21 protein-coding genes (2 of these 21 cut by a window edge) are annotated in these 57,671 nt (G+C 72.6%); 19 read left to right on the top strand and 2 right to left on the bottom strand.

From position 1 onward, the window contains the following. Both ACFT9I_RS18475 and ACFT9I_RS18470 read left to right on the top strand, forming a co-directional pair. A protein-coding gene (locus ACFT9I_RS18475; RefSeq protein ID WP_382565438.1) for a hypothetical protein crosses the window boundary here: on the top strand, nucleotides 1–69 show its final stretch. It extends 102 nt beyond the left edge of the window; the window shows 69 of its 171 coding nt (coding positions 103–171); its start codon lies off the left edge, out of view; it ends in the stop codon at nucleotides 67–69. Between the two features lie 3 nt (nucleotides 70–72). After that, nucleotides 73–1,380, top strand: a complete 1,308-nt coding sequence (locus ACFT9I_RS18470) for an FAD-dependent monooxygenase (RefSeq protein ID WP_382565436.1) — start codon at nucleotides 73–75, stop codon at nucleotides 1,378–1,380. A gap of 242 nt (nucleotides 1,381–1,622) precedes the next feature. Here the strand turns inward: ACFT9I_RS18470 and ACFT9I_RS18465 are convergent, their stop codons facing one another. Continuing rightward, nucleotides 1,623–1,916 carry a phosphopantetheine-binding protein gene (locus ACFT9I_RS18465; protein ID WP_382565434.1) on the bottom strand — a complete coding sequence of 98 codons (294 nt, stop codon included), beginning with the start codon at nucleotides 1,914–1,916 and terminating at the stop codon, nucleotides 1,623–1,625. A gap of 9 nt (nucleotides 1,917–1,925) precedes the next feature. Then, nucleotides 1,926–2,687, bottom strand: coding sequence for a thioesterase II family protein (locus ACFT9I_RS18460; protein ID WP_382565432.1), 762 nt, complete (start codon nucleotides 2,685–2,687; stop codon nucleotides 1,926–1,928). 310 nt (nucleotides 2,688–2,997) lie between these two features. Here ACFT9I_RS18460 and ACFT9I_RS18455 point away from each other — a divergent pair, with 310 nt between their 5' ends. From ACFT9I_RS18455 to ACFT9I_RS18375, 17 genes are all read left to right on the top strand, one after another. Beyond that, complete coding sequence (locus ACFT9I_RS18455) at nucleotides 2,998–4,518, top strand: MFS transporter (protein WP_382565430.1); 1,521 nt, start codon at nucleotides 2,998–3,000, stop codon at nucleotides 4,516–4,518. Between the two features lie 156 nt (nucleotides 4,519–4,674). Continuing rightward, entirely contained in the window at nucleotides 4,675–16,593 is an 11,919-nt protein-coding gene (locus tag ACFT9I_RS18450) for an amino acid adenylation domain-containing protein (protein ID WP_382565428.1), read from the top strand. A gap of 44 nt (nucleotides 16,594–16,637) precedes the next feature. Then, nucleotides 16,638–17,507: an alpha/beta fold hydrolase gene (locus tag ACFT9I_RS18445; protein WP_382565427.1), complete on the top strand. Its 870-nt coding sequence runs from the start codon at nucleotides 16,638–16,640 to the stop codon at nucleotides 17,505–17,507. 3 nt (nucleotides 17,508–17,510) lie between these two features. Further along, a complete protein-coding gene (locus ACFT9I_RS18440; protein WP_382565425.1) occupies nucleotides 17,511–18,794 on the top strand; it encodes a cytochrome P450 in 1,284 nt (427 codons plus the stop codon). Nucleotides 18,795–18,899: 105 nt separating this feature from the next. Beyond that, a complete protein-coding gene (locus ACFT9I_RS18435; protein WP_382565424.1) occupies nucleotides 18,900–19,403 on the top strand; it encodes a DUF3291 domain-containing protein in 504 nt (167 codons plus the stop codon). 108 nt (nucleotides 19,404–19,511) lie between these two features. Then, on the top strand, nucleotides 19,512–20,039 hold the full coding sequence (locus ACFT9I_RS18430; protein WP_382565422.1) for a DinB family protein: 528 nt from the start codon (nucleotides 19,512–19,514) through the stop codon (nucleotides 20,037–20,039). Nucleotides 20,040–20,156: 117 nt separating this feature from the next. Beyond that, nucleotides 20,157–21,488 (top strand): crotonyl-CoA carboxylase/reductase, encoded by a 1,332-nt coding sequence (gene ccrA / locus ACFT9I_RS18425; RefSeq protein WP_382565420.1) that lies wholly within the window; start codon nucleotides 20,157–20,159, stop codon nucleotides 21,486–21,488. A gap of 3 nt (nucleotides 21,489–21,491) precedes the next feature. After that, a complete protein-coding gene (locus ACFT9I_RS18420; RefSeq protein WP_382565418.1) occupies nucleotides 21,492–22,523 on the top strand; it encodes a 3-oxoacyl-ACP synthase III family protein in 1,032 nt (343 codons plus the stop codon). Next, entirely contained in the window at nucleotides 22,520–23,389 is an 870-nt protein-coding gene (locus tag ACFT9I_RS18415; RefSeq protein ID WP_382565416.1) for a 3-hydroxybutyryl-CoA dehydrogenase, read from the top strand. The genes ACFT9I_RS18420 and ACFT9I_RS18415 overlap by 4 nt, the downstream gene beginning before the upstream one ends. Before the next feature lie 21 nt (nucleotides 23,390–23,410). Continuing rightward, on the top strand, nucleotides 23,411–24,589 hold the full coding sequence (locus ACFT9I_RS18410) for a macrolide family glycosyltransferase (RefSeq protein ID WP_382565414.1): 1,179 nt from the start codon (nucleotides 23,411–23,413) through the stop codon (nucleotides 24,587–24,589). A gap of 340 nt (nucleotides 24,590–24,929) precedes the next feature. Continuing rightward, complete coding sequence (locus ACFT9I_RS18405; RefSeq protein WP_382565413.1) at nucleotides 24,930–26,138, top strand: cytochrome P450; 1,209 nt, start codon at nucleotides 24,930–24,932, stop codon at nucleotides 26,136–26,138. A 71-nt stretch (nucleotides 26,139–26,209) separates the two neighbouring features. After that, nucleotides 26,210–27,871, top strand: coding sequence for a glycoside hydrolase family 1 protein (locus ACFT9I_RS18400; RefSeq protein WP_382565411.1), 1,662 nt, complete (start codon nucleotides 26,210–26,212; stop codon nucleotides 27,869–27,871). A gap of 86 nt (nucleotides 27,872–27,957) precedes the next feature. Continuing rightward, the gene (locus ACFT9I_RS18395; RefSeq protein WP_382565409.1) at nucleotides 27,958–39,792 is read left to right on the top strand and encodes an SDR family NAD(P)-dependent oxidoreductase; all 11,835 of its coding nucleotides are present in this window, start codon (nucleotides 27,958–27,960) and stop codon (nucleotides 39,790–39,792) included. A gap of 206 nt (nucleotides 39,793–39,998) precedes the next feature. Continuing rightward, on the top strand, nucleotides 39,999–40,586 hold the full coding sequence (locus tag ACFT9I_RS18390) for a flavin reductase family protein (protein WP_382565407.1): 588 nt from the start codon (nucleotides 39,999–40,001) through the stop codon (nucleotides 40,584–40,586). Nucleotides 40,587–40,718: 132 nt separating this feature from the next. Continuing rightward, nucleotides 40,719–42,326 (top strand): citramalate synthase, encoded by a 1,608-nt coding sequence (cimA, locus tag ACFT9I_RS18385; RefSeq protein WP_382565405.1) that lies wholly within the window; start codon nucleotides 40,719–40,721, stop codon nucleotides 42,324–42,326. 216 nt (nucleotides 42,327–42,542) lie between these two features. Next, on the top strand, nucleotides 42,543–53,429 hold the full coding sequence (locus ACFT9I_RS18380; RefSeq protein WP_382565403.1) for a type I polyketide synthase: 10,887 nt from the start codon (nucleotides 42,543–42,545) through the stop codon (nucleotides 53,427–53,429). Beyond that, nucleotides 53,426–57,671, top strand: the 5' end (the start) of a protein-coding gene (locus tag ACFT9I_RS18375) for an SDR family NAD(P)-dependent oxidoreductase (protein WP_382565401.1). The gene runs 7,727 nt beyond the window's last position; 4,246 of the gene's 11,973 nt are visible here — the first part of the coding sequence; the start codon lies at nucleotides 53,426–53,428; its stop codon lies off the right edge, out of view. The genes ACFT9I_RS18380 and ACFT9I_RS18375 overlap by 4 nt, the downstream gene beginning before the upstream one ends.

The following is a 57,671-nucleotide window of genomic DNA, read 5'->3' as shown; positions in this document are numbered from 1 at the left end:
CGCCCCGGCGACGGCGCCCGGTGCGCCCCGCTCTTCGGACCGGGCACGTCGAACCGGTCGGCGGTGTGAGGCATGGCCCGACTCGGACACCTCACCACCCTGAACACCGACGTCCTGGTGGTCGGCGCGAGCCCGGCCGGACTCGCGCTCTCCCTGATGCTGCTGCGCTCGGGCGTGCGCGTCGCCCTGGTCGAGCATTCCACCGCCGTCCACGACGAGTCGGACGGCGAGATCCTCCAGCCCGCCGGGCAGCGGATCCTGGACCAGCTGGGCGTGCTTGACGGGTCGCGCCTGCGCGGCGGCCGTACGCTGCACGGCTTCCAGGTACTGGAACGGGGCCGGAAGCTCCACGACAGCGACTACCGGCGTCTCGACGCTCCGTACAACCGGCTGCTGGCGCTGCCGCAGCGCCATCTGCGGGAGGAACTGCTCGCCTCGGTGGCGCGGTTGCCGGGCTTCGAGCACCTGCCCGGTTACGCGGTCACGTCGCTGAGCGTCAGGGACGGCCGCTGCACGGGCGCCGAGGCGACGCGCCTCGGCACCCTGCGGACCCGTATCCGGGCCTCCGTGGTCGTGGCGGCCGACGGGCGGCTGTCCAGGACCCGCGCGCGGGCCGGTATCGACGCGGGCCGCGACGAGGCGTCCGTCCGGGACACCGTCTGGTTCACACCGCCGGCGCCCGGCCGGCCGACCCGGCAGGTCCGGGTCTACCGGGCGGGTGACGGAGCACTGCTGATCCACGACACGTTCCCGGACCGGCTGCGGATCGGCTGGACGCTCCCACGGGGCGGCTGGAACGACAGGGCGAGCCGCGGCGTCGCCGCCGTACGCCGCGAACTCGCCGGGATCGTGCCGGAGTTGGCGGACGTGCTGGAGGAGCACCTGGTGAGCGTGGAGGACGTGGTCCCCCGGGCGGGCTTCACCGCGCTGGCCTCCGCATGGGTACGCGACGGGCTCGCCCTGATCGGTGACGCCGCGCACACCCACGGCCCGCTCAGCGTCCAGGGCGCGACCCTGGCCCTGGAGGACGCCGTCGTCCTGCATCCGGTGCTGCTCGACGCGCTGGCGGCGGGCGACGTGGGCCGGGCCCGGCTCGCCGCGTACGAGCAGATGAGGCGGCCCGTCGCCGAGGCCCTGGCCCGGTCCCGGAGCGGCCGGGCGCGAGCGGGCCTCGGGGGCGGCGGCCAGGCGGCCTCGCTCCTGCGGGCGGTCACCGCCGGTGTGGTGAACCGCACCCCGTACGGCGGGCGTGCCACTCGCCGTATCGCGTACGGCAGTTCGCCGGTACACGTACGCACCGAGACGCTGACCGGGCCGTTCGCCGGGCGCCCGGCAGGCGGTTCGCCGCGTGCGGGGGGCGTGGACCGACTGGCGTCCTGACAACCACGGCGGTGGGCACGGCGGAAGGCCGTGATGCCGGGCAGAACCGGCGTCACGGCCTTCGTGTCGGGGGAAGTCCGGAGGCACGTCGAGCCCCCGGCAGGCCGCCCGTATCCGCTGACGTACTCGCTGACGTGGCCCCGACGCGGCCCCGACGCGGCGGTGCGGGCCCGCGGTCCGCTGTCGGCCGGCCCGCCTCGCCGCCGGGCGGACGCCCGGACGACCCGGCCCGCCGGGAGCGGTCAGGCTCGCAGTGGCGCCCCGGTGGCGTCGGCGGTGGACGCGCCGTCGACGAGCGCGGCCATCTCGGCGAGCGTGGAGTTCGCGTAGACGTTCTCCAGGGTCAGTTCGACCCCGAACTCCCGCTTGACGCGCAGCAGGAGACGCGACGCGAGCAGCGAACTGCCGCCGATGTCGAAGAACCCCGCGTCCGAGGGGATGTCCTCCTGGCGCAGCAGCCTGGCCCACAGCTTCCCGAGCCGCTGCTCGGTGTCGGTGACGGCGCCGGTGTCGGTGACGGTCGGATCAACAGTCATTTCTCTCCTTCAATTCTTCTCGGCCGCGGCTGCCTCGGAGATGAGCCTGATGATTTCCGGCTGATGCTCCGTCAGGAAGAAATGGTCACCGCGGAAGACCCGGACGTCACAGGGGCCCGTCGTGTGCTGTTTCCACGCCGTCGCCTCGTCGAACGTCGTCTTCGGATCGCTGTCGCCCGTGAGGACCTGGACGGGGCAGCGCAGCACGGAACGCTCGGAGAGCCGGTAGTTCTGCACCGCCCGGTAGTCGCCCCGGAGCGCCGGCAGGATCATGGGGAGGACGCCCTCGTCGTCCAGGAACCGCGTGTCGGTGCCGCTGAGCCGCCGGATCTCGGTGAGCAGGGCCTCGTCGCTGCTCAGGTCCACGGTGTCGCTCCGCGAGGTGGAGGGCGCCCGGCGGCCGGAGAAGAACGCCGTCCGGGGGACGACGCCGAGGTCGTACTCCATGCGCAGGGCGACCTCGAAGGCGAGCGTGGCTCCCATGCTGTGCCCGAACAGGAGCACCGGCCTGTCGAGCCAGGGCTCGATCTCGGCGAGGACCAGGTCGGCCAGCTCCGTCATGTCGTCGACGCACTTCTCGTCCAACCGGTCCTGTCGGCCGGGGTATTGCAGACAGACCACGTCCAGCTCGTCCGTGAGCGCCGCCGACAACGGGTGGAAGTAACTCGCGGAACCCCCCGCGTGCGGAAAGCAGAAAAGCCTCGCGGGCGCCTCCGGCCGGGCATGGAACTGCCTCGTCCAGAGATTGGGGGAAACGGCCACTCGCGTCATGGTGATTCCTTGTCGATACCGGCGTCCTGGTGAAGAACGGCGAGCTGCGGTGCCCTTGCTGCACAGAACGATCGGGATCCCGGCGAGGCATGTCAAGGGAGTCGACCCCCGCTGGACGGGGGCTCCAGGCGTATGCGAGATCCGGGGTTCCCGGCGGTTCGATCGGCTCTCCAGTGCGACTTGAGGCGGGCCCCGTTGAATCGTTCCGTGTGACGGGTCCCAGGGAACGGCCCGCCGGTCGCCGAAGGGCGGCCCGTCGCCGGGGAGGCCCGGCGAAGCCGCCGCCGACGTTCATGAAGGAGTCGCCACCATGGCCATCGTCCAGGGCGAGGACACGCAACGGGAGGGGCGGGAGCGGCCGGCCGGGCCCGCGTCACTGCCGCGTGGAAGCTGGGCGGTGCTGGGAGTCCTCGGCGCCGCCTCGTTCTTCGACGGCCTCGACGCCAACATCGTCGCCGTCGCCCTCCCGAACATCCAGCGCGATCTCGGTGGCGGCTTCACCACCGCGCAGTGGGCCGTGGCGGGATACTCCCTGGCAACGGCGGTGCTGTTGATCACCGGCGGCCGGCTGGGCGACATCTACGGCACCCGGCGCGTCTTCCTCATCGGTGTCGCCGGATTCACGCTCAGCTCGGTGGTGGTCGCCGCGGCGGCCGGGCCGGAGATGCTGGTGGCGGGCCGGGTGGCCCAGGGCGCCACGGCCGCGCTGATGATTCCCCAGTCCATGGCCGTGGTGAAGCAGCAATTCCCGCCGGAATACTGGGGAATCGCCTCCGCGATCACCGGCATCGCGATCAGCGCGGGCAGTATCGGAGGCCCGGTGGTCGGCGGTTTCCTCACCGACCTCGACCTGTTCGGAACGGGCTGGCGCGCGGTCTTCTGGATCAACGTGCCGATCGGTGCCGTCCTGTTGGCCTGTGCGATCCGGGTGCTCCCGGAGAGCCGGGCCGAAAGCCGGGCCGAGAAGCGGCCCTCGCTCGACCTGTCCGGCGCCGCGCTGGTGACCCTCGCCTCGCTGGGGCTGATGTTCCCGCTGGTGCAGGGGTCCGAGCACGGGTGGTCGCCGTGGTTCCTGGCGCTGATCGCGCTCTCGCTCGGCCTGTGGCTGCTCTTCGCGGTCCATCAGAAGCGCCGCGCGGCCCACGGGGTCGACGTGCTCGTCCCGCCGTCCCTGTTCCGCGAACGGACCTTCACCGCCGGGCTGATCGCGGCCCTGCTGACGTTCGCCGGGGCGACCTCGTTCACGTTCCTGCTCACCTACTACCTCCAGTTCGGGCTTGTCTGGTCCTCCACGCGCACCGCGCTGGCCGTGGCCGCCGTCCCGCTGGGCATCGCCGTGGTCTTCCAGATCGCCTGGAAGTACGGACCGGGGCGCCCCCGGCTGTTCATCACGGCCGGCGCGCTGACCATGGCCGCCGCCGCGCTGACCATGGCGGCCATGGCGGCGGTCGGTCAGACGACGTTCGCCCTGCTGATCGTGGTCGCCTTCCTGCTGGGAGCGGGCACCGGGCTGACGTCGCCCGTGCTCACCTCGGTGCTGCTGGTCTCCCTGCCCCCGCGCGAGGCGGGCGCCGGCGCCGGAGTGATCTACTCGGCCACCCAGTTCGGCTCCGCCGTGGGCATCGCGCTCATCGGCGCGGTCTTCTTCGGCGGCCTCGGGGAGATCGACGGCGGCGCGCCCGCCCGGACCGAGGCGGCCACGGAGATGTACGCCGGCGCCCTCGGTACGGCGCTGCTCTGCACGGCCGGAATCTTCGTCCTCGTCGCGTTGGTGGCCCGCGCCCTGCCGCGCCTCGGGGCCGAGCCGACCAAGGATCCGGTGCCGCTCTAGCGACCGCGGCCATGCTGGCCGTACCCCCGAATCCCCGCACCACGGACCGCGGATCGCACAGCGCCGCGACAGTGACGCGGGGGCGGTCGGGCCCCGGTTCCCCCAGGGACACAGGAGTCCCCACCCATTGCCGGAGACGCGAGACGGATGGCGGAGATGAGCACCCAAGCAACCCAGGAACGGCTCCAGCGGGCGATGGCCGCCGTGATGCGGCTCCAGCAGCGCAACGAGGAGCTGGAGAACCGGCGGGCGGAACCCATCGCCATCGTCTCCATGACCTGCCGGCTGCCCGGCGGCATCAACTCCCCCGAGGAGTACTGGCAGTTGCTGGCGCGGGGCGGGGACGCCATCGGGCCCTTCCCCACGCGCTGGGACGCTCTCGACCTGTACGACCCCGGCCAGGAGACCCCCGGCAAGAGCTACGCGCGGGAAGGCGGCTTCCTGAACGGGATCGACCGCTTCGACGCCGAGTTCTTCGGCATCCCCCCGCGCGAGGCCCTGTCGATGGATCCGCAGCAGCGGCTCGTCCTGGAGACCGCCTGGGAGGCACTGGAACGCGCGGGCATCCTGCCCGGAAGCCTCAACGGGAGCCGTACGGGCGTCTACATCGGCGCCATGCGCTCCGACTACGACACCGTGCTCGCCGACCTCCAGACCCTCGACGGCTACCAGGGAACCGGCATCTCCGGCAGCGTCATCTCCGGCCGGCTCTCCTACCTCCTGGGACTGCGCGGACCCGCCGTGACGGTCGACACCGCCTGCTCCTCCTCGCTGACGGCCCTGCACATGGCCGCCAACGCGCTGCGCGACGGCGAGTGCGAACTCGCCCTCGCCGGGGGCGTCACCGTGATGAACTCACCCGCCCTGTTCGTCGAGTCCAGCAGGCTCGGCGCCGTGGCCCCCGACGGACGGTGCAAGAGCTTCTCGGCCGGCGCCGACGGCGGCGGCTGGTCCGAGGGGTGCGGCATGGTGCTCCTCAAGCGGCTCTCCGTCGCCCGGCGCGACGGCGACCGGGTGCTGGCCGTGATCCGCGGCTCGGCCGTCAACCAGGACGGCCGCAGCCAGGGCCTCACCGCGCCCAACGGCCCCGCCCAGCGCCAGGTCATCGAGACCGCTCTCGCCGCCGCCCGCCTGACCCCCCAGGACATCGACGCGGTCGAGGCACACGGCACCGGCACCCCGCTCGGCGACCTCATCGAGGCCGGCGCCCTCAGCGAGGTGTTCGGCCCCGGGCGGGAAGCGGGACGGCCGCTGCGCCTGGGCTCGTCCAAGTCCAACATCGGCCACACCCAGGCCGCCGCGGGTGTCGCCGGCGTCATCAAGATGGTGCTGGCCCTCCAGCACGGAACGCTGCCCCGGACCCTGCACGCCGATGAGCCCAGCCCGCACGTCGACTGGGACGAGCACCACCTCTCGCTGCTCGGTTCGCCGGTGCCGTGGCCGCGCACCGACCGCCCGCGCCGCGCGGGCGTCTCCTCGTTCGGCATCAGCGGCACCAACGCGCACCTGGTCCTGGAGGAGGCGCCGGCACCGGCCGGGGCGCCCGAGGAAGCGGGCGAGGACGGGGACGGCGGCGTCACGGCCGACCGGCTCCCGCTGCTGCTCTCCGGGCGCGACCCCGAGGCGCTGCGGGCGCAGGCGGCGCGCTGGGCCGACTGGCTCGACCACCACCCGGACCAGCCGCTTCCGGCCCTCGCCCGGACCGCCGCCGTACACCGCACCCACCACCCGGCGCGGGCCTCGGTGCTCGCCGCCACCGCCCGGGAAGCGGCCGAGGGCCTGCGCGCGCTCGCCGGGGACCAGGAGGACGAGCGGGTCGTGACGGGCACGGCGGGCGCCCGCGGCAAGGTCGTCTTCGTCTTCCCCGGGCACGGCAGCCAGTGGCGGCTGATGGGCGCCCGGCTGATGGCCGAATCGGCGGTCTTCCGCCAGGCCGTCGACGAGTGCGACGCCGCGCTGCGCTCGTGGACCGGCTGGTCGGTCCGCGCGTTGCTGGCGGGCGAGGAGAGCGAGGAGACACCCTTCGCCCGGCTCGATGTGCTTCAGCCCGCGCTGTTCACCATGGCGATCGGTCTGGCGGCCGTCTGGCGCGACCTGGGCCTCGAACCCGAGGCCGTCGTCGGCAGCAGCCAGGGCGAGGTGCCGGCCGCCGTCGTCGCGGGCGCGCTGTCGCTGGAGGACGCGGCCGGGATCGTGGCCCTGCGCAGCCGGGCGCTGCTGCGCGATTGCAGCGGGCTCGGCGCCATGGCACTGCTCGAACTGCCGGTGACCGAGGTCGAGGAGCTGATCGCCCCCTACGGCGACGCGCTCTCCGTCGCCGTCGTCAACACCGCGCACTCCACCGTGGTCTCGGGCGACCCCGACGCCGTGGACGGTCTGCTCGCGGACATGGCGGGGCGTGACGTCTTCGTCCGCCGGCTCAAGGCGGACGCGGCGGGGCACTGCGCCCACGTCGACCCGATCCTGCCCGGGCTCCGCGACGCGTTCACCCGGATCGAGCCCAGCCGCTCGCGGCTCCCCTTCTACTCCACGGTCACCGGAGACGTACTCCCCGGCACGGAGCTGGGCGGCGACTACTGGTGCCGCAACCTCCGCGAGACCGTGCGGATGGACCGCGCGCTGGACCGGCTCCTGGCGGACGGGTTCGGTGTCTTCGTCGAGATCAGCTCGCATCCCGTCCTCGGCATCCCGCTGGCCGGGATCACCGCCGGGTCCGGCGGCACCACCATCGGCACCCTCCGCCGCGACCGGGGCGGCCTGGCCGAGGTGCTCCACTCCCTGGCCGCCCTGCACAGCCAGGGCCACCCGGTGGACTGGGCGCGCGTCCTGGGCGACCAGCGGCGGACGACCCTGCCCGAACCGCCCGCGTACGCCTTCCAGGGCCGCAGGTACTGGTTCGACGGGCCGCTGAACACCACCGTGGGGCGCCCCGCGACCGGAGACGGGGAGCACCCGGCTGACGGCACGGACCAGGAGACGGCGGGCGGGAACACCCTGCGCGCCCGGCTGGCGGCGCTGCCCGGCGACGAGCGGCCCGCCGCGCTGACCGACGTGGTCCGGCGGGAGGCGGCCTCCGTCCTGGCCGCCCCCGAACCGGTGCCGGGCGACGCCGGATTCCGCGACCTGGGCTTCGACTCCATCATGGCCCTGCGGCTGCGCAACCGCCTGTGCTCCCTGACCGGCGCCGACATCCCCGCCAACATCGCCTTCACCCACCCCCGGTCCCAGGACGTCGCCGCCTACCTGCTGGACGAGGCGCTCGGCGCCCTCGACACACCGGGCACTCCCGACGCGCCCCGGGGCCCGGAGCTGGAGCGCGCCGAGCGACGCGACGTGCACCCGGCGACCGAGGGCCAGCGCAGGCTGTGGTTCCTGGACCGGATGAACCCGGGCTCCGCGCAGTACAACGCGCCGCTGTCGCTGCGGCTGCCCCGCGCCGTCGACTCGGACACCCTCGCCCGCGCCCTGCGCTGGGTGATGGAGCGTCACGAGGCGCTGCGCACCGGACTGGAGACGCGGGCGGGCGAGCTGGTCCAGGTCGTCCACGAGGTCGGCGACGTCCCCCTGGTACGGGAGGACTTCACCGGTCGGGACGAGGACGCGGTCGCCGAGCGCGTCGGACGGGAGGAACGCGGCGTCTTCGACCTGTCCGGCCGGTCGCTGCTGCGCTGCCTGCTGCTCGACGTGGACGGCGGCGGACAGGTCCTCGTGGTGACGACCCATCACGCCATCAGCGACGGCTGGTCCCTCGCCGTCCTCCTGGAGGAACTGCGCTTCGCCTACGAGCAGTTCGCGGAGGGCGGGACACCCCGGCGCGAGCCGGTCGGCCATCACCTCGGCGACCTCGCCGCCTGGGAGGCGCGCCGGCTGACCGAGGGCGGTTTCGACGACGCGCTGCGCCACTTCTCCGACGGCCTGGCGGGCATGGGCCGCCTGGAACTGCCGCGCCGTGAACCGGACGAGGAGGCCGGCGGTACGGTCCCCTTCGTCCTGCCGCCCGAGCTGCACACACGGGTGGCGGAGCTGGCCGCGCGCGCCGACGTCACCCCGTACACCGTCTACGCGAGCGTCTTCGCGCTGCTGCTGTCGCGCTCCTGCGGGCAGCGGGACTTCGGTGTGGGCACCATCTGGGCCAACCGGCAGCGGGCCGAACTCGGCTCCACCGTCGGGTTCCTGGTCAACACCCTGCCCCTGCGGTTCGACGTGCGCGCCGACCCGACCTTCGGTGACCTGCTGGCCGCGACGTCGCAGCGGGCCCTCGGGCTCATGCGGCACCAGGACGTGCCTCTGACGGAGGTGCTGCGGGTCGCGGGCGGCGAGCGGACCGGTGAGGAGAACCCCCTCTTCAGGGCGCTGTTCAACTACCGCGCCACCTCCCTGCCGCCCCTGGGCTCCGGGGACGACGCGTGGACGGTCGCCCCGTTCAGCAGTGTCGCGGGCAACCCGCGCGGGGTGGCCAAGGCCGAACTCGGCCTGACCCTCGGGCCCGGGGAGAACGGCGTCGACGGTGAGCTGGAGTTCGGCTCCTCGGTACTGAGCCGGGCCGGGGCCGAGCGCATGGCGGCCAACTTCCGGGTGCTGCTGGAGTCGGCGCTCGCCACCCCGGAGCGGGCCGTCGGTGAACTCGCCCTGCTGAGCGACGAGGAGACGGCGTGGCTGGCCTCCCGGGGCACCGGCGCCTCCGACGCCGCCCCCCGGGTCCCGACCGCGCTGGACCTGGTGCTGCGGCAGGCGGAGCGGACCCCGGACGCGGTGGCGCTCGTCCTCGAGACGTCCGGGGCGTCCACCGGGTCACCGGAATCCGGGGCGTCCGGGGCAGCCGGGGCGTTCCCGGCGGAGGAGCTGACGTACGCGCGACTCGTGGCCCGGTCCGCCGCGCTGGCCCGGCGTCTGCGCGAGGCCGGTGTCGGCCGGGGCGCCCTCGCCGGGGTCCATCTGCCCCGCACGGGCGACCTGGTGACCGGGGTGCTCGCCGTGTGGATGGCGGGCGGCGCGTACGTACCGCTGGACCCGGAGTATCCGGGTGCCCGCCTGGACCACATCATCGAGGACAGCGGGCTGCGGGTGATCGTCTCCACCCGTGCGGGAGCGCCGTCGGTCGAACGGGACGGCGTCACGGTCGTCCTGGTGGACGGCCCCGGCACGGAGCCCGGGGAGCCGGCGCCGGGGCCGTTCGAGGCCACGCCCGTCGCGCACGACCTGGCGTACGTGATCTACACCTCCGGCTCCACCGGGCGCCCCAAGGGCGTGATGCTGGAGCACGCGCAGTTCACCAACTTCCTCGCCGCGATGGACTCGTGCGTCGGCGGCGGCCCCGGGGACACCTGGATGGCCGTCACCAGCCTGTCCTTCGACATCTCCACCGTGGAGCTGCTGTGGACGCTGACGCGCGGCTACCGCGTGCTCGTCGCGGACGGCAACCCGGCCTCCTGGGGTTCCTGGCTGCCCTACGCGCCGACCCATCTCCAGTGCACCCCCTCACTGGCCCGCATGCTGCTGGCCGACCCGGACGGGCGGGCGCTGCTCGGCGGTCTGGAGCGGATGCTCGTCGGCGGTGAGGCGCTGGACCGGACGCTCGCGCGGAACCTGCTGCGGCACTGCGGCGGCGACGTGCTCAACATGTACGGCCCGACGGAGACCACGGTGTGGTCGGCGGCCTGGCGGGTGGCACCGGGCGAGGTCTCGCTCGGCGAACCGCTGCACGGCAACGTGCTGTACGTCCTGGACGAGCACGGCCGCCGGCTGCCGCGCGGGGCCCAGGGCGAGTTGTGGATCGGCGGGGCGGGCGTGGCCCGGGGCTATCTGGGGCGCGAGGAGCTGACGGCCGAGCGGTTCGTGCCGGACCCGTTCGCCGGGGAGCCCGAAGAGTCCGTGGATCCTTGGGATCCCGGGGCGCGGATGTACCGCACCGGGGACCTCGTACAGTTCCGCGACGACGGGAGCCTGGCCTTCCGAGGCCGCGCCGACTCCCAGGTGAAGCTGCGCGGGCACCGCATCGAGCCCGGCGAGATCGAGCAGGTCGCGGCCGAGAGCGCGGCGGTCGCCGAGTGCGCCGTCGTGGTGCGCGAGGACGTACCGGGCGACCCCCGGCTCTGCCTCTACTGGGTCGCCGCGCGGGGCGCCACCGACGACGGCCCCGCGCTCGGCGCGCACCTGGCCGCCCGGCTGCCCGCGTACATGGTCCCCTCCCGTTCGGAGCGGGTCGGTGAACTGCCGTACACCCCGAACAAGAAGGTCGACCGGGCGGCGCTGCTGCGCCTGCCCGCCCCCGGCGCCTCGTCCGCCACGCCGTCCACCCCGGCGCTCACCCCGTCCGCCGCGTCGATCGCAGCTCCGGCCGCCGCCCCGGCGCCCGTCACGGCGACCGGAGCCGGTCCCGACGACGGGCTCGACCGGATGATCGCCGAAGCCTGGGCCACCGCCCTCGGCCTGGCGGAGGTCGACCCGGACACGGGCATCTTCGAACTGGGCGCCGGCTCCATGACGGCCCTCGCCGTGCACGGTCTGCTCAGCACCGCCCTCGACCGCGAGTTCCCGCTGTCCGCGATGATCCGCTACCCCACGGTGCGCCGGCTCGCGGCCTACCTCCGGGACGGCAGCGCGAGCCCGGACACCGCCGGCGGACCCACCGCCGCACGGGGCCCCGTGGACGGGGACGCGGTCGCGATCGTCGGCATGGCCTGCCGACTGCCCGGAGCCGCCGGGCTGGAGGCGTTCCGGGAGAACCTGCGCAACGGCGTCGAGTCCATCACGCACTTCACCGACGACGAACTGCGCGCGGCCGGAGTACGGGAACAGGACCTGCTCGACCCCCGCTACGTACGGGCCCGGGGAGTGACCGAGGACGTCGACCTGTTCGACGCCGCGTTCTTCGGGGTCTCGCCGGGCGAGGCCGACGCCATGGACCCCCAGCACCGGCTGCTGCTGGAGTGCTCGTGGGAGGCGTTCGAGAACGCGGGCATCGTGCCCCGGGACGTCGCCGGGAAGGTCGCGGTCTTCGCCGGTTCCGGCTACGGCGGCTACCCCCAGCAGCCGGCCGACGACATGTCGGCCTTCTACCGCAACATGATCGGCACCAAGGACGACTACCTGGCCACCCGTATCGCCCACAAACTCGACCTGCGCGGACCCGCCCTCACGGTGCAGACCGCCTGCTCGACGGGGCTGGTGGCGGCCCACCTCGCCCGGGAGAGCCTGCTGCGCGGCGAGTCGGACGCCGCCGTCGTGGGCGCCTCGTCCCTCACGTTCCCGCTCGTCCAGGGCTTCCTGCACCAGGAGGGGCTCGTCCTCTCCCCGGACGGCAAGTGCCGGGCCTTCGACGAGAAGGGCGGCGGCACGGTCCTCGGCAGCGGCGTGGCCGTCGTCCTGCTGAAGCGGCTCTCCGACGCCCTCGCGGACGGCGACCGGATCCACGCCGTGCTGCGCGGCAGCGCCGTCAACAACGACGGTGCCGGCAAGGCCGGGTTCACCGCGCCCAGCGTGCCGGGCCAGTCCGCGGTCATCGCCGAGGCCATGGCGGTCGCCGGGGTCGGCCCCGCCGACATCGGCTTCGTGGAGGCGCACGGCACGGCGACCGCCCTCGGCGATCCCATCGAGGTGCAGGCGCTCCAGGCCGTCTTCGAGGGCGAGCGGCGGCAGGCGCCCTGCGCGCTCGGCTCGGTCAAGACCAACATCGGGCACGCCGACGCCACCGCCGGACTCGCCGGGCTCATCAAGGCCGTCCTCGCCGTCCACCACGGCGAACTGGTGCCCAGCCTCAACTACGAGAGCCCCAACCCCGAACTGGACCTGGACCCGGAGCTGTTCGAGATCAACACCCGTCTGCGGGAGTGGGAGCAGGAGGAAGGACCCCGGCGCGCCGGCGTCTCCTCCTTCGGCATCGGCGGGACCAACGCGCACGTCGTCGTCGAGCAGGCACCGCCCCTGCCGGCGCCCGCCCCCCGGACGGCGGTCTCCGAACCCGCCCTGCCCGTGGTGCTGTCGGGACGCGACCAGGCGGCACTGCGCGACCAGGCGCGCCGCTGGGCCGACTGGCTGGCGCGCCACCCCGGTGTCCCGCCGCGCGACGTCGCGCACACCGCCGCCGAGCGCCGCACCCACTTCCGGGAGCGGGCCGCCGTCACGGCGGCCGACCGCGACCAGGCCGTCGCGGCGCTCACCGCGCTCGCCGAGGACCGTTCGCACCCGGCGCTGGTACGGGGCACGGCGCGGCAGCGGCGGGGCCGGAAGGTCTTCGTCTTCCCGGGCCAGGGAACGCAGTGGCCCGGCATGGGCCGGGAACTGCTCGCGACCAGCACGGCCTTCGCCGAGACGGTCGAGGCGTGCGACACCGCTCTGCGGCCGTACACCGGCTGGTCGGTGCGGGACGTGCTGAACGGCCGGGCCGTCCGGGAGGACGGGACGCCCGTGGAGCCGGACCGGCTGGACGTGTCGATGCCCGCCTCCTTCACCATGTACGTGGCGCTGGCCGCCACCTGGCGCGAGCTGGGCCTCGAACCGGACGCCGTCGTCGGGCACAGCCAGGGCGAGATCGCCGCCGCCGTCGTCGCCGGGGCGCTGACCCTGGAAGAGGGCGCCCGCGTGGTCGCCCTGCGCGGCCGGGAGCTGGCCCGCGGAGCGGGCGCCGGGGCGATGGCCTTCGTGGAACTCCCGGTGGACGAGGTCCAGGAGCGGCTCGCCGCGTACGGCGACGCGCTCTCCGTCGCCGTCGTCAACACGCCCCGCTCCACGGTGGTGGCGGGCGACCCCGAGGCGCTGGACGACTTCCTCTTCGCGCTGGACGACGACGACGTCGTGTGCGGCAAGCTCGCCGCGCCGTTCGCCTCGCACAGCAGCCACATGGACCCGCTGCTCCCCGTCCTGGGCGACCTGCTGCGCGACCTGCGGCCCGGCGCCGCCCGTATCCCCTTCTACTCGACGGTGACCGGGACGCTCCTCGACGGCGAGCGACTGGACGGCGCCTACTGGTGCCGCAATCTGCGCGAGCCCGTCCGTCTCGACCTGGCCCAGCAGAGCCTGCTGGCCGCCGGACACGACGTGTTCGTGGAGGTCGGCCCGCACCCCGTGCTCACCATGCCGCTCACCGAGGGCGACGAGCGGGCGCTCGTCGCCGGGTCGCTCGTCCGCGACCGCGGCTCCGTCGGTGAACTGCTGCGCACCCTGGGCACGTTGCACACCCACGGGTGCGACATCGACTGGGCTCGCGCGCTGCGCGGTGCCTCGGCCGGGGAGCCCCCCGCGCGGGTCGCGGACCTGCCGACCTACGCGTTCCAGCGCCGCAGGCACTGGAACGAGGCCCCGCAGGCGCCCGCCGCGACGGGAACGCCCGAGTCGGCCGCCTTCTGGGAGGCCGTCGAGGACGGGCGGCCCGAGCGGCTGGCCGAACTGCTGGGCGCGCGCGACCACCTGCGGGACAGCGTCGACGAGCTGCTGCCCCTGCTGGCGGCGTGGCGGGACCGGCAGGAGACCGACGCCGGAACGGGCGCACTGCTCTACGAGGAGGCGTGGGAGCCGTCCGCCGTCGCCGCGCCCGCGCGCCTCGACGGGCTCTGGGTCCTGGCGTCCGCCACGGACGAGACACTGGCGCAGGAGACGGAACGGGCCCTGCGCGCCGCCGGCGCCGAGGTGCACCGCGTCGCCGCCGACCGCGACCGCACGGCACTCGCCGGCGAACTCGCGGCACTGGAACGCGCCCCCCAGGGGCTGCTCACCCTCGGCTCGCTCGACGGCACCGCCGGGCCCGGCGGCACCACGCGGGGCTTCCTCACGACACTCGCGCTCGCCCAGGCCGCCGCCGACGCGGGCGTCGGCGCCCCGGTGTGGGCGCTGACGTCGGGCGCCGTGGACACCGACGGCACCGGGCCGGGCCCGGCACCCGCCGGGGCGCTGGTGGCGGGGCTGAGCCGGGCGCTCTCCCTGGAGGACCCCGTCCGCTCCGGCGGCGTCATCGACCTCCCGGCCGACCGCCCCTCGGGCTGGGCCGGCCACCTGGTGGCGGCGCTCGCGGCGCGGGACCACGAGGACCAGGTCGCCGTGCGCGCCGACGGCAGGTACGTACGCCGGCTGCGCCGGGCCGCGCCCCTCCCGGACGGCCCGGCGTGGACCACCCGGGGAACCGCCCTGATCACCGGCGGGCAGGGCGCACTCGGCCGCCACCTGGCGCGGCTGCTCGCCGAGCGCGGCGCCGAACACATCGTGCTGGCGTCGCGGACCGCCGCCGCCACCCCGGAGACCGGCGAGCTGCGCGCCGAACTCGCCTCCGGGGGAGTGGAGTTGACCGTCGTACCCTGCGACGTCACCGACCGGGCGCGCGTCGGGGCACTGCTGGCCGAGCTGGACCGGGCGGAGCGCCCGCTGCGGGTCGTCGCCCATCTCGCGGGCGTCACCGGCATGGGGGCGTTCACGGACCTCACCGAGGAACAGGCGGCCGAGGAGACCGCGGCCAAGGTGCTCGGCGCCAGGCACCTCCACGAGGCCCTCGGAGAGCGCGAGTTGGACGCGTTCCTGCTCTACGGCAGCGTCGCGAGCCTGTGGGGCGGGGCCGGCCAGGCGGCGTACAGCGCCGCCAACTCGGCGCTCGACGCGCTCGCCCGCAGCCGCCGCGCCGCCGGTCTGGCGGCCACGGTCGTGCACTGGGGCGGCTGGGCGGGCGGCGGCATGGTCACGGACGAGGCGGAGCGGACGGCCCGCTCGCGCGGACTGCTGCCGCTGGCGCCGGCCCGCGCCCTGCGCGCCCTCGGGCGGGTGCTGGACACCGGGCTGACCGCCGTGGGCATCGCGCACCTGGACTGGTCGCTGTTCGCCCCCGCCTACGGCGCCGCGCGGCGCCGACCGCTGCTGGACGGCATCGAGGAGGCCCGTACCGCCACGGCCCCGGGACCGGCGGGCGAGGACGTCTCCGCGCGGGACGCCCTGGCCGCCGCGCTCGGTGCCCGGCCCCGGGAGGACCGGCTCGGCGTCCTGGTCGAGCTGGTCGGCCAGGAGGCCGCCACGGTGCTGGGCGTGCCCGCCGACGAACTCGACGTGGCGGCGCCGCTCAACCAGCTCGGCTTCAACTCACTGATGGCGGTGACGGTACGGGGCGAGCTGACCCGGCGCACCGGGCTCCCGGTCACCTCGGAGCTGCTGCTGCGGCAGCCCACCTGCGAAGCCATCGCGGGAGAGCTGCTGGAGCTGCTGGGCCCCCTGCCCTCGGAGACCGGGAGCGACACCGAGACCCAGACCGACACCGACACCGTGACCGCTGTTCGCACCGCCACCGGCGCGACCGGCACGGAACCCCGGGGCGCCTGGCTGAGGGTGCTGCGCCCCGTCGGGACACCCCGGGCCCGCGTCCTGTGCGTCTCGGGCATGGGCGGTACGACCGGCGGCCACGTCCCGCTCGCCGCCCACCTCCCGGACGGCGTGGAGATGCTCGGGGTCCAGATGCCCGGCCGGGAGACCCGCGCCGGCGAGCTGCCCGCCACCGACATGATGGCCGTCGCCGACCAGGTCGTCGCCGCCCTCGCGGCACCGGCACGGCTCGACGTACCGCTCGTCCTGTACGGCCACAGCCAGGGCTCCTGGCTCTGCTGGGAGGTGGCGCACCGGCTCGCGCACCGCCCCGCGGCCCCGCCCGTCGCACTGGTCCCGGTGTGCGGACTCCCGCCCATGGCCCGCCCGACGGAGGGCCTGAGCCGGCTCGCCGAGCTGATCACGGACGAGGGCGCCGACCCGGGCCCCGCCGAGGCGGCAGCCGCCCTGGCGGGCGTCCTGCCCCCCGCCGTACTGGCGGACGAGGAACTGCTCACCGAATACCTCGTCCGGCTCAAGAGCGACGTCGAACTGGCCGAGAACCACCGGAGCGTGCTCCGCGACGTCACCCGCCCGGCCCTGGACATCTCGGTGTTCCCGGTCGAGGGCAGCGACGACCCCGTACTGCCCCGGGGCTCGATGGAGGTGTGGGCCCCGCTGACCACCGGCGAGTTCGGGATGCGCGTCATCGACGGCAGCCACTCCGCACCGCTCGACAACCCGGCCGCCCTGGCCGCCGAGATCGCCCGCGCGCTGGCACGGATCACCCCGCCCACCGCGTGACCGACCGACCCGCAGATTTCCGATACACCCACGGAGGAACCGAAGTGCCCACCACAGAACGCGCCGACGGTGCGCGGATCCACCACGAGACCCACGGCTCCGGCTTCCCCGTGCTGCTGCTGGCCCCGACCGGCGCCGCGACCAGGGCCGAGTCCTGGGAGCGGAACTTCTACGAGCCCGTACGCGAATTCGCCGGCCGCTTCCGCGTGATCACGGTCGACCAGCGCCACACCGGAGACAGCCGGGGACCGCTGGCACCCTTCTCCTACCCGGAGGCCGCGGCCGACCAGCTGGCCGTCCTGGACGACCTCGGCATCGGGGCCGCGCACGTCGTGGCGGTCGGCGACGGCTGCCCGCTCGCCCTGCGCCTGGCGTACGAGGCACCGGAGCGGGTGGCGTCGGTCGTCCTCCAGGCTCCTCCCGGCCGGGACACCACCAACACACTGGGCACCTTCTTCGGCCCGTTCGACGAGGCCATGCGCCTGGCGCGGGCCGAAGGACTGGACGGCGTGATCGAGGCCGCCGCGCGGGACGGGGTGTTCGCCCGCAACCCCGGCGCCGGGCCCTTCGCCCAGCCGCTCCGGGACGACCCCGCCTTCCGCGACGAGGTGCGCGCCCTGCGCCGCGAGCGGTACGTCGCCGCGCTGGTCCGCTTCCGTGACGGCGTCTGGCCGGACGGGACGCCGTACTTCTCCGTGCCGGCGGAGTGGCCCCGCACCAGCCCGACTCCGCTGCTGGTGCTGCCCGGCGACGACGCCCGGCACCCGGAGGGCGTGGCGAAGCTGCTCGCCGCGGAGGCGCCGGGGGCCCGGCTGCTCGACCCCGGCTTCGACGCGCCGGAGAACCGGGCGCGGACCGTCGAGACCCTCACCCACTTCCTGACCGAGCACACGCCCGACCGAGAGGGCCGCTGAACCATGCTGACGCTAGACACCCTGGACATCACCGACGAGCGCCAGTGGGCGAAGAACGGCTACCCGTACGCGGAGTGGGACCTGCTGCGCCGCGAGGCCCCCGTGTTCTGGTACCAGCGGCCCGGCTTCGAGCCGTGCTGGGTGCTGACCCGCCACGAGGACATCGCCGTGGTCTCCCGCGACACGGGGATCTTCTCCAGCTCCCAGCGCATCACCGTCGACCCGCCGGACGCCGTCGACATGCTGGAGGGGGAGAAGGAGCTGCGCGCCGGGATGTTCGGGCACAGCCCCGACGACTCGCAGGCGCTCAGCGACATGGACGCGCCGCGCCACCGCCATCTGCGCCAGATCATGGCGCCGTCCTTCACCCCGAAGGCGATGGCCGAACTGCGCGCCCGGTTCGACGAGTTGGCCGCCGGATACGTCAGCGAGCTGACCGGGCGGCTGGAGACGCACGGGGAGGCCGACGTGGCACGGCACCTCGCCGCGCGGCTGCCCGTCGCCGCGATCTGCGAACTCGTCGGCGCGCCCTCCGAGGACTGGGACGACATCTTCGACTGGACCGAGGGCACGATCGGCGCCGCCGACCCCGACTACCAGCGGGACGGCGAGAGCGCCGAGGAGGCGTTCCGGCGCAACATGACCGCCCTGAACGGCTACATCGTCGGCCTCGTCCAGGCCCGGATGGCCGATCCGACCGGCACGGACCTCGTCAGCAGGCTCGTCCAGGCCCGCGTGGACGGCCAGGCGATGCAGCTCCACGAGATCCTGTACGCCACCTTCAACCTGCTGATCGCCGGCGTCGGCACCACCCGCAACTCCATCACCGACGGCATCCGCGCCCTGATCGCCAATCCGGACCAGCTGCGGGCGCTGGTCGACGACCCGTCGCTGACGGACCGCGCGGTCGAGGAGATCCTGCGCTGGTCCGCCGTCGCCCCGCACTTCGTGCGCACCTGCCTCCAGGACACCGAGATCGGCGGCAAGCTCATCCGCAGGGGCGAGACGGTGGCCCTCTGGTACCCGGCGGCCAACCGGGACGACACCGTCTTCGACGACCCGTACCGCTTCGACATCACCCGCGAGCACAACCCGCACCAGTCCTTCGGCGGCCACGGCCCGCACGTCTGCCTGGGCCGCCACCTCGCGCGCCTGGAGCTGAGCTCGATCCTGCGTGCCGTGCTGCCGGTCCTGCCGACCCTGGAGACGGTCAAGGACCCGGAGATGAGCGTGCAGCACCTCCAGGCGACCGACTACAAGCGCTTCATCGTCCGCACCCGCCCATGACCGGCACCGCCCCCGGAGCGGGGGGCCGGACAGGAACCCCGAACCGGACACGGACCCAGGACCGGACCCGCAACCCGGCACGAACCGAGAGCCGAGAAGGACGCCATGCCTGAAACACCCACCACCCTGCACGAGTTCGCCGCCGGTGACGAGTCCGACCTGGAGGTCGTGCTGCCCTGGACGGGCCCCGCGATCGACCCGGAGACGGGCGGGCTGCGCGGGCCCCTGCCGGAGGAGTACCTCGTCGCCACCTCGGTCGGCTGGCCCAAGCCCGGTCTGGAGGAGACGGGCGGCCGGCTCAACGGGGCCATCCTCCAGGAGCTGTGGACCCACGAGGGCATGCTCGCCGCCTCCGTCGCCGTCTCCGCGAACAACTTCAACGCCGCGCGCAACCTCGTGCTCTGGCGTGACGAGGAGGCGCTCCGGGGCTTCCTCCACTCACCGGTCCACCTCGACGCGGCCCGGCAGACCCGCGGCCTGATGTTCGACTGGGAGGGCACGAACTGGACCAGTACGAACCGGACGGAACTGCCCACCTTCGAGGAGTCCCGGGCCCGGCTGGACGCCATACGCGCGGCGGGCAACAGTCCGTACGCCTCACACGGCTGACCGGCGCCGCGACCTCCGCCCACGACCTCCCCCACGGCTGATCCGCGCCCCCCCGCACTCCCAGGAGCCGGCGCGTCCCCGCCCCACCCAGACAGAGAGACGAATCCCATGACCACCGCTGCCCCGACCGTGGCCCCGCCGCTGAACACACACCTCGCCGAGGCCCTGGACGCCGGTTACGAACTGGTGCTGATGCTCGCGGACGGCTTCGACGACACGACCGCGTTCGAGGCCCCCGAGGGCCACATGCCCCTCGCCTGGTTCCTCGGCCACCTCGCCTGCGCCAAGGACTACTTCTCCACCATCCACCAGGGCCACGAGAAGGCCGTCACCGAGGAGTTCTCCGACAACTTCGCCGACGGGGCCGACACGAACTTCACCATCGTGCCGCCGCTCGACGAGATGCTCCGGATCTACCGGGAGACGCACCGCACCATCCGCGACTTCGTCCTCGAAATGAGCCCGGAGGACTTCACCCGCAAGACCCCCGTCTTCCCCGACGAGAACATGGGCGAGTACGCCGAGCGCTTCCGGACCCTCGGCCAGGCACTGGCCCTGACCCAGATGCACGACTCGTTCCACGCGGGCCAGATGGCGAAGCTCCGCATCGCGCTGGGGATGGAGTCCCCGGTCTGATCCGCCCTCACCCGACAGCACCCGACAGCCCGACAGCACCACCTGTCGACACCCGTCACCCTGCCCCGGCACCGCCTGGGGCGCCCCCATCGTCCGCTGAGGAAGGAAAGACCTGAAATGGACGTACTCGCCCAGGCGGCGCTCCGCGGTGCCCCGCCGGAAGAACTGGCAGCGCTGCCGGTGCCCGACCGGTTCCGCGCCGCACACACCCGCGTCGAGGACATCGGGATGTTCAACGGCGTCGCGGACAAGGACGTCCGCAAGTCGCTGCACGTCGGCGACGTGCCGATGCCCGAACTGGCGCCCGACGAGGTGCTGATCGCGGTGATGGCCAGCTCGGTGAATTACAACACCGTCTGGTCGGGCATCTTCGAGCCCCTCCCCACCTTCACCTTCCTCAACGCCTACGGGAAGCTGGGCCGCTGGCAGGCCCGGCACGACCTGCCGTACCACGTCCTCGGCTCCGACGCCGCCGGTGTCGTCGTCCGCGTCGGCGACGGGGTCCGGCGCTGGAAGACCGGGGACCACGTCACCGTCAGCCCCGTCCAGGTGGACGACCAGGAGGCCGCCGCCCAGGCCGACGGCATGCTCAGCGAGGGCCAGCGGGCCTGGGGGTACGAGACGAACTTCGGCGGCCTCGCCGACTACACCGTCGTACGGGCCAGCCAGCTCGTGCCCAAACCGGCCCATCTCACCTGGGAGGAGGCCGCCTCCGCGACCGCCTGCGCCGGCACCGCGTACCGCATGCTGGTCGGCAAGAACGGCGGCCGGATGAAACAGGGCGACGTGGTGCTGATCTGGGGCGCCGGCGGCGGCGTCGGCGGCTACGCCGTCCAGCTCGTCAAGCAGGGCGGCGGCATACCCGTCGGTGTCGTCAGCTCCGAGGGGAAGGCGCAGCGGCTGCGCGACCTCGGTTGTGACGTGGTGATCAACCGGTCCGAACTCGGCATCGGCGACAGCGACGGCACCGACCCCGAGCAGGTCGTCGCCGCCGGCAAGCGGCTCGGCCGCATCATCCGCCGCGAGACCGGCGAGGACCCGCACATCGTCTTCGACTGCGTCGGCCGGGCCACGTTCGGCATCTCCATGTTCGTACTGCGCCGGGGCGGGGCCATCGTGACCTGCGGCTCCAGCACGGGCTACCTCCACCAGTACGACAACCGCTACCTGTGGATGAAGCTCAAGAGGATCATCGGCTGCCACGGCGCCAACATGCAGGAGCAGTGGGAGAGCAACCGGCTCATCGACCTCGGCCGGATCATGCCCATCCTGTCCCGCAGCTACCCGCTCGCGGAGATCGGCGAGGCGGCCCGGCTCGTACAGAAGAACGCCCACATGGGCAAGGTCGGCGTGCTCTGCCTGGCCCCCACCGCCGGCCTCGGCGTCACCGATCCCGCCAAGCGGGACCGGCTGGGCGAGGACCGCATCAATCCCCTCAAGGGGGCGTGACCGATGTCCCAGTCGTCCCACGCGTCATCCGGACAGCGCGGCAGCACGGGCGTGCTCGCCACCGGCTCGTACGTGCCCACCGCCGAGATGACCAACGCCGAGCTGGCCGAGCGCTTCGACGTCACCGAGGAGTGGATCGAGCGCAAGACCCGCATGCTCACCCGCCGTTACGCGGACCCCGCCGAGGCCACGTCCGACATGGCCGTCAACGCGGCGCGAGCGGCACTCGACCAGGCCGGCGTCGACGCCGACCGGATCGACTACCTCATCGTCGCGACGACCACCCCCGACAGCGCGGTGCCGCCGGTCGCCACCATCGCCCAGGCGGCGCTGGGCGCCCGCCGGGCGGCCTGCTTCGACCTGAACATCGGGTGCAGCGCCTTCGTGCACGCCCTCGCCGTCGCCCAGGCGCTGCTGGAGCGGCGACCCGGCGCGCACGCGCTGGTGATCGGCGCCGACACCTGGTCCCGCTTCACCGACCCGGACGACCGCAGCACCGCCGTGCTCCTCGGCGACGCCGCCGGCGCCGTCGTCCTCGGCCCGGTGCCCGCCCCGTACGGCATCCTCGGCCACGACCTGCTCGGCCACGGCGACGAGGCACCCCTCCTCGTCATCGACGCGGGCGGCAGCAGGCGCCCCGCCTCCCACCTGACCGTCGACGAGAAGGCCCACACGCTGCGGATGAACGGCCGGGGGGTGATCGAGTTCGTGATGACCCACGTACCCCCGTCGATCAAGGAGGTCCTGGGCGCCTGCGGGGTGGACCGGGAGGACGTACGGCACCTCGTGCCGCACCAGGCCAACGGCGCGCTGCTGGGGCAACTCGCCACCGCCGCCGGCCTGGAGGGAGCCACCCTCCACACCACCCTGGAGCGGTACGGGAATTCGGGCGCGGCCTCCATCCCCGTCACGCTGGACCACGCCCACCGCGCGGGTGAACTCGCCGACGGCGACCTGGTGGTGCTCTCCGGCTTCGGCGGCGGCATGGCCGTCGGCACGGCCCTGCTGCGCTGGTACGCGGGAGAGAGCCGGTGAGCGCCACCCGGGACCTCACCCGGGTCGGGGTGGCGGGCGGCGGCCTGATGGGGTCCGGCATCGCGGAGGTGTGCGCCCGCGCGGGCTGCGACGTCCGCGTCGTCGTCACCACGGACCGCTCCCTGGACGCCGCACGGGCCCGGCTGGAACGGTCCGTGAACAGCGCCGTCGCCAAGGGCAGGCTCGGCGCCGACGAGGGCGCCGCGACACTGGCACGGGTCACGTTCGGCACGGAGCTGGGCGAACTCGCCGACCGCCAGCTGGTCTTCGAGTCGGTCACCGAGGACGAGCCGACCAAGGCCAAGCTGTTCCGGCAGCTCGACGCGCTCCTCCCGGACCGGGACGTGATCTTCGCGACCAACACGTCCTCACTGCCCGTGACCCGCCTCGCCGAGGCCACCGCGCATCCGGAGCGGGTCATCGGCACGCACTTCTTCAACCCGGTGCCGGCCATGCCCCTCGTGGAGATCACCGGGACGCCGCTGACCGGTGCGGAGACCGTGCGGCGGATCGAGAGCTTCGTGACGGGCGCGCTCGGCAAGGAGGCCATCCACTCCGCGGACCGCGCCGGGTTCGTGGTCAACGCCCTGCTCGTCCCGTATCTGCTCGCCGCCGTCCGGATGGCCGAATCAGGCCATGCCACCGCCGCCGACATCGACACGGGCATGACCCTGGGGTGCGGACATCCCATGGGACCGCTCCGCCTGGCCGATCTGGTCGGTCTCGACACCCTCAGGGCCGTCGCGACGGGCCTGTACGAGGAGAGCGGGGATCCGGCGTACGCGCCCCCGCGCCTCCTCTCCCGGATGGTGGAATCCGGTCACCGCGGACAGAAGTCCGGCCGGGGATTCCACAGTTATTCCTGACAGCACGACATAAGGAGAAATATGGCTCACATCGCGTTCTTCAACTTCCCGGCCGTAGGCCACGTCAACCCGACTCTCGGTGTCGTGGAGGAGCTGGTGAAGCGGGGCCACCGGGTCACCTGTACCTCGACGGAGTACTTCGTACCCGCGATCAAGGCGGTGGGCGCCACGCCCATCGTCTACGAGTCGCCCTTCGGCGAGTTCTACCACAGCCCGTTCAACGAGGAGATGATGGCCGGCGAGGGCGTGCGCTGCCTCGACGAGGCCATCGCCCTGCACAAGCAGGTCAGCCAGTACTACGGCGACGACCGCCCGGATGTCATCGTCCACGACTTCATGGCCTGGGGCGCCCGCTTCTACGCGTCGGAGCACCAGATCCCCGTGGTGCGGCTCTTCCCGTCGTACGGCGTGAGCGAGACCTTCAACATCGCGCAGAAGTTCCCGTGGTCGGCGCCGGACGACCCCAAGATCCTGGAAATGGTGGAACGGCTCGTCGGTCTGCTCCCCACCTTCGGCCTCCCCGCCGACATGGGCGCCTTCGTGACCGACGTGGCGGAGCTGGGGATCGTCTTCCTCCCGCGCGAATTCCACTACGAGGGCGACTCCTTCGACGAGCGCTTCGTCTTCGCGGGCCCCAGCATCAGTGACCGTTCCGCCTTCCAGGGCTCGTGGCAGCCGAAGTCCGACCGGCCCGTGCTGCTGATCTCCCTGGGCACGGCCGCCACCGGCTGGCCGGAGTTCTTCTCCCTCGCCATCAAGGCGTTCGCCGACTCGGAGTGGGACGTCGTCATGGCCGTCGGCGACCACATCGACCCCGCCGAACTGGGAGAAGTTCCGGCCAACTTCGAGGTGGCGCGGCACGTGCCCCAGCTGGACGTCCTGCGGCACGCCCGGGTCTTCCTCACCCACGCGGGCATGAACAGCACCATGGAGTCGCTGTACCACGGCGTGCCGATGGTGGCCGTGCCGCAGATGAACGAGCAGCGGGCCAACGCCCTGCGCGTCGAGGAGCTGGGCCTCGGCCGTCACCTGCCGCGCGAGGACACCGACGTGGCGACGCTGCGCGCCGCGGTGGACGCCGTCGCCGCCGACCGGAGCGTGACCGAGCGCGTGAGCGCCATGCGCGACAGCATGCGCGCGGTCGACGGGCCGACCCTGGCCGCCGACACCGTCGAGAAGCGGCTGGCCGCCAAGGACTGACCGGCACACCCGCACCGCCGAGCAGCCCTCGCCCCCGGCACCCACCGGGGGCGAGGGCTGCTCCGTCATGACCGGGGATCGTCATGACCGGGGCCGTCCGGACGGGGGGAGGCTCCTGACCGGGCCGTCCGGACGGGCGAGGACGTCAGTCGGGGCGGGTCCCCAGGGTGACTCCCCGGGGCGGCTCCCTCGTGCGCGACCGGCCGGCCCGCCGCCCTGTACGCAGGCTCCAGTCCGCGTCAAGGGCGATGCGGAAACGTCGTCGTGGTCACCGGTGAGCGGCGCAGCCACGCCCCGCCGGTGGGCACAGCGAGCCTTCCGCCGAGTTGGAGAAAGAGACGTGTCAGACATCCCCCCCGGTCCGGTCAGACTGCCCACCGAGCGCACCTCCGCCTTCGATCCTCCCGCCGAATTCGCCGAGCTGCGGGAGAAGTGCCCCGTCGCGCGGATGGACTTCCCCGACGGGCACCAGGGCTGGCTGATCACCAGCTACCCGGAGGTGCGGTCGCTGCTGGCCGACCCCGAGTTCAGCGCCCGCCAGGAGCTGCACCACCACGCCCCGTACGACCATCCCTTCGGGAAGGAGCCGATCCGGCCCGCGGAGCCCGGCTTCTTCATCGGCATGGACGCCCCGGAGCACAGCCGCTACCGGCGCCTGGTGGCGGGCCAGTTCACCAAGCGGCGCATCGGCCTGCTCACCCCGCGCATTGAGGAGATCGCCGAGTCCTGCCTCGACGCCATGGAGCGGGACGGCGCGCGGGAGGCCGACCTGGTGGCGCAGTACGCGCAGCCGATCCCGGCGCTCGTCATCTGTGAACTGCTCGGTGTGCCACTGGCGGAGGTGGACCGCTTCAAGGGCGCGATCCAGCGGTTCTTCCACCTCGGCTCGGACGCGGAGGAGTCGCGCAACGCCTATCTCGCGATCCTGGAGTACGTCGCCGAGCTGGTCACCCGCAAGCGGGCCGAACCGGGCGACGATCTGATCAGCGGCCTCATCGCGCGCGACGAGCTGACCGACCAGGAACTCGCCGCGGTCTCCCTGCTGCTGCTCGTCGCCGGCTACGAGACCACCGCCAACATGATCGGCCTCGGCGCCTTCACCCTGCTCACCCACCCCGACCAGCTCGCCCTCCTCCGCGCGGACGACAGCCTGGGCGACAACGCGGTGGAGGAACTGCTCCGTTACCTCCCGCTCTTCCGCTCCGGCGGCATGCGCGCCGCCACGCGCGACACCGACGTCCTCGGCCGGCAGGTCAAGGAGGGCGAATGCGTGGTCCTGTCGCTGGCGGCGGCCAACCGGGACCCCGCCCGGTTCGGCGCCGACGCCGACCGCTTCGACCTGCGCAGGACAGCCACCGGTCACGTCGCCTTCGGCCACGGGCCCCACCAGTGCCTCGGCAGCCAACTGGCCCGCCTGGAGATGCGGATCGCGTACACCGCGCTGCTGCGGCGCTTCCCCGGCCTGCGGCTGGCCGTCGCGCCGGACGAGGTGCCGCTGCGGGACGACATGGTGATCCACGGGGCGCACCACTTGCCCGTCGCCTGGTGAATCGCCGCTCCCGACGCGTCCCTCCCACTCAACCGGCCGGATCGAACCGATCGCGCACCAGGAAAGTCACCATGAAGATACTCGCCAGGAAGAGCCTGTTCAGGACGGGAGTGTTCGTCGCCGTCGCCGTGCTGCTGACGCCCTTCGCCAACGCCGTGGACGCGGGAGCCGGACCGTACGGAAAGAAGCCCGCCGTCGCGTTCGCCGCTCCGGGCCCGCTGTCCGGCCCCGCCGGCCAGGGCGGTTTCCGCTTCGGCGCCGCCAGTTCGGCCACCCAGATCGAGGACCGCAACGAGCACACCGACTGGTACAAGTGGACCGCCCCGGCGCCCGAGGGCCTGGGCCGGAGCCCGTTCGTCGGCGACGCCGTCGGCGGCTACACCCGGGCCGTCGAGGACATCGACCTCATCGAGTCCATGAACCTCGACGCGTACCGCTTCGGCGTCGAGTGGGCCCGCGTCGAACCACGACGCGACCACATCGACGAGAAGGCGCTCAAGCACTACGGCGACTTCATCGACGCGCTGCTCGCCCGCGGCATCCGCCCGATGATCACCGTCCACCACTTCTCGAACCCCGTCTGGGTGGACGACCCGGGCGACACCACGTGTGCCGCCGGCCCCTCCGACACCAACCTGTGCGGCCTCGACCACCCCGAGGGCGGCCCCAGGGTCGCCGAGGAGATGGCGGAGTTCGCCGGGCTCCTCGCGGAGCGCTTCGGCGACCGGGTCGACGAGTGGGTCACCATCAACGAGCCCATGGTCTACCTGCACTTCGCCCACGCCTTCGGCGCCGGCCCGCCCGGCAAGGCCAACCTCGTCGGCGGCTTCGCGGGCCCCTACCGGGCGGCGCTGCGCAATCTCATCGACGCGCACGCCCGGATGTACCGGGCGATCGCGTCCGCCGACACCGTCGACAGCGGCACCGGAGAGCCCGCCTCCATCGGCCTCAGCATGAGCGCCAAGCAGTACGTCCCCGTACGGGACGGCCGCGTCAGCGACGAACGGCGGGACATCGACGCCGCCGGCCGCATGCGGCGCTACTTCGAGTGGAACGTCACGGACTCCCTCTGGAGGGGCGGCTTCGACACCGACCTCGACGGCACCCTGGACGAGAAGCACCCCGAGTGGCGTGGCACCCTCGACTTCCTGGGCATCCAGCTCTACGAGCGGATCGGTGTCTCCGAGCCGGGGGCCGAACCGTCCCCGAACACCTTCCCCGTCGCCGACGCCGACGTGTGCGGCACCGCGCCGTGCCTGCCGCCACGCGACGAGACGTACTTCGTCCCGGACATGAACTACGAGTCCGACCCCACGGGTCTCTACCCCGTCCTCACGGACTACGCCAAGCGGTACAAGGGCCTGCCCCTCACCGTCACGGAGTCCGGCATCGCCTCCGACTCGGGCAAGCGGCGCGCCGAGTTCACGGTGCGGGCCCTGGAACAGATCGAGAAGGTCCGGGGCGAGGGCGGCGACGTCCGGGGCTACTACCACTGGAGCCTCATGGACAACTTCGAGTGGCTGGGCGGCTACGGCCCCCGCTTCGGGCTCTACGCGGTGGACCGCTCGACCATGGAGCGCACCCCCACCGAGGCGGCCGAGGTCTACGGCCGGATCGCCGCCGCCCGCGCGCTCCCCGGCGACGTACGACAGCGGTACGGCGGTGCCGGGCCGATGACACCCGAACCGGGCGCCCCCGCCGCCGGCGACACCCCCGGGACCGCACGACCCTGATCCGCCGCGTTACCCCCGCCGCGCACCCCGCCGGGACGGCCCGGTCCGACGAGCACCCACGAGCATCGAGCATCGAGGAAACGCAGATGGGCTACCCCAAGAGCAGCAACGAGTCCTCCTCTTCGGCCCCTTCGGCCATCTCCGCGGACATCACGGCGTTCCTGCGTGAGTACGTCGCCGGGATGCTGGACGTGCCCGTCGGATCCGTACGCGTCGACCGGCCGCTCGGCGAGCAGGGCCTGCCGTCCGTGCGCGCCGCCGAACTGGTCGGGAGGCTCGCCATGCGGCTGGGCCGGGACATCCCCGGCACCGTCGTGTGGGACCACCCGACCATCGCCGGCCTGGCGGCCCATCTCACCGGGACCGGTGCCGCGCCGGGGACCGCGCGCGGGGACCGGCCGCACCCGGTCACGGGCGGCGACCCGATCGCCATCGTCGGCATCGGCTGCCGCCTCCCCGGCGGCATCGAAACCCCGGACGCCCTCTGGCAGAGCCTCCTCGACGGCGTCGACGCCGTCCGCGAGGTGCCGGGGGACCGGTGGAACGCCGACGAATGGCTCGACCCGGACCCGGGCGCACCCGGCAAGACGACCACGCGCTGGGGCGGATTCCTCGACGCCATCGGCGAGTTCGACGCCGAACTGTTCCGGATCTCCCCCGCGGAGGCCAGGAACATGGACCCCCAGCAGCGCCTGGCACTCGAAACCGCCTGGGCCTCGCTGGAGGACGCCCGCATCGCCCCCGGCGGGCTGGAGGGAACGCGCACGGGCGTGTTCCTCGGCACGATGGCACAGGAGTACCACCTCGCCACCGGCGCCGACGCGCACAGCATCGAGACTCACTCGGCGGTCGGCTGGGACAACTCCATCGTCGCCGCCCGCATCGCCTACGCCCTCGGGCTGCGGGGCCCCGCGCTCGTGGTGGCCACCGCCTGCAGCTCCTCCCTGACCGCCACCCACCTCGCCGTACGCAGCCTGCGCGCCGGCGAGTCCGACCTCGCCCTCGCGGGCGGCGTCAACGTCATGCTGCACCCCAACACCACCGTCGCCATGACCAAGTTCGGCGGGCTCAACCCGGAGGGACAGTGCCGCGCCTTCGACGCGGACGCCAACGGCTACGTGCGCGCCGAGGGCTGCGGCGTCCTCGTACTGCGCCGCCTCTCCGACGCCCTCGCCGCCGGCGAGCGGGTCTACGCCGTGATCCGGGGCACCGCCATCAACAACGACGGTGCCTCCAACGGCCTGACGGCGCCCAACCCCCGGGCCCAGGCCGAGGTGTTGCGCGACGCCTGGCAGGACGCGGGCATCAGCCCGCGCGAGGTCGCGTACGTGGAGGCGCACGGAACGGGCACCCCGCTGGGCGACCCGATCGAGGCCACGGCGCTCGGCGAGGTCTTCGGCCCCGGCCGCGACGAGCCGCTGCTGCTGGGCTCCGCCAAGACCAACTTCGGCCACCTGGAGCCCGCCGCGGGCGTCACCGGGATGATGAAGACGGCGCTCGCGCTGCACCACGGCGCGCTCCCCGCCAACCTGCACTTCGACGCGCCCAACCCCCGCATCGACTTCGAGGCCGCCAAGCTCCGCGTCGTCACCGAGGCGCGGCCCTGGCCGGGCGACGGTGTCCGGCGCGCCGGCGTCAGCGGCTTCGGGTTCGGCGGCTCCAACGCGCACGTCGCGCTGGAGGAGGCCCCCGGCCGGCGCGGCCACCTCCCCGAACCGGACCGGGACCCGGACCGGGACCGGGACCCGGGCAGCGGGAGGACCGCCGGGGAGCGCCCCGCGCTCGCCCTGTTCTTCTCCGGCCACGGCTCCCAGTGGCTGGGCATGGGCCGCGACCTGCTGGCGGAGCCCGCCTTCCGCACCGCGCTGGCCGACTGCGACCGGGCGCTCCGACCCGTACTGGGCTGGTCGGTCACGGACGAACTCCTGGCCGGTGAGCGGCACTCACGGCTGGACCGCACCGATGTCGTGCAGCCCGTGCTGTTCTCCGTCCAGGTGGCGCTGGCCCGCACGCTCGACGCGTGGGGCGTCCGGCCCGACGCGGTCCTCGGACAGAGCATCGGCGAGGTCGCCGCGGCCGTCGCGGCGGGCGCGCTGCCCCTGGCGGAAGGCGCCCGGCTCATCGGTGTCTGGTCGGCCCTGATCGCCGAGCGGGTCTCCGGGCACGGCGGGCTGATCGTCTGCGACCTCACCCCTGACGAGGCGGTGCGCCTGATCGCCGACGGCGGCCACGCCCTCTCCGTCGCCGGGCACCTCGCGCCCGGCCAGGTGTGCCTGTCCGGGCCCCTGGACGCGATCGCCGCGGTCGAGCGGGAACTCGCCGCGCGCGGCGACGGCTCGGCGGACGGCACCGGTTCGGCAGGCGGTACGGCTTCGGCTCGCGGTACGGGTTCGGCCCGCGTCAACATCGACTACGCCGCGCACAGCCGCGAACTCGCCGCGCTCGCCCCCGAACTCGGACGCCGCCTGGGCGCCGTGCGCACCGGCACCGGCACGACCCCGTTCTGGTCCACCGTCACGGGCACCCGCCTCGACGCCGCCGGCCTCGACGCCGCCTACTGGGCCCGCAACATGAGCGAACCCATGCTGGTGCGGGAGACCGTCGACGCGCTGGCCGCCGCACACCCCGGACGTCCGCTGCGTATCGTCGAGATCGCCCCGCACCCGGTCGCCCGGCACTCCCTCGAACGGATCCTCAGTGCGCTCCGGGATCGGGACCGGACGGACGCCGCCGTCCTGACCCTCGGCCGCCGCGACACCCCGGCACGCCGGGGCATCGAGGCCCTGGCGGCGGAGCTGTGGCACGACGGCTTCGACATCGACCTGGCGGCCGTCGCCGGCCGCCCCGGGCAGCCGCCGCTCACGGCGCCGCTCCTGCTGGCCGTGTCCGGCCGGTCCCGCGAGGCCCTCGCGGAGAACGCGGGCCGGCTCGCCGACCGGGTGGCCGGCGCCCCCGACGCCGAACTGCGCGACATCGCCTACAGCTCCACCGTGACCCGCTCCCATCTGGAGCACCGCGCCGTGGCCGTGGCCGGCACCGCCGAGGAGGCTGCGGAGGCGCTCACCGCACTGGCCCAGGGCCGCCCCCACCCCGGCGCCGTCGAGGACGAGAGCGACGAGGAGACGGGCAGCTGGGAGGGCGGCACCTCGGTGCTCTTCACCGGGCAGGGCAGCCAACGCGCGGGTATGGGACGGGAGTTGTACGCGGCGTTCCCCGGCTACCGGGACGCCTTCGACGCGGTGTGCCGGGCCCTGGAACCGCATCTGGCGCGCCCACTGCCGGAGATCGTGTTCGCCCCCGCGGAGAGCGAGGACGCGCGGCTCCTGCACGAGACGGAGTTCACGCAACCGGCGCTCTTCGCGTTCGAGGTCGCGCTGTACCGCCTCTGGGAGAGCTGGGGCGTCCGTCCGCAGGCCGTCGCCGGGCACTCCGTCGGAGAGCTGAGCGCCGCGCACGTCGCGGGCGTGCTCGACCTGGCGGACGCGGCACGCCTCGTCGCCGCCCGGGGCAGGCTCATGCAGGGCTGCGAACGCGGCGGAGCCATGGCCTCCCTGGAAGCCGGGGAGACCGAAGTCCTGGACGCGCTGGCGGGCGGTGGAGAGCGGGTGTCGATCGCCGCGCTCAACAGCCCCCGGCAGACCGTGATCAGCGGCGACGAGACCGCCGTGACCCGGGTGGTCGAACACTTCGCCGGACAGGGGCGGCGCACCCGGCGGCTGGAGGTGTCGCACGCCTTCCACAGCCCGCACATGGACTCCATGCTGGCGGAGTACCGCCGGGTCGCCGAGGGGTGCACCTTCCGCGCGCCCGTCGTCCCCCTGCTCTCCACGGTCACCGGCACCTGGTCCGGCCAGGACGAGCGGGCCGACCCCGAGACCGCCCACGAGCCCGACCCGGATCTCGACCTCACGACCCCCGCGTACTGGGTACGGCAGGTACGCGCGGCCGTCCGCTTCGCCGACGCGGTGGCCGCCCTCGAAGCGGCGGGCATCGAACGCCACCTGGAGTGCGGGCCCGCGGCCGTACTCTCCGCCATGGGCGTCGCCTGCACGGAGCGCGAAGTGGGCTTCGTCCCCTCCCAGCGAGCGGGAAAGCAGCCGGACGAGGTACGCGACCTGCTCCGGGCCCTCGCCGAACTCCACGTGTCCGGCCAGCCCCTCGACTGGGAACAGGTCTTCGCGGGCACCGGCGCCACCCCCACCGACCTCCCCGGCTACGCCTTCCAGCGCCGCCACCACTGGATCGAGCCGCCCACCCGGACAGACACCGGCCCGGCCGAACGGGCCCTGGCCGACGACTCCCTGTGGCAGGCCGTCGACAGCGGCGAGATCGAGCGGATCTGCCAACTGCTCGGCACCCCGGACACATCCGCCGTCGCGACACTGCTCCCGCACCTCGCCGCCTGGCGCGGCAGGCAGGAGCGCGCGGACGCCCTCGCCGACTGCCACTACGAGGAGACCTGGCAACCCGGGGCCCCCTCCGGCGTGGCCCCCGACCTCACCGGCCACTGGATCCTCGCGACCCCCGCCGGCCCCACCGGGACCCCTCTCGCGAACGCCGTCGCCGACGCGCTCGCGGCAGCGGGCGGCACGGTGCACACCCTGCCCGCCGCCGACGACCGCGCCGGATACGCCGCCGCGCTCACCGCCCTCACCGCCACCCCGGGAACCCGGACCCCGCGCGCCGTACTCGCCCTCACCCCCCTCGACGAGGACCCGCACCCCGACCGGCCGGCCGTCACCTCCGGCGCGGCACTGACGCTCGCACTGACCCAGGCCCTGGGGGACGCCGGCGTACGCGCCCCCCTGCGGATCCTCACCAGGGGCGCGGTACGTACCGGTGAGACCGACACCGCCCCGCGACCCGCAGGGGCCCTCGCGTGGGGACTCGGCCACGTCATCGCCCTCGAACACACCGAACGCTGGGGCGGGCTGGTGGACCTCCCCGCGGCGACGGCAACGGCCACGGCGGACGAGGAACACACCGCACCCGGTCCGCTCGACACGGCAACCGCCCGGCACCTCCTCACCACCCTCGCCGAGCAGCCCCCGACCGGTGAGGAGTACGTGGCGCTGCGCCCGGCCGGCCGTCTCGTCCGCCGCCTCCGCCGGGCCGCCCCCGCGCCGTACCAGCCCTGGCGGGCACGCGGCACAGTCCTCGTCACCGGGGGCAGCGGCGCCCTCGCCGGCCACCTGGCGGTCCACCTCGCCGAGCGCGGCGCCGAACACGTGGTGCTGGCCTCCCGACGCGGCCCCGCCGCCGAGGGCGCCGCCGCGCTCGCCGCCCGCACCGAAGCGGCCGGCGCCCGCGTCACCCTCGCGTCCTGCGACATCACCAACCGCGCGGAGCTGGAACGGCTCTTCGCCGACATCGACCGTGACGCCGCACCGCTGCGCGCCGTCTTCCACGCCGCCGGAAGCCTGGACGACCGTCTCCTGGACCGGCTCGACCCGGAAGCGCTCGCCACCACCGCCGCGCCCAAGCTCCAGGCGGCGACTCACCTGCACGAACTCACCAAGGACCGGGAACTCGACGCGTTCGTCCTCTACTCGTCGGTCATCGGCACCCTCGGCAACATCGGCCAGGCCAACTACGCCATGGCCAACGCCGCCCTGGACGCGCTCGCCGAGCTGCGCAGGGCCGAGGGGCTGCCCGCCGTCAGCATCGCCTGGGGCCCCTGGGCGGACGGCGGCATGACCCACGGGGCGGCGGAGAGCCAACTCCGGCGCATCGGCCTCGTACCCATGGCCCCCGATGTCGCGCTCGCCGCACTCGACACGGCCCTCGCACCCGGCACCGGCACCGGTACGGCGAGCCGGGTCCTCGCCCGTATCGACTGGCCGCGGGCGGTCTCCGCCTACAACGGGACACGGACCCGTCCCTTCCTCCAGGACATCCCCGAGGCCCGCGCGGCGTTCGAGGACGCCGGGAGCGCGCCGGACGCGCGGACGGGCGCCGACGCGCGCGCGGGCGGCGGGAATCCGCTGCGCGCCGCACTCATCGACATCGCGGAAGGCGACCGAGAGGCCCATCTGCGGTCCCTGCTCGCCGTCGAGGCCGCAGCCGTACTGGGAGTCCGGGACCCGGCGTCCCTCAGCGCCGAACGCGGCTTCAAGGACCTCGGGTTCGACTCGATGATGGCGATCCAGCTGAGCGGACGCGTACAACAGCGCACCGGGGTCGCCACCCCCAAGACCCTCATCTACGACCACCCGACCCTCGCCGCCGCGGCCCGCTGGCTGCTGGACGACCTCATGCCCGCGTCCGAGACATCGGCATCCGAGCCGTTCGAGTCCGAGGGCCCCGCGCGGGGCACGGGCGCCGTGACCGGCGGGCGCCGCCACGACGAGCCGCTGGCCATCGTCGGCGTCGGCCTGCGCATGCCCGGCGACGCCGACGACCTCGAAAGCCTGTGGCACGTCCTCGCGGAAGGCCGTGACACCGTCCGGGAGATCCCCGCCGACCGCTTCGACGCCGACGCGTACTACGACCCGGCCCCCGACTCCGAGGGCATGACCTACGTCCGCCACGCCTCCTTCCTGGACGACGTGACCTCGTTCGACGCGGCGTTCTTCGGAGTCTCGCCACGCGAGGCCGAACCCATGGACCCGCAGCACCGGTTGCTCCTGGAGACCGCCTGGCACTCGCTGGAGAACGCCGGCATCCGGCCGGGCGACCTCAGGGACACCCGTACCGGCGTCTTCGTCGGGGCGGGCGTCGGTGAGTACGGGGCGCACCGGGGCGGCGGCACCCACGACACGTACACCCTCACCGGCTCACTGCCGAGCTTCAACGCGGGCCGGCTCTCATACCACCTGGGGCTCCAGGGCCCCGCGCTCTCCGTCGACACCGCCTGCTCCTCCTCCCTCGTCGCGCTGCACCTCGCCTGCGAGGCCATACGCAACGGCGAGTGCGACATCGCACTGGCCGGAGGCGTGCAGGTCCTCGCCGACCCGGGCGCGTTCGTGGCGCTCAGCCGCTCGCACGCGCTGGCACCGGACGGCCGCAGCAAGACCTTCTCCGCCGAGGCGGACGGGTACGGGCGCGGCGAAGGCGTCGGCGTCGTCGTGGTGATGCGGCTCTCCGAGGCGCTGGCGGGCGACCGCGAGATCCTCGGCGTGATCCGGGCCAGCGCCGTCAACCACGACGGAGCGAGCAGCGGAATCACCGCCCCCAACGGCACCTCCCAGCAGAAGGTCATCCGCGCCGCGCTCAGCTCCGCGGGCCTGTCGCCCACGGACATCGACTACGTCGAGTGCCACGGCACCGGAACCCCGCTCGGAGACCCCATCGAGGTCCAGGCGCTCGCCGCCGTGTACGGGGAGGGCCGCGACCCGGAGGACGCGCTCCGTCTCGGCACCGCCAAGACCGTCATCGGCCACCTGGAGTCCGCCGCCGGCATCGCGGGCGTCTGCAAGATGCTCGCCGCCTTCCAGCACGACGCCCTGCCGCCGACACTCCGCTCGTCGCCCCGCAACCCCAACATCGACTGGGACGGACTCCCGGTCACCGTGGTCGATGAGCTGAGCGCGTGGGAGCGGGATGGGGTGCGTCCGCGTCGTGCGGGTGTGTCGTCGTTCGGGTTGTCGGGGACCAACGCGCATGTGGTGTTGGAGGAGTCGCCGGTTCGGGAGGTGGCCGTTGAGGTGGCGGCTGGTGTGGAGGGTCCGGTGCCGGTGCCGGTGGTGTTGTCGGGGCGGGATGAGGGTGCGGTTCGGGAGCAGGCGGGGCGTTGGGCTTCGTGGTTGGCGGCTCGTGCGGAGGTGTCGCTTGCGGATGTGGCGGTGACGGCTGCTCGGCACCGTACGCATTTCGAGTCGCGGGCGAGTGTGGTGGCCGCCGACATGGCGGAGCTGGTCGAGGGACTTCGTGCCGTGGCCGAGGGCCGCGAAGCGGGGAACGTCGTCTCCGGGGTCGCCGAGCGACGCGGAAAGACGGTGTTCGTTTTCCCCGGTCAGGGTTCGCAGTGGGCGGGTATGGGGCGTGAGCTGCTTGCGTCGAGTGAGGTGTTCGCGGGGGTGGTTGAGGCGTGTGATGCGGCGTTGCGGCCGTTGACGGGCTGGTCGGTGCGTGCGGTGCTGGCGGGTGAGGAGTCCGAGGGTCTGCCTCCGGTGGACCGGGTGGATGTGGTGCAGCCGGCGTTGTTCGCGATGGGGGTGGGTCTGGCGGCTGTGTGGCGGTCGCTGGGTGTGGAGCCGGCGGCTGTGGTGGGTCATTCGCAGGGTGAGGTGGTGGCGGCTGTTGTCTCGGGTGCGTTGAGTCTGGAGCAGGGTGCTCTGGTGGTGGCGTCGCGTTCCCAGGCGGTGCTGGCGTGTGCGGGTCTGGGTGGGATGGCGTTGGTCGAGCGTCCGCTGGCGGTGGTGGAGGGGTTCCTGGCGCCGTTCGGTGAGGCGTTGTCGGTGGCGGCGGTGAACACGGCGGGTTCGACGATCATTTCGGGTCGGGCGGACGCGATCGACCGGATTGTTTCTGATCTTCAGGAGAGGGAGATATACGCCCGGAAGATCAAGGTGGATTACGCGTCGCACAACGCGCAGATGGATCCGCTGCTGCCGGGCCTGGCGGAGAAGTTCACCGGGCTGACGGCGGTCAGGCCGGAGGTCCCGTTCTACTCGACGGTGACCGGCGAGACGGCCGCCGGGGGAGACCTCGACGGTGGTTACTGGTGCCGGAATCTGCGGGAGCCGGTGCGGTTCGACCGCGCTCTGGAGCGGCTTCTGGGTGACGGTCACACGGTGTTCGTGGAGATTTCGGCGCATCCGGTGCTGTCCATGCCGCTGACCGACGGCAGCGCCGAACACGGCGGCATCGTCGTCGGCTCCCTCGCACGCGACCGTGGCGGCATGGATCAACTGCTACGCAATCTCGGCCTGTTGCACGTCCAGGGCCAGGCGCTGGACTGGACGCGCGTACTGGGTCACGGAGATGTCCTGCCGCTGCCCGCGTACGCCTTCCAGCGCGAGCGTTACTGGCTGGAGGTGCCGAGGTCGTCCGGGGACGCCGGCGCGCTGGGCCTGGAGGTCTCCGCCCACCCGTGGCTGGGCGCGGCGACCGCGCTCGCCGACGGCGAGGGCCATCTGCTCACCGGCCGGCTCTCGCTCGCCGAGCAACCGTGGCTGAAGGACCACGCGGTCTTCGGGACGGTCCTCGTTCCGGGCACCGGCCTGCTCGAACTGGCAACGGCCGCCGCACAGCAGGTCGGGGCCGCGGGTGTCGCGGAACTGACCCTCGCCGAGCCGCTCGTGCTGGAGGAGGACGTACGGCTCCAGGTCTTGGTCGGCGCCTCCGACAACGGGCTCCGCACCCTCACGGTCCACAGCCGGCCGAGCGCCGTCTCGGGCACCTGGACCTGCCACGCCACCGGCCTGTTGACCGACGCGGCCGAGAGCGCCACCTCCGACGCCGAAGGCTTCGCGGAGCTGACCCGGTGGCCGGTCGCCGGGGCCGAGCGGGTCGACCTCGACGGGTTCCTCGACCGCTTCCAGGAGCGCGGCATCGCGTACGGCCCCGCCTTCCAGGGGCTGACCGAACTGTGGCGCAAGGGCGACACCGCCTACGGGCTCGTACGTCTGCCGGCGCCGGAGAACGGCGGGGAGTACGGCGTCCACCCCGCGCTGCTGGACGCCGCCCTGCACGTCATGGAGGGCACGACGGACAGCGCCAGGAGCGGCGCGCCGAACGCCGACCCCGCAGCCGGACCGCGGGGCGCGCTGCTCCCGTTCGAGTGGAGCGACGTCGAACTGCTCGCGGTCGGCAGCGGTGAACTGCGCGTCCGTATCGACGTGACCGAGGCGGAGGACCACGGCCGGCGGATCGCGGTGTGGGCCACCGACCCCACGGGCCGCCCGGTCGTACGCGTCGGGGCGCTGCACCTGCGGCGCGCCAGGGCCGAACAGATCCGGGCCGCACGCGGAACCGACGATCTCTACCAACTCCGTTACCAGCCCGTGGACCCGCCCGACGCCGGTACGGTCCGCGCGAGCGCGGACGCGGTCCTCGGCGGTACGGGCGAACTGGCCGCGCTGCTCTCTGCGGTGGCGCTGCCCGGTACGGAGGCCCTGGCCTCCCTGCTCGACGCGGACCCGTCGACCCGACCCGGCCGCGTCGTCATCGACCTGACCGCACCGGGTGACGGCGCCGCCGCCGACAGTCCTCGCGCGGCCCACGAGGCGGCCGGAGCCGCCCTCGTACAGCTCCAAACGCTGGTGGCGGACGAACGCCTGGACGCCGCGGACATCGTCTGGGTCACCCGGGACAGCACGGCGGCCACCGACGGCGACCGGCTCGCCGGCCTGGCGAACGCCCCGCTGACCGGGCTGCTCCGCACGGCGCGCGCCGAACACCCGGAGCGCTCCCTGCGACTCATCGACCTCGGGCCCGGCCCCGGCGGCATCGACCCGCGGCTGCTGGCACGCGCGCTCGCCGCCACCGGAGAGCCCGAACTCGCCGTCCGCGAAGGCCAGGTGCTCGCTGCCCGGCTCACCACGGAACGGACGGACGCAGCCGGTACGGCCAGGCCACTGGATCCCGAGGGGACAGTGCTGCTCACCGGAGGGACCGGCGAACTCGGGCGGGCCGTCGCCCTGCACCTCGTACGCCACCACGGCGTCCGCCATCTGGTGCTCACCTCCCGGCGCGGGGTGGAGGCACCCGGCGCCGAACGGCTCATGGAAGAACTACGGGAAGAAGGCGCGCTGTGGGTCCGGGTGGTGACGTGCGATGTCGGTCGCCGAGATGATCTCGCGAAGGTGCTCGCACTTGCTGAGGAGAACCGGCCGTGGACCGCGGTCCTCCACCTCGCGGGGGTCCTGGACGACGGCGTCCTCCTGGGGCAGGACACGGAGCGCCTCGACCGGGCGATGACACCCAAGGTGGACGGCGCGTTCCAACTGGAGGAGCTGACCCGCGATCTCGACCTGGCGGCGTTCGTCGTCTTCTCCTCGGCGGCGGGCACCCTGGGCACGGCCGGGCAGAGCATCTACGCCGCCGCCAACACCTGGCTCGACGCCTTCGCCGTCCGCCGTCGCGCCGAGGGCCGTCCGGTCACCAGCCTGGCCTGGGGACTCTGGCAGCAGGCCGGCGTCGGCATGACCTCCCACCTCGGCGGTGCCGAACTGGCACGCATGCGCCGGCAAGGCATAGCGCCTCTGCCCTTCGACCACGGGCTGCGTCTGCTGGACGCGGTCCTGGCCCGGCCGGCGGACAACTTCGTTCCCGTCCGGCTCGACCTGCGCCAGATCCAGCGGGACGCGGACGCGGACCGGGCCGTCCCCGCCCTGCTCCGCGGGCTCGTCCGGGCCGCCACCAGGCGCGCCGGAGCCGCGACCGCCGACAGCGCGGGCAGTCTGCGGGACCGGCTGCTCGCGACACCCGCCCCGGAGCAGCGGGACCTGGTGACGGAGATGGTGCTGCGCGAGGTCGCGGCCGTGCTGGGCCTCGACTCGGCCGGCGCGCTCTCGCCCGATCAGGTACTCAAGGAGCTGGGGCTCGACTCCCTCATGGCGGTGGAGCTGCGCCGCCGGCTCGCGCTGGAGACCGGCCTGTCGCTGCCGGCGACGCTGGCCTTCGACTACCCGGCGCCGGTACGCATCGCCCAACTGGTCCTGGACCGGATGGAACTCCCCGTGGAGGAGCCCGTACGGGAACCCGGACAGGCGGGGGACACGGGCGCCGACGACGACGCCGAGTCCCGGCTCAGCTGGGCACTCACCCGGCTCTCCGCCGACCGCCTGCACCACAGCGGTCTGCTCCAGAGCCTGGTGGACCTGGCACGGCAGCCGGCCGCCGAGGGCGGGGGACGGGCCGACGGCCCGGCGCCGCTGGCCGGTATCGGGGCGGACGCGCGGCCGGTGGCCGAACGGTCGGTGGACGAGATCAACGCGGAGCTGAACGCGTTCCTGGAGGCATCGGGCCTCGGCTGACGCCGGGCCCGTGAGAGAGGTACGAGGAGCCCGGCACCCCGCCGGGCTCCTCACACGCGCGGCTGCCCCACGAGCGCCGCGCGGCCCGTCCGAGGGGCGAACACACGGATCGTTTACCGTCGCGGGCCGGCCCAGTCGCTCCGCGTCACCGGGGCCCCGCTCCCTCGCAACTCACCGCTTCTGTCACCAGAATTGGAGCCCATGCCATGACTCCCACCGCGACCGGCACGGCCGCTGTCCCCCGTGCTGTCACCGCCACCGCCACCGCCACCGCCGCCACCACGCTCGCCGGACCCGACGTGGCCACCTTCCGTGCCGCCATGGGCCGTTTCCCGACCGGTGTCACCCTGCTCACCCAAGGCAGCGGCGACAGCACACTCGTGATGACACTGAACAGCCTGACCTCGGTCTCCCTCGACCCTCTGCTCCTGCTCGTGTCCGTCCGCTCCGGCGGCCGGATGCGCGCCCGCGTCTCCGACGCCGGCGGCTTCGCGGTGAACGTGCTCGCCGAGGCGCAACGCGACCTGGCCCAGGAGTTCAGCGCGCGCGACCGCCCCGAGGGACCGGCGGCGATGCGCCGGCTCGGAGCCGTCCCCGGCAAGACCGGCAACGCCGTACTCCCCGCCGCCGAGGCGTACTTCGAATGCGCGGTGGAGGACGAGCGCCGGGCGGGCGACCACACCCTCTTCATCGGCCGGGTGACCGCCCTCGGCAGCGCCGCCGCCGGACCCGACCCCCTCGTCTTCCACCAGGGCCGATTCACCAGGCTCCCGGCCCGGCAGGACCGTGACTGAACCCCGCCGGCCCCACCCGGCCCCACCCGGGAGCCGACACCTTCCAGCAGCTTTCAAGCGGCCCTCAGGCGGCCCGCCCGACCGTCGAAGGAATCAGCTTCGGGCGGCGACGCCCACGAGGGAGGGCGAGAGATGGCTGAACACGAGATCCAGTTGTACGACACGACCTTGCGGGACGGCAGCCAGCAGGAGGGCATGACGCTCACCGTCGAGGACAAACTCGCCGTCGCACGCCTGCTGGACACCATCGGAGTCGGTTTCATCGAGGGCGGCTGGCCGGGAGCGGTCCCCCGGGACACCGAGTTCTTCCACCGGGCCCGCACCGAACTCAACCTACGGAAAGCCCAGTTGGCGGCGTTCGGCGCCACCCGCCGCCCCGATGTGACGGTCGGTCAGGACCCCCAGGTGCGTGCCCTGCTCACCGCCGAGACCCCGGTGATCACACTCGTCGGCAAGAGCCACACCGGACACATCGAACGGGCGCTGCGCACCAACCTGGCCGAGAACCTCGCCATGATCGGCAGCACCGTGCGCCACCTGGTGCTCGCCGGGCGGAGGGTCTTCTTCGACGCCGAGCACTACTTCGACGGCTACCGGCTCAACTCCGCGTACGCCCTGGAAGTGGTCCGCGCCGCGGCCGAAGCCGGCGCCGAGGCCGTGGTCCTGTGCGACACCAACGGCGGCCACCTGCCCGACGAGATCCGCCGGATCGTCACCGAGACCCGCACCGCCACGGGCGCGCCCCTCGGCATCCACTGTCACAACGACTCCGGCTGCGCCGTCGCCAACACCCTCGCCGCCACCGACGCCGGCGCGATCCACGTACAGGGAACAGCCCACGGCTACGGCGAACGCTGCGGAAACGCCGACCTGTTCACCGTCATCGCCAACCTGGTCCTCAAACGCGGCCTGCCCCTCGTCAGCGGCGACCAACTCGCCCACTTCACCGAGGTCGCCACCGCCATCACCGAGATCACCGGCGTCCTCCCCGGCACCGACGCCCCCTACGTGGGCGCCCAGGCGTTCACCCACAAGGCCGGCCTGCACGCCTCCGCGCTGCGCGTCGACCCCGACCTGTACCAGCACACCCAGCCGGCCCGGGTGGGCAACGCCATGCGCACCCTCGTCTCCGACATGGGCGGACGCTCCTCGGTCGAGCTGAAGGCACGCGAACTCGGCCACGAAGTCGCCGCCGGCTCCGCCGAAGTGGCCAGCGCCGCCGCGCGTATCAAGCATCTGGAGAGCCGCGGCTACAGCTTCGAGAGCGCCGACGCCTCCTTCGAACTGCTGCTGCGCGAAGAGCTGGCCACCACCCCGGCCGAGCCGCCCTTCACCGTCGACACCTGGCAGGTCTCCGTCGCCCAGGGCACCGGCGAATCCGCCCGCTGCCAGGCGACGGTGCACGCCCGCGTCGACGGGGCTCCGCACACCGCGACCGCCGAGGGCGAGGGCCCGCTCGACGCCCTCGACACCGCACTGCACCGGCTGCTCGACCCGCTCTTCCCACGGCTCACCCGGCTCCTGCTGACCGGCCACCACGTGCGGGTGCTCAGCACCCAGGCCGGCAGTGCCGTCACCCGCGTCCTGGTCTCGTACCGTGACGGCGAACGGCACTGGAACACCGTCGGCGTCGCCGAGAACGCCATCACCGCCGGCTGGCAGGCACAGCTCGAAGCCCTGCGCTACGCCCTGCTGGACGAGGTGGCGGACACCCGCGCGGTGTCCCTCGCCGCAGCTTAGGGAGCGCGCCCGTACCCGCTGCCGTACCGGGGCCGTACGCGCTGTCGTACCAGGGCCGTACGCGCCGTTGGACCGGCGGCGTACGCGCCCGCTCCCCGTGCGGCGCCCCGCACCCCAGACCAGTGCGACCGACGCTCAAGTGACCGGCGATTGGCTGATGGGGTCCCGATCCGTCTTCCCCGGGACGCTGTCCCCGCGGCTGCCCAGAGAGGCTCAATGGTGTCGATTTCAAACCAGGACCGGATGGAAGCCGCGCTTCCCGCCATCCGCGCGCTTCAGAAGCGTGCCGCGGAGCTCGAGGCGAGCGAGGCCCGTCAGCACGAGCCGATCGCTGTGGTGTCGATGGCGTGCCGGTTGCCGGGTGGTATCGATTCGCCGGAGGGTTTCTGGGAGTTGTTGGTGGCTGGTGGTGACGCGGTGGGTGGTTTGCCGTCGCGTTGGGAGGGGTTGGGGGTGTATGACGCGGATCCTGAGGCGGTGGGGAAGAGTTATGCCCGTGAGGGTGGTTTTGTTGAGGGGGTTGAGGGGTTCGACGCGGGGTTCTTCGGGATCAGTCCGCGTGAGGCGCTGTCGATGGATCCGCAGCAGCGGGTGGTGCTGGAGACGGCGTGGGAGGCGCTGGAGCGGGCGGGGGTGCGGCCCGACTCGTTGAGCGGCAGCAACACCGGGGTGTATCTCGGCACGATGAGTTCCGACTACGGGGACCTCGGCCTCGATCTGGACTCCCTCGACGGCTATGTCAGCACCGGAAAGGCATCAAGCGTCGTCTCGGGTCGGGTCTCCTACACGCTCGGTCTTCAGGGTCCGGCGGTCACGGTGGACACGGCGTGCTCGTCGTCGCTGGTCGCTCTGCACCTCGCGACGAACGCACTGCGCCAGGGCGAGTGCGATGTCGCACTCGCCGGCGGAGTCACCGTCATGAGCGCCCCTTCCCTCTTCGTGGAGTTCTCGCGTTTGAAGGGGATGGCTCCGGATGGGCGGTGCAAGTCGTTTGCGGCTGGTGCTGATGGTGCGGGGTGGGCTGAGGGTGCGGGTGTGCTGCTGCTGAAGCGGTTGTCGGCGGCGGAGCGGGACGGTGACCGGGTCCTGGCGGTGATTCGTGGCAGTGCGGTGAATCAGGACGGTCGTAGTCAGGGGCTGACGGCGCCGAATGGTCCGTCGCAGCAGCGGGTGATCCGGGATGCGCTGGAGGCGGCGCGGTTGACGTCGGCGGATATTGACGCGGTGGAGGCGCATGGGACGGGTACGCCGTTGGGTGATCCGATCGAGGCGGGTGCGCTGGCGGAGGTGTTCGGTCCGGGGCGGGTGGTGGACCGTCCGGTGTGGTTGGGGTCGTCGAAGTCGAATATTGGTCATGCGCAGGCTGCCGCGGGTGTGGTGGGTGTGATCAAGATGGTGCTGGCGTTGCAGAACGGTGTGCTGCCCAGGACCCTGCACGCCGACGAGCCGACTCCCCATATCGAGTGGGCGGGCACGGGACTGGCTCTGTTGCAGGAAGCCCGCGCGTGGGAACGGGACGACGCGCGCCCACGTCGCGCGGGTGTGTCCTCGTTCGGTCTGTCCGGCACCAACGCGCACATCGTCCTGGAGGAACCGCCGGTCCGGAAGACCGCTGAAGTGGCGTTCGGCGTTGACGGTCCGGTGCCGGTGGTGCTGTCCGGGCGGGATGATGCGGCGGTCCGCGAGCAGGCGGGGCGCTGGGCCGCGTGGCTGGAGACCGATCCGGGGGCCGGGCTCACGGAGGTGGCGGTGACGGCTGCTCGGCACCGTACGCATTTCGAGTCGCGGGCGAGTGTGGTGGCCGCCGACATGGCGGAGCTGGTCGAGGGACTTCGTGCCGTGGCCGAGGGCCGCGAAGCGGGGAACGTCGTCTCCGGGGTCGCCGAGCGACGCGGAAAGACGGTGTTCGTTTTCCCCGGTCAGGGTTCGCAGTGGGCGGGTATGGGGCGTGAACTCCTCGCGTCGAGTGAGGTGTTCGCGGGGGTGGTTGAGGCGTGTGATGCGGCGTTGCGGCCGTTGACGGGCTGGTCGGTGCGTGCGGTGCTGGCGGGTGAGGAGTCCGAGGGTCTGCCTCCGGTGGACCGGGTGGATGTGGTGCAGCCGGCGTTGTTCGCGATGGGGGTGGGTCTGGCGGCTGTGTGGCGGTCGCTGGGTGTGGAGCCGGCGGCTGTGGTGGGTCATTCGCAGGGTGAGGTGGTGGCGGCTGTTGTCTCGGGTGCGTTGAGTCTGGAGCAGGGCGCGCTGGTGGTGGCCTCCCGTTCCCAGGCGGTGCTGGCGTGCGCGGGGCAGGGTGGGATGGCGCTGGTCGAGCGTCCGCTGGCGGTGGTGGAGGAGTTCCTGGCGCCGTTCGGTGAGGCGCTGTCGGTGGCGGCGGTGAACACGGCCGGCTCGACGATCATTTCGGGTCGGGCGGACGCGATCGACCGGATTGTTTCTGATCTTCAGGAGAGGGAGATATATGCCCGGAAGATCAAGGTGGATTACGCGTCGCACAACGCGCAGATGGATCCGCTGCTGCCGGGCCTGGCGGAGAAGTTCACCGGCCTGACAGCGGGGCGGACGGACATCGCGTTCTACTCGACCGTGACCAGCGACGTGGTCGAGGGCCCGGAGCTGGACGGTGGTTACTGGTGCCGGAATCTGCGGGAGCCGGTGCGGTTCGACCGCGCCCTGGAACGGCTTCTGGATGACGGTCACACGGTGTTCGTGGAGATCTCCGCCCACCCGGTGCTGTCCATGCCGCTGACCGACGGCAGCGCCGAACACGGCGGCATCGTCGTCGGCTCCCTCGCACGCGACCGCGGCGGCATGGAGCAGCTGTGGCGCAACCTTGGTCTGCTGCATGTCAACGGTCATGACATCAACTGGACTGCGGCTCTTGGTGGTTCGAGCACCGCACCCGTTCTGCTGCCGACTTATGCGTTCCAGCGTGAGCGGTTCTGGCTGGAGTCGGTGAAGCAGTCGGGGGATGTGCGTGCGGTCGGTCTGGAGGTTTCGGATCATCCGTGGCTGGGTGCGGCGCTCGGTCTGGCGGACGGTGAGGGGCATCTGTTCACCGGCCGGCTCTCGCTGGCCGAGCAGCCGTGGCTTGCTGAGCACGCGGCGTTCGGGACGGTCCTCGTTCCCGGTACGGGGCTCCTCGAACTGGCTCTGACTGCCGCGCATCATGTGGGTGCGGAGCGGGTGGAGGGGCTGACGCTGCTGGAGCCGTTGACGCTGCCCGAGGGGGCGGGTGTCCGTCTTCAGGTGGTGGTCGGTGCTCCGGACAGCACGGGGCGCAGGCCCGTGTCGATCTACAGCAGTGGTGAGGATGCCGCCGCGGGTGAGGACACCTGGCGTCAGCACGCGGCCGGTGAACTGTCCGACATCGGCGAGGGCGACGCCGGTTCCGTTGACGCGTTCGCGGAGTTGGCGCAGTGGCCGGTGCCGGGCGCCGAGCCCATCGAACTGGACGGTTTCTACGACGACTTCGCCGCGCGCGGGCTTGTCTACGGGCCTGCGTTCCAGGGTCTGACGGAGCTGTGGCGCAAGGGCAACACCGCGTACGGGATCGTCCGTCTGCCGGAGCACCTGACCGCTGATGGCTTCGGTGTCCACCCCGCGCTCCTGGACGCCGCCCTCCACACACTCGTCGGCGCCCAGGACATGAACACCGCCGACACCGGAACGGCCCTGCTGCCGTTCGAGTGGAGCGGCGTGGAGCTGTACGCGACGGGCTCGTCCGACATACGGGTGGCCATCGACCTGGACGACGCGGCCCACACGATGAGCGTGACGGTGACCGACCCGGCCGGGCGACCCGTCGTACGCGCGGAAGCCCTGCGGCTGCGGGAAGCCACCCCTGAGCAGATCCGGTCCGGACAGTCCGTCGAGCATCTGTACCAGGTCGAGTTCCGGGCGCCACGGGCGCTGGAGACGGGGGCTTCCTCCGACGAGACCTGGGTGGTCGGCGCCGAGGGTGTGGTGGCCCGTGCCTTGGGTGCTGTGCCGTTCGATGACGTGGACGGTCTGCTCGCGCTGCTTGATGAGGACGGTGTTCCGGGACGGATCGTCCTGGATGCCACGGCCGGTGCCGTTGACGGTGGGGCTTTCGGGGCGACTGCCCGGGCGTTGTCGACTGTGCAGGCTCTGTTGGCCGAACCGCGTCTGGAGCCGGTCGAGTTGGTGTGGGTCACCTCTGGTGCGGTGGATGCCGGTGCTGGTGTCCGGGATCTGGACCATGCGCCGTTGTGGGGTCTGCTGCGGTCGGTGCGGGGTGAGTACCCGGATCGGGTGATCCGGCTGGTGGACATCGCTCCGGACGCGGCCGAGGACGACGTCGAGCGTGCCCTCACGGTCTCCGGCGAGCCCGAACTCGTACTCCGCGACGGCGAACTCCGTGGTGCACGGCTGGCCCGGGTCACGGACACGGGCGGTACGGACCCGGCGGGTGCTGTTCTGGACCCCGAGGGTTCGGTGCTGGTCACGGGTGGTACGGGTGAGTTGGGCCGGGCGCTGGCCGGGCACTTGGTCCGTGAGCGGGGTGTCCGGCATCTGGTGCTGACGTCCCGGCGTGGTCTGGAGGCGCCTGGCGCGGGGGAGTTGGTGGCGGAGCTGACCGACGCCGGCGCCGAGAGCGTGCAGGTGGTGGCGTGTGACACCTCGGACCGGGATCAGCTGCGTGCGCTGTTCACGTCTTCGGCGCGGCTGTGGACGGGTGTGTTCCATCTCGCGGGTGTGCTGGACGACGGGGTGGTCTCCGCGCAGGACGCGGAGCGTCTGGAGCGGGTGTGGGCGCCGAAGGCCGGGGGCGCGCTGCATCTGGACGAGCTGTCGCGTGAACTGGGCCTGGAGCTGGCGGAGTTCGTGCTGTTCTCGTCCGCCGCTGGTGTTCTGGGCGGCGCGGGTCAGGCGAACTACGCCGCTGCCAACGCGTTCCTCGATGCTCTTGCCGTACGCAGGCAGGCGGACGGTCTGCCCGGCCTCAGCCTCTCGTGGGGTCTGTGGCAGCAGGCCGGTATCGGTCTGACCGCCGGGCTCGGCACCGCCGAACTCGCCCGGCTTCGACGCGGCGGCATCGGAGCGCTGAGCATCAAGCAGGCTCTGGCTGCGCTGGACACCGCGCTCACCCTGCCGCACCCCCATCTCGTCCCTGTGAAGTTGGAGTTGGCGGTTCTTCAGCGGCGTCCGGAGGAGGTCCCGGCGTTGCTGCGGGGGCTGGTACGGGCTCCGCGCCGGCGGGCCGGCGAAGCTGCCGGCGCGCAGGCGGGGCTGCGGGAGCAGCTCGCGGCCCTGGCCGGAGCGGAGCGTGCCCCGTATCTGATCAGGCTGGTCCAGCGCGAGGCTGCCGTCGTCCTCGGCATCGACAACGCCGACGGAGTCGGCGCCGGACAGGTCCTGAAGGACCTCGGACTCGACTCCCTCATGGCGGTCGAACTGCGCCGCCGACTCGCCGCCGAGACCGGTCTCACGCTGCCCTCCACCCTGGCCTTCGACCACCCCACCCCCACCGCCATCGCCGAACTCCTCCTCGACAAACTCTCCCTTTCCCGCCCCGGCCAACAGACGCAGTCGAAGACGACGCGGCGCGGTGCCCGGTTGGACGACGAGCCGATCGCCGTCGTGTCGATGGCGTGCCGGCTGCCGGGCGGCATCGACACGCCGGAGGGCTTCTGGGAGTTGCTGGCCTCCGGAGGGGACGCGGTGGGCGGTCTGCCGTCGCGTTGGGACGGACTGGGCGTGTACGACCCCGACCCGGAAGCGGTCGGCAAGAGCTACGCCCGCGAGGGCGGCTTCGTCCACGGCGTCGAGGACTTCGACGCGGTCTTCTTCGGGATCAGCCCTCGTGAAGCGCTGGCCATGGACCCGCAGCAGCGGCTCGTCCTGGAGACCGCCTGGGAAGCGCTGGAGCGGGCCGGCGTGCGACCGGACTCGCTGAGCGGCACCAACACCGGCGTCTACCTCGGCACCATGGGTTCCGACTACAGCGATCTGGGCGACCTGGACGCGCTCGACGGCTACACCAGCACGGGCAACGCGAGCAGCGTCGTCTCCGGCCGGGTCTCCTACACGCTCGGCCTCCAGGGCCCGGCCGTCACGGTCGACACCGCCTGCTCGTCCTCCCTCGTCGCCCTCCACCTCGCCGCCAACGCGCTGCGCCAGGGCGAATGCGACGTGGCGCTGGCCGGCGGGGTCACCGTTATGAGTACCCCTTCCCTCTTCGTGGAGTTCTCCCGGCTCAAGGGCATGGCCCCGGACGGTCGCTGCAAGTCGTTCTCGGCCGCAGCCGACGGCGCGGGGTGGGCCGAGGGCGCGGGTGTTCTGCTGCTGAAGCGGCTGTCCGTGGCCGAGCGGGACGGCGACCGGGTCCTCGCCGTCCTCCGGGGCAGCGCGGTCAACCAGGACGGCCGCAGCCAGGGCCTCACCGCCCCGAACGGACCCTCCCAGCAGCGCGTCGTACAAGCGGCGCTCCAGGCTTCCCGGCTGACCCCGGCCGACATCGACGCGATCGAGGCCCACGGGACCGGAACGTCTCTCGGTGACCCAATCGAGGCGGTGGCGCTGGGCGAGGTGTTCGGACCGGGCCGCTCCGACGACCGGCCGGTATGGCTCGGCTCGTCGAAGTCGAACATCGGCCACGCCCAGGCCGCCGCCGGAGTGGTCGGTGTGATCAAGATGGTGCTGGCGATGCAGCACGATCTGCTGCCCAGGACCCTGCACGCCGACGAGCCGACTCCCCATATCGAGTGGGCGGGCACGGGACTGGCTCTGTTGCAGGAAGCCCGCGCGTGGGAACGGGACGACGCGCGCCCACGTCGCGCGGGTGTGTCCTCGTTCGGTCTGTCCGGCACCAACGCGCACATCGTCCTGGAGGAACCGCCGGTCCGGAAGACCGCTGAAGTGGCGTCCGGCGTTGACGGTCCGGTGCCGGTGGTGCTGTCCGGGCGGGATGATGCGGCGGTCCGCGAGCAGGCGGGGCGCTGGGCCGCGTGGCTGGAGACCGATCCGGGGGCCGGGCTCACGGAGGTGGCGGTGACGGCCGCCCGGCACCGTACACACTTCGAGTCGCGGGCCAGTGTGGTGGCGGCAGGCTCCGCGGAGCTGGCCGAGGCGCTGCGGGCGCTGGCGGACGGCCGGGCCCACGATGCCGTTGTCACGGGAAGTGCCGAGCCTCGCGGCAAGACGGTGTTCGTCTTCCCCGGGCAGGGGTCGCAGTGGGCGGGCATGGGCCGCGAACTGCTGGCGTCGAACGAGGCGTTCGCGGAGGCGGTTGACGCGTGTGACGCGGCGCTGCGTCCGCTGACGGGCTGGTCGGTGCGTGCCGTGCTGGCGGGCGAGGAGTCCGAGGGTCTGCCTCCGGTGGACCGGGTGGACGTGGTGCAGCCGGCGCTGTTCGCGATGGGTGTCGCCCTGTCCGCCGCCTGGCGCTCACTTGGTGTCGCACCCGCCGCCGTGGTCGGTCATTCGCAGGGTGAGGTGGTGGCTGCTGTTGTCTCCGGGGTCTTGTCGCTGGAGCAGGGAGCACGAGTGGTCGTCGAGCGTTCCCGGGCGGTGCTGGGGGTCTCGGGCCGGGGCGGGATGGCGCTGGTCGGGCGTCCGCTCGCGGAAGTGGAGCAGTTTCTCGCGCCGTACGGTGACGCGCTGTCGGTGGCGGCGGTGAACACGACCGGGTCCACTGTGATCTCCGGCCTCTCCGACGAACTGGCGGAGTTGGTCGGCCGCCTCCAGGAGCAAGAGGTTTTCGCGCGGACGATCCGCGTGGACTACGCCTCGCACAACGCGCAGATGGACCCGCTGCTGCCGGGCCTGGCCGAGCGGCTGGCGGAGGTGACGCCGGGCAAGGCCGAGGTCGCGTTCTACTCGACCGTGACCAGCGACGTGGTCGAGGGCCCGGAGCTGGACGGTGGTTACTGGTGCCGGAATCTGCGGGAGCCGGTGCGGTTCGACCGTGCGCTGGAACGGCTTCTGGGTGACGGTCACACGGTGTTCGTGGAGATCTCGGCGCATCCGGTGCTGTCCATGCCGCTGACCGACGGCAGCGCCGAACACGGCGGGATCGTCGTCGGATCGCTCGCGCGTGACCGTGGCGGCATGGACCAGCTGCTGCGCAATCTCAGCCTGTTGCACGTCAACGGTCACGACATCGACTGGGCCTCGGCGCTGGGCGGCGGTCCGAGCACCGCACCCGTACCGCTGCCCACGTACGCCTTCCAGCGTGAGCGCTACTGGCTGGAGACGGCGAGGTCGTCCGGGGACGCCGGCGCGCTGGGCCTGGAGGTCTCCGCCCACCCGTGGCTGGGCGCGGCGACCGCGCTCGCCGACGGCGAGGGCCATCTCTTCACCGGCCGGCTGTCGCTGGCGGACCAGCCGTGGCTGAGGGACCACGCCGCGTTCGGGACGGTCCTCGTTCCCGGTACGGGGCTCCTCGAACTGGCTCTGACTGCCGCGCATCATGTGGGTGCGGAGCGGGTGGAGGGGCTGACGCTGCTGGAGCCGTTGACGCTGCCGGAGGGGGCGGGTGTCCGTCTTCAGGTGGTGGTCGGTGCTCCGGACAGCACAGGGCGCAGGCCCGTGTCGATCTACAGCAGTGGTGAGGATGCCGCCGCGGGTGAGGACACCTGGCGTCAGCACGCCGCCGGTGAACTGTCCGACATCGGCGAGGGCGACGCCGGGTCCGTTGACGCGTTCGCGGAGTTGGCGCAGTGGCCGGTGCCGGGCGCCGAGCCCATCGAACTGGACGGTTTCTACGACGACTTCGCCGCGCGCGGGCTTGTCTACGGTCCTGCGTTCCAGGGTCTGACGGAGCTGTGGCGCAAGGGGAACACCGCGTACGGAATCGTCCGTCTGCCGGAGCACCTGACCACCGACGGGTACGGGGTCCACCCCGCGCTCCTCGACGCCGCCCTCCACACGATCGTCGGCGCCCGTGACGAACAGGGTGACGAGAAGTCGGTCTTCCTCCCCTTCGAGTGGACCGGAGTCGACCTCCACGCCACCGGAAGCACCGAACTCCGCGTCCGCGTCGCACTCGACGAGACCGGCACCAACGCCGGCATACAGGTCGCGGACCCCGCCGGACGACCCGTCGCGCGAGCGGAGGGGCTCGCCATCCGGGCGGCGACCGCCGAGCAGATCCGGACCGGAGAGCGCGTCGAGCACCTGTACCGCCTGGACTTCCGTACGCCACGTGTCCTGCGCGAACCGGGGCCGACGGCGGGCGACACCTGGCTTCTCGGCGAGAACGCCGAGATGTCCAAGATCCTGGAGGCCGACCATGTGGCTGATGTGGATGTTCTGCTTGCCCACCTCGATGACGGGAGGGAGCCGCCCGCTCGACTGGCTGTTGACGCTACCGCGCAGACGGCACCGGCAAGCAGCGACGCAGCGTACAGGCTGACCGCCGACACGCTGCGCACTCTGCAACGTCTGGTGGGTGAACCCCGTCTGGACGAAGTGGAGTTGGTGTGGATCACACGCTCGGCCACGGGTGCGGACAACGAAGTCCGCGACCTGGCCCACGCACCCCTGTGGGGACTGCTCCGTACCGCTCGAAGCGAGTACGCCGAGCGTGTGATCCGCCTGATCGACCTCGGGAGCGACGCCGACGACGCGCTCCTGCAACAAGCGCTCGCCCTGACGGACGAGCCGGAGATCGCGATCCGCGGCGGCGAGCTGCGCACCGCGCGGCTCGTACGGACGACGTCCACGCCGACGGACGCGGCGGGGGCGGCGGACGCACCGCGACCGGTCGCGAAGCCCCTCGCCCCCGAGGGCTCGGTGCTGGTGACCGGCGGTACGGGTGAGCTGGGCCGGGCGCTGGCCGGTCATCTGGTCCGTGAACGGGGAGTACGGCACCTGGTGCTGACCTCCCGGCGCGGCCTGGACGCCCCCGGCGCACGGGAGTTGGTCACGGAGCTGACCGACGCCGGCGCCGAGAGCGTGCAAGTGGTCGCCTGCGACGTCAGCAGGCGCGAGGACGTCTCCATGGCCCTCGCGACGGCGGACGCCGAACGCCCCTGGACGGGCGTGTTCCACCTCGCGGGTGTGCTGGACGACGGGGTGATCACGGCGCAGGACGCGGAGCGTCTGGAGCGGGTGTGGGCGCCGAAGGCGGCGGGTGCGCTGCATCTGGACGAGCTGTCGCGTGAACTGGGCCTGGATCTCGCGGAGTTCGTGCTGTTCTCGTCCGCCGCCGGTGTTCTGGGCGGCGCGGGTCAGGCGAACTACGCCGCTGCCAACGCGTTCCTGGACGCCCTGGCGGTACGCAGGCGGGCCGAGGGCCTGCCCGCGCTCAGCCTCTCGTGGGGTCTGTGGCAGCAGGCCGGTATCGGTCTGACCGCCGGGCTCGGCACCGCCGAACTCGCCCGGCTTCGACGCGGCGGCATCGGAGCGCTCAGCCTCTCGCAGGCCCTGGCCGCACTGGACACCGCGCTCACCCTGCCGCACCCGCACCTCGTCCCCGTAAAGCTGGAACTCACCTCGCTCCAGCGCGAGGTGGACAACGGGGCCGACGCTCCCGCCCTCCTGCGCGATCTCCTGCGGGCACCGCGCCGACGGGCGGGCGGAGCCAACACATCACCCTCCGGACTGCGCGGGCAACTGCTCGCCCTTCCCGAGGACGCACGACTGCCGCACCTGTCCCAGCTCGTGCAGCGCGAGGCCGCCGCGGTTCTCGGCGTGCCCACGGACCATGGCATCGGGGCCGACCAGGTGCTCAAGGCACTCGGCATGGACTCGCTGATGGCTGTCGAACTGCGCCGTCGGCTCTCGGCCGAGACCGGGGTGTCCCTGCCGTCGACGCTGGCCTTCGACCACCCGACACCGTCCGCGATCGCCGCTCTGCTCCTCACCAAGCTCGATGTCGGCTCCGGCTCCGGACCGAACGGGACAGCGGCCGGACAGCGCCTCACCAGAAACCAGATCGACAGCCTTGTCGAACTTCTGCGCTCCGCCTCACCTGCCCAGCTCGTGGAGCAGGGCCTCGCCGCGGGCCTCATCGCACTGCGTGACGGCCTGGCGAAGAGCGCACCCGCCAACGACGAACAGCCGGAAGCCGAAGTCGCCGCCGGCAACACGGATGACCTTCTGCAGTTCCTGGATCGCAAGCTTGGAGTGAGCGAATGAGCGCGTCCGAAGTCGAGAAGCTCGAGGCATACCTGCGACGTACGGCAAGCGCTCTTGTCGAGACGGAGAAGCAGCTCAGCGCCGAACGCGCCACTCGCACCGAGCCGATCGCTGTGGTGTCGATGGCGTGCCGGTTGCCGGGTGGTATCGATTCGCCGGAGGGTTTCTGGGAGTTGTTGGTGGCTGGTGGTGACGCGGTGGGTGGTTTGCCGTCGCGTTGGGAGGGGTTGGGGGTGTATGACGCGGATCCTGAGGCGGTGGGGAAGAGTTATGCCCGTGAGGGTGGTTTTGTTGAGGGGGTTGAGGGGTTCGACGCGGGGTTCTTCGGGATCAGTCCGCGTGAGGCGCTGTCGATGGATCCGCAGCAGCGGGTGGTGCTGGAGACGGCGTGGGAGGCGCTGGAGCGGGCGGGGGTGCGGCCCGACTCGTTGAGCGGCAGCAACACCGGGGTGTATCTCGGCACGATGAGTTCCGACTACGGCAACCAGCAGGGTCATGACCTGGACGCGCTCGACGGGTACACCAGCACGGGCAACGCGAGCAGTGTGGTCTCGGGTCGGGTCTCCTACACGCTGGGTCTTCAGGGTCCGGCGGTCACGGTGGACACGGCGTGCTCGTCGTCGCTGGTCGCTCTGCACCTCGCGGCGAACGCGCTGCGTCAGGGGGAGTGTGAGCTGGCGCTGGCCGGTGGTGTGACGGTGATGAGTACGCCGGCCTTGTTCGTGGAGTTCTCGCGTTTGAAGGGGATGGCTCCGGATGGGCGGTGCAAGTCGTTTGCGGCTGGTGCTGATGGTGCGGGGTGGGCTGAGGGTGCGGGTGTGCTGCTGCTGAAGCGGTTGTCGGTGGCGGAGCGGGACGGTGACCGGGTCCTGGCGGTGATTCGTGGCAGTGCGGTGAATCAGGACGGTCGTAGTCAGGGGCTGACGGCGCCGAATGGTCCGTCGCAGCAGCGGGTGATCCGGGATGCGCTGGAGGCGGCGCGGTTGACGTCGGCGGATATTGACGCGGTGGAGGCGCATGGGACGGGTACGCCGTTGGGTGATCCGATCGAGGCGGGTGCGCTGGCGGAGGTGTTCGGTCCGGGGCGGGTGGTGGATCGTCCGGTGTGGTTGGGGTCGTCGAAGTCGAATATTGGTCATGCGCAGGCTGCCGCGGGTGTGGTGGGTGTGATCAAGATGGTGCTGGCGTTGCAGAACGGTGTGCTGCCGAGGACGTTGCATGCGGGTGAGCCGAGTCCGCATGTGGAGTGGGCGGGTAGTGGGCTTGCGTTGTTGCAGGAGGCTCGTGCGTGGGAGCGGGATGGGGTGCGTCCGCGTCGTGCGGGTGTGTCGTCGTTCGGGTTGTCGGGGACCAACGCGCATGTCGTTCTTGAGGAGCCGCCGGTTCGGGAGGTGGCCGTTGAGGTGGCGGCTGGTGTGGAGGGTCCGGTGCCGGTGGTGTTGTCGGGGCGGGACGAGGGTGCGGTTCGTGAGCAGGCGGGGCGTTGGGTTTCGTGGTTGGCGGCTCGTGCGGAGGTGTCGCTCGCGGATGTGGCGGTGACGGCTGCTCGGCACCGTACGCATTTCGAGTCGCGGGCGAGTGTGGTGGCGGCTGGTTCTGGGGAGCTGAGCGAGGCGTTGCGGGCGTTGGCGGAGGGCCGGGCGCATGACGCGGTTGTCACGGGGAGTGCTGAGCCGCGTGGCAAGACGGTGTTCGTGTTTCCGGGTCAGGGTTCGCAGTGGGCGGGTATGGGGCGTGAGCTGCTTGCTTCGAGTGAGGTGTTCGCGGGGGTGGTTGAGGCGTGTGATGCGGCGTTGCGGCCGTTGACGGGCTGGTCGGTGCGTGCGGTGCTGGCGGGCGAGGAGTCCGAGGGTCTGCCTCCGGTGGACCGGGTGGATGTGGTGCAGCCGGCGTTGTTCGCGATGGGTGTGGGTCTGGCGGCTGTGTGGCGTTCTCTCGGGGTGGAGCCGGCGGCTGTGGTGGGTCATTCGCAGGGTGAGGTGGTGGCGGCTGTTGTCTCCGGTGCGTTGAGTCTGGAGCAGGGCGCGCTGGTGGTGGCGTCGCGTTCCCAGGCGGTGCTGGCGTGCGCGGGGCAGGGTGGGATGGCGCTGGTCGAGCGTCCGCTGGCGGTGGTGGAGGAGTTCCTGGCGCCGTTCGGTGAGGCGTTGTCGGTGGCGGCGGTGAACACGGCGGGGTCCACTGTGATCTCCGGCCTCTCCGACGAACTGGCGGAGTTGGTCGGCCGCCTCCAGGAGCAAGAGGTTTTCGCGCGGAAGATCAAGGTGGATTACGCGTCGCACAACGCGCAGATGGATCCGCTGCTGCCGGGCCTGGCGGAGAAGTTCACCGGCCTGACAGCGGTCAGGCCGGACATCGCGTTCTACTCGACCGTGACCAGCGACGTGGTCGAGGGCCCGGAGCTGGACGGTGGTTACTGGTGCCGGAATCTGCGGGAACCGGTGCGGTTCGACCGCGCCCTGGAACGGCTTCTGGATGACGGTCACACGGTGTTCGTGGAGATCTCGGCGCATCCGGTGCTGTCCATGCCGCTGACCGACGGCAGCGCCGAACACGGCGGCATCGTCGTCGGCTCCCTCGCACGCGACCGCGGCGGCATGGATCAACTGCTGCGCAATCTCGGCCTGTTGCACGTCCAGGGCCAGGAGCTGGACTGGACGCGCGTACTCGGCCAAGGGAACGTCCTTCCGTTGCCGACGTATGCCTTCCAGCGTGAGCGGTTCTGGCTGGAGTCGGTGAAGCAGTCGGGGGATGTGCGTGCGGTCGGTCTGGAGGTTTCGGATCATCCGTGGCTGGGCGCGGCGCTCGGTCTGGCGGACGGTGAGGGGCATCTGTTCACCGGCCGGCTCTCGCTGGCCGAGCAGCCGTGGCTTGCTGAGCACGCGGCGTTCGGGACGGTCCTCGTTCCGGGCACCGGCCTGCTCGAACTGGCTTTGACCGCTGCGCATCATGTGGGTGCGGAGCGGGTGGAGGGGCTGACGCTGCTGGAGCCGTTGACGCTGCCGGAGGGGGCGGGTGTCCGTCTTCAGGTGGTGGTCGGTGCTCCGGACGGCACGGGGCGCAGGCCGGTGTCGATCTACAGCAGCGGCGAAGACGCCGCTGCGGGTGAGGACACCTGGCGTCAGCACGCGGCCGGTGAACTGTCCGACATCGGCGAGGGCGACGCCGGTTCCGCCGACGCGTTCGCGGAGTTGGCGCAGTGGCCGGTGCCGGGCGCCGAGCCCATCGAACTGGACGGGTTCTACGACGACTTCGCCGCGCGTGGGCTTGTCTACGGTCCGGCGTTCCAGGGTCTGACGGAGCTGTGGCGCAAGGGCAACACCGCGTATGGGATCGTCCGTCTGCCGGAGCACCTGACCGCTGATGGCTTCGGTGTCCACCCCGCGCTCCTGGACGCCGCCCTCCACACACTCGTCGGCGCCCGTGATCAGGGCGACGAGAAGTCGGTCTTCCTCCCCTTCGAGTGGACCGGTGTCGACCTCCACGCCACCGGCAGCACCGAACTCCGCGTCCGCGTCGCACTCGACCCGGCCACGGACGAGCACCTCTCCGTCGCGGTCGCATCCAGCCTCGGGCAGCCGGTCCTGCACGCCCGAGGGCTGCGCATCCGCGAGGCGACGTCCGAGCAGATCCGGTCCGGACAGTCCGTCGAGCATCTGTACCAGGTCGAGTTCCGCGCGGTGCGCGGGCTGGAGCTGGCGGAAGGCACTGCCGGCGAGACCTGGGTCGTGGGCGGCGCGGGCGTGGTGTCCCGTGCGGCCGACGTCGTTCCCTTCGAGGATGTGGCTGGACTGCTCGCGCTGCTTGATGAGGACGGTGTTCCGGGACGGATCGTCCTGGATGCCACGGCCGGTGCCGTTGACGGTGGGGCTTTCGGGGCGACTGCCCGGGCGTTGTCGACTGTGCAGGCTCTGTTGGCCGAACCGCGTTTGGAGCGGGTCGAGTTGGTGTGGGTCACCTCTGGTGCGGTGGATGCCGGTGCTGGTGTCTGGGATCTGGACCATGCGCCGTTGTGGGGTCTGCTGCGGTCGGTGCGGGGTGAGTACCCGGATCGGGTGATCCGGCTGGTGGACATCGCTCCGGACGCGGCCGAGGACGACGTCGAGCGTGCCCTCACGGTCTCCGGCGAGCCCGAACTCGTACTCCGCGACGGCGAACTCCGTGGTGCACGGCTCGTACGGACGACGTCCACGCCGACAGACGCCTCCGGGCCGACCGACCAACTCCAGCCGCTCGCCCGGTCCT

The organism is Streptomyces sp. NPDC057137 (assembly GCF_042670825.1).
Lineage (GTDB): Bacteria > Actinomycetota > Actinomycetes > Streptomycetales > Streptomycetaceae > Streptomyces.
Note: the sequence above shows the minus strand (reverse complement) of the source record. Positions and strands in the feature narration are given on the sequence as shown.

What these genes read in the sequence shown, in the direction of transcription:
- ACFT9I_RS18455 (WP_382565430.1), top strand. Translation starts at nt 2,998, where the DNA reads ATGGCCATCGTCCAGGGCGAGGACACGCAACGGGAGGGGCGGGAGCGG.
- ACFT9I_RS18435 (WP_382565424.1), top strand. Translation starts at nt 18,900, where the DNA reads ATGCCTGAAACACCCACCACCCTGCACGAGTTCGCCGCCGGTGACGAG.
- ACFT9I_RS18450 (WP_382565428.1), top strand. Translation starts at nt 4,675, where the DNA reads ATGAGCACCCAAGCAACCCAGGAACGGCTCCAGCGGGCGATGGCCGCC.
- ACFT9I_RS18420 (WP_382565418.1), top strand. Translation starts at nt 21,492, where the DNA reads ATGTCCCAGTCGTCCCACGCGTCATCCGGACAGCGCGGCAGCACGGGC.
- ACFT9I_RS18410 (WP_382565414.1), top strand. Translation starts at nt 23,411, where the DNA reads ATGGCTCACATCGCGTTCTTCAACTTCCCGGCCGTAGGCCACGTCAAC.
- ACFT9I_RS18460 (WP_382565432.1), bottom strand. Translation starts at nt 2,687, where the DNA reads ATGACGCGAGTGGCCGTTTCCCCCAATCTCTGGACGAGGCAGTTCCAT.
- ACFT9I_RS18465 (WP_382565434.1), bottom strand. Translation starts at nt 1,916, where the DNA reads ATGACTGTTGATCCGACCGTCACCGACACCGGCGCCGTCACCGACACC.
- ACFT9I_RS18390 (WP_382565407.1), top strand. Translation starts at nt 39,999, where the DNA reads ATGACTCCCACCGCGACCGGCACGGCCGCTGTCCCCCGTGCTGTCACC.
- ACFT9I_RS18430 (WP_382565422.1), top strand. Translation starts at nt 19,512, where the DNA reads ATGACCACCGCTGCCCCGACCGTGGCCCCGCCGCTGAACACACACCTC.
- ACFT9I_RS18470 (WP_382565436.1), top strand. Translation starts at nt 73, where the DNA reads ATGGCCCGACTCGGACACCTCACCACCCTGAACACCGACGTCCTGGTG.
- ccrA (WP_382565420.1), top strand. Translation starts at nt 20,157, where the DNA reads ATGGACGTACTCGCCCAGGCGGCGCTCCGCGGTGCCCCGCCGGAAGAA.
- ACFT9I_RS18395 (WP_382565409.1), top strand. Translation starts at nt 27,958, where the DNA reads ATGGGCTACCCCAAGAGCAGCAACGAGTCCTCCTCTTCGGCCCCTTCG.
- ACFT9I_RS18380 (WP_382565403.1), top strand. Translation starts at nt 42,543, where the DNA reads ATGGTGTCGATTTCAAACCAGGACCGGATGGAAGCCGCGCTTCCCGCC.
- ACFT9I_RS18400 (WP_382565411.1), top strand. Translation starts at nt 26,210, where the DNA reads ATGAAGATACTCGCCAGGAAGAGCCTGTTCAGGACGGGAGTGTTCGTC.
- cimA (WP_382565405.1), top strand. Translation starts at nt 40,719, where the DNA reads ATGGCTGAACACGAGATCCAGTTGTACGACACGACCTTGCGGGACGGC.
- ACFT9I_RS18440 (WP_382565425.1), top strand. Translation starts at nt 17,511, where the DNA reads ATGCTGACGCTAGACACCCTGGACATCACCGACGAGCGCCAGTGGGCG.